Raw genomic sequence first — 57,671 nt, forward strand, 5'->3', positions numbered from 1 at the left:
AGATATTAATAGCTTGATTGGATAAAGGGATTTTAAAATCAGGGATATTCTTATTGTTATCTTTCATTTCAGCTCTTGGAATACTGAGTGTCTTATTCTCCCAATCTATATATTTCCATTTGAGCTTGCAGAGATTTCCTGACCTTAATGGGATGAGGGCTACAAATTGTAAAGCAGATTGAATCATTAATGAATGTTTATAATCATCAATACACCTTAATAATTCTCCTAATATTGTTTCATCAGTTATCTTAGCGTAATGGTTTTTAATCACAGGAGGTAGGAGTTGAGTGATGGCAATATTGCTGATAGGATTGTTTTTTAAAAATCCTGACATAAAAGCATAATTCCATATAGCTCTTACATACCTAAACATCCTTAAAGCCAAATCAGAACCACTTTTCTTTTGGTATTTAAGAACAATATCAATCACATCTTTATGACTAATATCATTGATGTTCAAAGAAGATATGATATTCCTTTCTTTGTCATATTTTGAAAAATGAGGTAGGAAAATATTTTCAATAAAGCTTTTGATTCTTTGTATAGTTCTGATGTGGAGTTTTCTTTGTTCTTGTAAATCAAACCATTTTTCATAAATCTTATGGACTTGTCCTTCTATATCTGCTATCAAAGCAATAGCTTCTTCTTTTTTGATGGCTTGAGGGTCTTTATTGTTAGCTAAAAGCTCTTGATATTCTAATGCTTTCTTCCTTGCTTGTAAAAGAGTAGTGTGAGGATAATGTCCAATCGTAGTGATTTTTCTTTGTTTTTGATAGGTGTAACGAAACTCAAATATTTTTTTCCCACTAGTTCTAATAAGAAGTCTTAAGCCATTAATATCTGATAAAAAATAATTCTTTTCTTTGGCTTTGGCATTTTTAATTTCTAATTCTGTCAAACAAACTCCTTCTATAAGACATTTATGGTTAAGTGGTTATCAAAATTAAAACTTCAATATTATAACAAGTTTGGTATCCATTTTGGTAACCACTTTTTAAAGACTGCAATATGTTATGATAGGTATATCATATGTAATCATATGTAATATAATTAAGCAATATTTAAGAATAAAATGCCTGAATGAGGAAATTTGAAGATAAAAATGTGTATCAATATGTAGTGAAATGTTATGATATGTATATGAAAAGAAAGTATTTATGGCTCCAGATGTGGGATTCGAACCTACGACCAAGCGGTTAACAGCCGCCTACTCTACCGCTGAGCTAATCTGGAATAAACAAGCTTTTTAGCAAGAGTGGAATTATATGTTATTTCAACTTATAAGTCAAGATTGATTGATGAAGCTTCATTGAAAAGTTTGTCTTTTTAATTTTGTAAAATTCCTTATCTGTGTCTAGCTTAAAAAAGCTTCTTTTTCAAAATAAAACTTTTTCGGTGTTCATCAATTTGTCCAAATTCTTCAAGTGCTTTTAAATGTGATTTAGTTCCATATCCAGCATTATTGCTAAAATCATATTGTGGATAGATTTTATCTAAAACCAACATTTGGTTATCTTTAGAGGTTTTTGCGATGATGGAAGCTGCTGAAATTTGAGGTATTTTATCATCACCTTTGATTAAAGGTATTAGTTGATAATGATTTGTGCTTGATAGACCAAACAAAGTATTGCCATCCATATAAAATTCTTTAGAAAAAAATTGTAATTTATCAATAATTTCTTCTAAAGATTCTTTCAAGCATCTACTCAGACCTAATGTATCAATTTGTTTAGAAGTTTTTTCTACAGTATGGATATGGATATACTCATTTTTTTTTAATAAATCAGCTAGTTGGAATCTTTTGGATTTAGAAAGTTTTTTGCTATCTTTAATGCCAATAGTAACTAACCAATCAGCTACATTAGATTCGCAAGCTACTCCTGAAATAAACATGCTACCACAAAGACTTCCTCTTCCAGCCTCATCAATCCCACAAATCAAAATTTTATTCTTTTGGTTTTATCATATTTGCTGGTATCACAAATTTGTCAAAATCTTCACCGCTTAAAAATCCAAGTTCTATACAAGACTCTTTAAGGCTGATACCTTTTTTATGAGCATTTTTAGCTACTTTCGCAGCATTTTCATATCCTATATGAGGGTTGAGTGCAGTGACTAGCATTAGCGAATGATGGAGGTTGTAATCAATTTTTTCTAAATTTGCTTCAATGCCTCTTGCACAATGCTCATCGAAAGAATCCATACAATCAGCAAGTAACCTCAAGCTTTGTAAAAAATTGTAAATAATCACAGGTTTAAAAACATTCAATTCAAAATTTCCTTGACTTGCTCCAAAGCCAATAGTCGTGTCATTGCCCATCACTTGAATTGCAACCATTGTTACAGCTTCACATTGGGTTGGATTGACTTTGCCTGGCATTATAGAACTGCCAGGTTCATTTTCTGGAATTATCAGTTCACCAAGCCCGCATCTTGGACCAGAAGCGAGCCATCGAATATCATTTGCTATTTTCATCAGGTTAGCTGCCAATCCTTTGAGTGCACCGTGTGCAAAAACTAAAGCATCATGTGCGGTAAGGGAATGAAATTTATTTGGAGAGGAAAGAAACTTTTCACCTGTGAGCTTTGAAAGTTCTTCGCTAACTTTTTCGCTCAATTTTGGATGTGCATTTATGCCAGTTCCTACAGCAGTACCACCGATAGCGAGTTCTCTGATTTGCTCCAAAGAGCTTTGAATTTGGTATTTTGAATGTTCAAGCATGCTAGCATATCCACTGAACTCTTGTCCTAAAGTTAAGGGAGTTGCATCTTGAAGGTGTGTTCTACCTATTTTAATGATATCTTTAAATGATTCAGATTTTTCTTTCAAGGTTTTGTGTAGTCTATCTAAAGAAGGGAGTAATTTTTGATTCAGTTCTAAAACTGATACAATATGCATCGCTGTAGGGAATGTATCATTTGAGCTTTGAGACATGTTGACATCATCATTAGGATGGACAAGTTTTTTATTTTTAAAATCACCCCCCAAAATTTCAGTTGCTCGATTTGCTATAACTTCATTGAGGTTCATATTTGTTTGCGTGCCACTTCCTGTTTGCCAGATAGATAAGGGAAACATATCATCAAATTGTCCTTTTAAGATTTCATCACAAGCTTGAATGATTGCTTTGCTTTTTGATGCATCCAGTTTGCCTAAAGAGTGGTTTACAACTGCTAATGATCTTTTGAGTTTGGCGAAAGCATAAATGAGTTCTTTGGGCATTTTTTCAATCCCTATTTTAAAATTTTCAAAACTTCTTTGAGTTTGAGCACCCCAATACTTTGAGTTTTCTACTTTGATTTGACCCATTGTGTCATGTTCAATACGATACTCCATTTTGAATCCTTTTTAAGTATAATTTTCTCTTACATTTTATCACAAAATTGATTTTGAGGTATTGTTTTGAAGGAAAATTTCTAATACTTAAAACATGAAAAATAAAAACAAAGCAAATATATTGATAAATTAAATTGATGTATTTCAAAGCGTATTAATATCATATTAAAAAACAATATCAAACTTTTTAATTTTAATTATCCAAAAGATTCATCTCCAATCTATAATACAATTCTATATCCTGAACAACCAAGCAGCATCTTTTTCTTCCAATAATCTAATATATGCCTTAATGATCTTATTTTAGATTTTGAGGTATTAAAGAAGAGATTTAAGGAATTTTATAACATTGATTTGATGAACAAAATAAAAACCTACCTCCTCATAATTAAGAGGAGTATTGAGAGGATTAAGCAAAAATCTCAGCCATCATGCACCTCATAGATCCTCCGCCAATCCTTTCAATCGTGCTGATATCTAGAGCTAATATTTTTAGCCTTTCAGATAGTTTTTCTATTTGCTCTTTTTTCAGAATATTATAAGCACTTTGTGACATTACCATTAATGGATTTCCATTATTATCTTCAATATTAAGCACATTCCCTGCGAAATGATTGAGTTGATTTTCTTCTATTTCAATGATTTCTTTATTGAGGTTTTCAAGCTCTTTTTTGACATTTTTTCGTTCTGTTTCATTGTCAATACTGTTCAAACATACAATAGCATATTGTTCTCCTATCGACATCATTACATTTGTATGGTATATGGGTAGTCGTTTTCCATCCACGCTTTGATAAGAAGTAAAGGCAATGGATTTGAAATCATATTTTTTACAAAATAATTCAAGGATTTCTTCATCACATCTTGGGGATATTGCAGCAAATGCGACTCTATTGACTCTATCTAGCACCATACTCCCTGTCCCTTCTAAAAATTTATTTTCTTTTTCAAAGCCACTTAAGTTATAAATATCTAAACATTCACTACCAATAGCTTCTAGCACGTATCCTAGAAATTTTTGTCTTTCTAAACGTCTATTATTGGCAAACATAGGGCATAAGAAAAGTTTGTTTTTATCTAGAGAAACAAACCAATTATTTGGAAAAATACTATCTGGAGTGTGCCAGATATCATAATCTTGAATTGTGTATACATTGATATTTTCTTGTTTTAGGGCAAACACTACTTTGTCAAATTCACGTAATGCTTGCTCTTGTATATCTTTTATTGCTCTAAAATCTTGTTGTTGAAAAAAATTATTCACTGCTGTTTGTTGGTTGAAACCAAAAGCATTTGGTCTCAACATCACGATTTTATTTGTTGTTTGCCTCATAAAGATCCTTTTATTTCAAGATGTTTTATTCAAACGTTTTGTGATTTGAAACATCACAAAAATTATTGCCATCAAGCCAAAGGTATACCAAACATAATCCCTATATTCACCAATGATGCAACTTACTATTATAGGTATCGCACAACCAAATACTGCAAATATTTGTGTGTAAGGCGTCCAAGGTGTTCTAAAGGGTAGGTTTTCTAATTGATGACCTTCTTTTAAATACCATTTTCTAAAATTATATTGAGATATGCTAACACTCATCCATACAAACATCATTGATAAGCCTGCAATTACAATCAAAGCACTGATTACTTTTTGAGGCTCAACCCATATGGAAATCAATCCAATTAAAGAAATGATTGTAGAGAGTATCAAGGAATTCATAGGCACACCTTTGGCGTTGATTTTACTCCAACTTTTAGGCATATAGCCTTTTTCAGATAATCCCCAAAGCATCCTTGCTGATCCATAAATACCAGTATTTGATGATGAAAAAATAGCAATGATAATAATCGCATTGATCAAATCAGGTGCATAAGGAATTTTCCAAATTTCCAAAACGGCTACAAATGGACTCTCTGTAATCCTAGCATCATTATAAGGTAAGAAAACAGATATGATAAAAACTGCACCTGCGAAAAATACAATCATCCTCCATAAAATAGCACTGATGGCTATAGGCAAAGCTTTTTTTGGTTCTTTAGTCTCACCTATTGCTACGCCTATAACTTCGCTACCAGCAAAGGCATAGCTGATAAAAACAACTGCTGAAAATAATGCGAAAAGACCATTAGGGAAAACACCATTGATATAAAAATTAGAAAAAACATTCTCCAAGCCTTCAAAAGAAAAATGATAAAAATATAAACTATCAATAATCTTATAAATGCCAAAAATCAAAAAAAGAATGATTGCAATGATTTTAATAAAAGAAAGGTAGTATTCTATTTCTGCAAAAATCTTGACTTGATAAGAATTGATTATGAATACTAAAGCACAAGACAATAGTATCCATAAATAAAGAGGGGAATCTGGAAACCATTTTTGCATTAAAAAGCCTATGCCTATATATTGAATAGCATTTCCAAGTACGCAATTTACCCAATAAGAAATATAAACATAATACCCTGAAAAAGGACCTATGAATCGATGAGCATAATCGCCAAAACTTCCACTAGTAGGTAGATAACATCCTATTTCACCCAAAGATAAAATGACAGCATATAGGATAAATGCTCCCAATAAATAAGCAATGATAGCACCAACTGGTCCAGCTCCAGATATAGTTTCTCCTGTTCCTATGAAAAATCCTACACCAATAGATCCACCAAATGCCATCATCACAAGCTGACGTGTTTTTATATCTTGTTTAAAGTTATAACCAGTTCCCATATTTATCCCTTTATTAAGAATTAAAATATCTTAATCGTAGGACTAAAATCTCAATGACAAGCAAGTTAACCCGCCATCTATTTTTCTAAATTCAGAAGTATCGACTTCTAATGTTTCATATCCTAAGGCATTAACTTTTTCTAAAATCGTGGGGAATCCTTTAGGTACTAAAACATAATCATTCACCCAGAGACAGTTTGCACTATAGGCTTCAGATTCAGGGATAATGATTTTATTATATTGGGCAAATTCAGTTTTGTTGATAAATTCTCCTGCTACAACAATATTATTGTTTTCTATATAATTAATCCCGGTTTTTAAGTGTAAAAATTCTTCTAGGGTGACTATAGAACCACTTAATTGATATTTTTCTAAAATTTTAATCATTTGATTGGCACCTTCTTGGTTTGTCCTTTTTGAAAGACCAATATAGAAATGATTCCCTATCATCAATATATCTCCAGGCTCTACAGTTCCTGGTGATTGAATGTATTCTATATTTTGATAAAATTTTTTCAAAGTACTTTGCATATCTTCAAGTTCTACTTCTTTTTGTCTTGTAGAGGCACCTGGTCGTGAAATAATCACACAATGTTTTGTGCAAAGTGCAACATCTTCAACAAAACAAGAGTCTGGGAATTCATCTTTTGGTTCTAAAACAGTGACATTAAGCCCTGCTTTTGTCAATGCTATGACATAATCTTCGTGTTGTTTTAATGCTTTTTCATAAATTGGTTTTCCTAAATTTGCACTAGTAATACCATTGATAATAGTTCTAGGAGGGATTCGTACGATTGCATTCTTAAAAAACATAATGATCCTTTTTGTTAGGTTTGAATTTTGGAATCATATTGATTGAAATCAATATAGATGGATTTATCTTATAAGATTTTTTATTAAAATATAACAAAAAGTAATTTTTTATATTTTAAATATTTACTAAAGGTAACATTTTTAAAAAAATAAATTTATTATCATTATTAAATAATAATAAGATAATATAATTATGAGAGATATTGTAACATTAGAAAAAATAATCCAGATGAATTTTATTATAAGTAACAGTTTATATTTTTACAACGTAATCAGATTTGAATAAATTTTTTAAATCATAAATTACGCCATTTTTTTCTATCAAATTTGAAAGTTCAATATGTTTGAAATCTTCGTGTGCAAGAGCTATCAAGATACCTTCATATTTTTGAGTTGGGGTTTGATTGAGGGGGTTGTTGGTTAAGATTTTAAAGCCATATTCTTTTAAAACTTCTTCTTTGTCTGCTATGGGATCCCATACATCAACATTGCAACCAAATTCTATGAGTTCTTGTCTGACTTGGGCAATTTTTGAATTCCTGATATCTTTACAATTTTCTTTGAAGGTAACCCCTAATATTAATATTTTTGCTTTTAGGGGAGTGATGTTATTTTTTGTTAATAATTTGATGATTTTTTGTGCAATGAAAGTAGGCATAAAGTCGTTAATATATCTCCCTGCAGCGATAACTTTTGGGTGATAACCCAAAGAGGTAGCAATATGGGTGAGGTAATAAGGATCTACACTGATACAATGTCCTCCAACAAGTCCGGGTGTAAAATGCAGAAAATTCCATTTAGTTTTAGCTGCTTCAATAACCTCATAAACGCTAATATCTAATCTTTCAAAAATAATAGCCAATTCATTCATAAAAGCAATATTCAAATCCCTTTGTGCATTTTCAATAGCTTTGGCTGCTTCAGCGACACGTATGGATGGAGCAAGATATGTCCCTGCAGGGATAATTGAAGCATACAGAGAGTCAATTTCTTTGGCGATTTCTTTGGTGCTACCTGAAGTAATTTTTATAATCGTTTTTATTGTATTTTGTTTATCTCCAGGATTTATCCTTTCAGGTGAATAGCCTACGAAAAAATCTTGATTGAAAATAAGATTGCTTATTTTTTCTAGAATAGGCACACATTCATTTTCAGTGCAAGTTGGGTAAGTAGTGGACTCATAAATGACTATGTCATTTTTTTTTAAATATTTTCCTACGAGTTCTGAAGCTTTTATCAAAGCAGATATATCAGGTTTTTTATAATTATCTACAGGTGTAGGGACGGTGATGATATAAATATTGACTTTTGATAGAGAACTTTTTTCATTACTGAAGTTTAAATATATGGATTTTTCAAAATCTATTTGGGAAGATTGGAGGTTAGAATCTTGATGATTTTTGAGTTCTCTTATCCGCAAGGGATTGATATCAAAACCAATGGTGGGATAAATTTTACCAAATTCTAATGCCAAAGGAAGACCTACATACCCTAGCCCAATCACTGCAATGGTTTTATTCATCAAGCCTCCTTATAAAAGATGAGTGCAGATATATTTGATTTCATTTTCTTTGAGGTATGGGTTCATCGGAAGACTTAGGATTTCTTTAGAGATTTTTTCAGCAATGGGAAAATCACCTTTTTTATACTCAAGGTAGTCAAAGCATTTTTGGAGATGTAAAGGTTTTGGATAATGGATAGCATAAGGAATATGGCAGTTTTGCAGATTTTTTTCAATTTGTTTTCGTTTTGATGAACGGATACAATATTGTGCATAAATGCTTTTTACATCAGTAGAGATTTTTGGCAATATGATGTTTTTTTCTACGAGGTATTTTTTGTATAGTTTTGCGATTTGTTGACGTTTTGCGATTTGTGAGACGTAATATTTGAGTTTTATCCTCAATATAGATGCTTGTAAGCCATCAAGTCTAGCACCAATCCCAATATATTGATGGTTGTATCGTTTGGTTTGTCCATGAATCCTGAGTGATTTTATTTTTTTGGCAAGTGAAGCATTATTACAAAATACCGCTCCACCATCTCCATAGCATCCTAATGGTTTTGCAGGGAAAAAGCTTGTTGTAGCTAAGGTTGTTAGATTGCAGCTTTTTTTATTTTTGTATTCTGCTCCAAAGCTTTGAGCACCATCTTCAATGACAATTAAATTATGTTTTTTGGCAATCGTATTGATGGAATCCATTTCACCTACTTGCCCAAAAAGGCTTACAGGGATAATAGCTTTTGTTTTTTGATTGATAGCTGGTTCAATGAGTTTTTCATCAATCTGAAAAGTATAGGGATTGATATCGACAAAAACAGGTTTGGCTCCTAAAAAAGCTATCATTTCTGCTGCAGCGATGAAACTAAAAGGTGTTGTGATGACTTCATCGCCTGCTTGTAAGTCAATGGCAAGTAAGGCAAGCAGGATAGCAGAAGTGCCACTTGAGCAGGTGATTGCATATTTACATCCTACAAAAGTAGATAATTCATTTTCTAGAGCTTCAACTTCTTTACCCATAATAAAAGAAGAATTTTCAATAGTCTTTGAAATAGCTTTTTGGATTTCATCTTTGTGTTCAATATGGGATTGTAATAGATTTGCAAAGTCAATCTTCATCAATTATTATCTCGTCATTGAGTAATTTGTATTTTGTGCCATCAAAACTATCGGTTGCTTTGCCTTTATCATCAAAAGTCATTTTTTGAGCACCCTTATCCACCCAGCCAATTTGCCTAGATGGTATGCCAGCTACTAGAGCAAAAGGTTTGATATTTTCCCTCACTACTGCCCCTGCTGCTATAAAAGCATATTCTCCAATTGTTACACCGCATATAATCGTAGCATTTGCCCCAATTGAGCAACCTTCTTTTAAAAGTGTTTTTTTGTATTCATTTTTTCTTATGATGAAAGATCTTGGATTATAGACATTTGTAAAAACCACTGAAGGTCCTAAAAATACATTATTTTCACATTCTACACCTTCATAAACACTGACATTGTTTTGGATTTTACAGTTATTGCCAATTTTTACATTGGGTCCCACAACGCAATTTTGACCAAAAGAACAATTTTGACCGATTATAACTCCAGTCAAAATATGGCAAAAGTGCCATATTTTAGAATCTTTTCCAATGATAACATTATCATCAATAAAGCTTGTGTGATGGGTAAAGTAATCCATTCAAATCCTTTGGCATAACGGATGGTAATCTCCAGCCAAACCTATTGGAGAGGTATTCCTAATATCGTGGATGATTTGGATAGATTCTTTAGAATCTTTCAAGTCAAATCCTTTATCTTGAAGGATTTCTTCATAACTATTTGTATGCAAGTTTGTGAATCCATCGCTGAATTCAACTTCATCATTGTTTATTATGATTGAGCGGTAAGTTTTCTTATCCATTGCTTGAATATCTTTGGGGAGATGATTGGCATTGATAGACAAAAACCAACGAACCCTAGCGTGTTTAAGTTCTAAATACCCACCCATACAATCAGGTTTATGGATATGAACAATATTTATTTTTGGGTTTCCAAAAATAAAACATAGCATATCAAAAAAATGTACCCCAATATTAGTGCCAATCCCTCCACTTTTCGCCTCATCGCCCTTCCATGAAACAAAATACCATTTGCCTCGAGCCGTGATGTAAGTCAATGTGATATCATAGACTTTATTTGGATGTTTGATGAGTTCTTTTTGCACATGAGCTTTAAGTTTTTGGATATGGGGATGGAGGCGAAGTTGGAGTATGGTGTAGATTTTTTTGCCAGTTTCTTTTTGTGCTTGTTCAAGGCTATCTATATTCCAAGGATTTAACACTAAAGGTTTTTCACAAATTGCATTTATTCCATTTTTTAGGGCAAATCGTATATGACTATCATGTAAGTAATTGGGTGAACAAATAGAAAGGTATTGAATGCCTTGATTTTTATGAGTCAATTTATTAATATGTCTATCAAAACGTTCAAATTCTGTGAAAAAATCTGCTTGTGGGAAATAACTATCAAGTATCCCTACAGAATCTCTTGGGTCAAATGCACAGGAAAGCGTATTGCCAGTATCTTTGATCGCTTTGAGGTGTTTGGGAGCAATGTAACCTCCCACTCCAATTATCCCAAAAGGTATCATAATGTCTCCAAAATTTTTTCTAGGATAAAATCTCCAGCATTTCCTTCTCCATACAGATGAGTAGGGAATTGTTTTGTGAATATATCGGGTATATTATCAAAAGCTTGAATAATATTTTCTTTATCTGCTTTTAATAAAATTGCACATTTGTTTGTGATGAGTTCTTGCCATTCGCTTTTATCCCTGAGGACAAAACAAGGTTTTTTGAAAAAATATGCTTCTTTTTGTAGTCCACCGCTATCGGTAAACACAGCTTTTGTGTGTTGGAGTAGCCAAATTATTTCAAGATAACTCAAAGGTTTTGTAAAAGTAATATGGGGGAGTTTGAAGTTTTGATTTTTGAGTTTGAAGGCTGTTTTTGGGTGTAGTGGCAAGATAACCTGTGTCTTTGAAGCGATAAAATCTAGTGATTCAAAAATATTTTTAAACCTTTGATTATCATCCGTATTTTGTACCCTGTGTATACTGGCTAGGACAAATTCAGATTCAATAGGAATTGATGGTTTTTTGGCATATTTTGAGTAAAAAATAGCATTATCTTTCATTACATCACCGCTATAGTAGAATTTGCATTCAAAGTTTTCAAATCCTTCATTTTTGAGGTTTTGTATTGCTGTTTGTGTAGGGCAAAAAAGGAGTGAAGAAACTCTATCTGTGAGGATACGATTACTTTCTTCAGGCATTGAAAAATCAAAGCTGCGTAATCCGGCTTCAATATGGATAAGAGGAGTTTGAGTTTTGCACGCACTCAATGCACCTGCAAGTGTAGAATTAGTATCTCCATAAACAAGTAGTGCATTTGGTTTTGTTTTTAAGATTATTTTATGGAGATTTTTAAGCATAGCAGAAATCATTTCAAGGTGAGGTTTATTGCCGCATTGAAGGTTATAATTAGGATATGAGAGATTCAATTCTTTAAAAAATATTTCACTCATTTCTAAATCATAATGTTGCCCAGTATGCACAATGATTTCTTCAAATTGAGGGTATTTTTTGAATGAACGTTGTAAGCAAGAAGCTTTTATGAATTGGGGACGTGCACCTAATATTGTTAAGATTTTCATAAAAAGATTATACTTAAATCTTGTAGTGTTTGAAAATGTTTTATTGTTGTTTTATCATTTTAGCTGCTTGGATAAATTCTTTTACCCCTTTATCCCAGAGCATCCTAGCTGCCAAGAGGAAGGTGATCTTATTTGATTTGGTGTTGGTTTGGTTTATGAAAAAATGCTTTAGATTGATTCCTTCACTATTTATGAGGAATGTTTTTGAAGGGAGTGTGATTTTTCTTTTTAAAAATTCTAATTCATCATCATGATTGAGAAACCAAATTTCTGAATTGTGTTTGAGTGATATTTTATACATGTTTGAAATCAAAAATAACAATATTTTTTTCTTCACTCCACCTTCTATAAAGGCATATCCAAGTCCTGTGATGATGCTGATATGAGGGATTTTCAAAATCCTACAAACCAAAGAACCATAAATCACAGGTTTGATTGTATAAGTAAAGGTCATTGATGGAGAAATGGATTTTAAGATTTTTTTGATTTGGAAAAAGGTTTTGAGATCTTCAATAGGGTTGAGTCCTTTTGAATTTATCTTGATAGGATGATGGAAAAAACCTTCTATATTAAAATAATTGGTGTATTCATCTTTAGGTGAAAGGATATGGATGATGAACCCTTGTTTTTTTAGCTCTCTTAAGACTTCTAATCGAAAATTATACATCCCAAATGAAGTGTTGGATACAAAAGCAATGATAGGTTTTTTTATATCAAGTTTATTTTTATAAATTTTAATGATTTCATTGACATCAAATTTTTTTACAAATTCTCTTCCTGCTTTCCCCATTTTTAGATGTTGCTCTTTAGAGAGATTTAAAAAATATTCCAAAGCATTTTTTAAAGAGGTGGTATTTTTAGCTTCACATAAGATTCCATTGTCTCCAATGATGAGGTCACCACATTGTTTTCCATTGCAAATAGTTTCTTTGCAACCTGCAGTATTGGTTGTGATGATGGGTTTTTCCATAGCCATTGCTTCAAGCAATATTCGAGGTACTCCTTCACGATAATAACTAGGCAAAACGATACAGCTAGCATTTTCAATGTATTTTCTAATGTCTTTTACCATCCCTCCATATGAAATCAATCCTTCTTTTTCCCATTTCCGGATTTGATTTAATGGAACAGATGATGTATTGTCATCAGTTTTCCCTAAAAGACAAAATTCTAAATCTTTTATTTTATTCATTAAAATTTAATTTTCCCAAAGCTTATGATAAAAGCTATTATTCTAGCATAAGTTTGCCATTTTTTATAATACCTTAATGATTTTAAACATGCTTTTAAATAAGCAGGGATACAATTTTTTGTTTCATCAAAACGATATTCAAGTTCAATGACTGAGAGCAATATATTTTGAATTTTATTTTTTGCTGGATAAAAATATTGATGAGAGCTTAGTTCGTTGTCCTCTTGAAGGTGTTCTAAGATATTGATGATTTTTTTGAGGTCATTGATGCGTTTATCCCTCATTATTGGATTGATTTGTCTTGTGATAGAGTTGGTATTCTCACAATAGAAATAAAATTTATTTTTCACCCCACAAGAACTTTTTGCAAGCAGGGTTATTACAAAAGTTTTAAGAACATCTTCTGCCATCACTAACCTTTCGTTGACAAAATCAAGCTTTTGGATTGCTTTGTGTATTAAATCTTTTTTATAGATTTTACTACATATATGCCAAGGAGGGGTAGAAGGTTGTAGAAATACTTTTTTTAAGATATTTTGATTTTTGAGGTTTTTGGTGATGATGTTGGGTGTTTTGCGTTTCCAATCTGGTGGGAAAAATTGCATTCCAAAATGTATAATATCGGGTAAATTTTTCTCTTGAATTTCTAGTATATGTGCTTTTGTCATTGAAATTTCGCAAGTTTTTGTATCCAAAAAATCATCCCCATCTAAATAGCAGATGTATTTTCCACAAGCTTTTTTTGAACCTATGATTCTGGAGTGGAATGTACCCATATTTTGTGAGTTATGAATGATTTTTATCCTTGAATCTTTATGGGCATATTCTTTGGCTATGAGGATACTATTGTCCGTCCCACAATCATCTACAATGATGATTTCAATATCTTTAAAAGTTTGGTTGATACAAGATTCTAGACATCTTGAAATGTAGGCTTGTATCTGATATACAGGAATGATGATAGAGATAAAGGGATTTTGTTGCATTTGAACTTTTTATAGACCTTTAGATTTTATTTTTGCTTAGGTAAACCCTTGCAGTATTGAGGAATTTTTTTGGTAATATTTTTCTTATCAATAAACGAGGCAAAATATAAAAAATTGTTTTTGAAAAAAACCATACCGGGAATAAAGCATTATATTTATACCCAATCATACAAGATTCTTTAAAAATCTTATAAGAGAAATTTGCTGATATACCATTGAGGTTAAATTGGGCAATGATCACATCTCTTTTTTCAAACAAAAAACCTTGATGATAGATTTTGGCAAAAAAGTCTGAATCTGCAGCAATTTTAAATCGTGTATCAAAAGGATATTGCCTCAAGAGTGTTGTAGAAGTGAAAGAAGATTGATGGATAAAATGATGATGGTATTTATGCTTTTGTGAAGCTGAATATAAGATTTTAGAGTGTGAAGCATCATAGATGAGTTGTGAATCACCATAGATAACCCCAAGTTTATTTTCAGATGTTTTATAAGTCTTAAGCGGGAATATTTCTTCTATAGTTGTATTTTTGAAAAACATATCCCCGCTGTTCATAAAATTACACCATTCTCCAGTGCAGAATTTTACCCCTTTATTCATCGCATCATAAATCCCTTCGTCTTTTTCGCTGATGAATTTTGTGATTTTATGTTTGAAAGTATTGGGTTTGTTTATATAATTTTCAATGTTTTGCACAGTCCTATCGGTACTCTTTCCATCAATGATTATATATTCAATGTGAGGATAGGTTTGGGATAAAACAGATTCTATTGTTTTTGCTATGTTTTTTTCATCATTGAAAACAACAGTGATAATAGAGACTAAGGGTAGTTTGTCAGTATCTTGCATTGGATCTCTTTTTTTGATATACCGCAACAACAGTGTGTCCATAAGCTTTTGGAGGGATGTGGATGAATTTTTTTCCAATAAGTCCAGCTCTATTAATGAATTTACGCACCAATCTTTTATCAATCAAAGGTGTAGATAGGAATTTCTTTGTCCATATGATAGATTTGTACAAATCAATATGTTCAGGTTGGATATTTTCATGATAAATTTCTATCAAATCCAAATCAAATATTTTGGCAATTTTTTTGAGGCAAGTATCTGAAAATCTCGATACATGATGGGGTGGCATATTTAAAATACCATTGACACAATCTTTCAAAAAACTATCTTCACTTGGAATGGCAATGATCATAGCCCCCCCCCCCTTCAAACTTTTTACTTTTGAACTTAAAAAATTTTTTGGATTTGAAACATGTTCTAGGACTTGGAAACTACATACGACATCAAAGCATTCTTGATGAGAATCTGAATACTCTTGAATGGATAAGTTTTCAATATGAATACCATTTTCCTTAGCAATTTTTTTTGCATCTGTGCTGAATTCAAGTCCTGTGTAGTCATTTGTTTTTAAGAATAAAGAAAATGCACCTTTGCCACAGCCAACTTCTAAAACTTTGTGTTGTGGTTGGATAAAATCTTTGGCGAAATGGTATTCATTCTTTTCGTTCATATAATACCAGGGAAGTTTATTGAGTGTGTTGTAAAAAGCATTATCTCCTGTAGGCATTGTGCCATTTTCATCAACAAAGAATCTGAAATCACAATGTTTGCATATATAGTAATTTATATTTGATTGTATCAAAGAGGATATATCTATATTGAAGGCTTTTTGATAGAGGGTTATCAAGTCTTTTTTTTGGATAGTTTCTTGGATTTTGCATTCATTTTGCTCACATAAAGGACATTTCATCTTGTTCCTTTTGATTTGGATTGGATATATCTTTTGATAGGTCGCAAAATAGGTCTTGCGAATTCTAATGAGGAAATGATATGAAACATTACCTTACTTGCCCCCCCCCCCTATAGATTTTAACTTTGGACCCAGTTTTTGATCCTTGATTTTTGAAAAGAGCGTTGCGTGAGTGTTTTTTAGCATACCTTGATTTTTCATCCCCATTTTTGTGGCAAAAAAATTAAAGCTATAGCGATAATGGAAATTTTTTGGTAGATGGCATTGGATACAGGGATAGAAACAATTCGCAATGATAGCTTCACCTCCGATTTTAAGCACAGCTATCATTTGTGCAAAGGTTTCTAATGGGTCATCAACATGTTCAAGAACATCTGTAGAGATGAGGCAATCAAACGTCCCTTCAAGCTGAGATATAAAAGAGATATTTTTATAACCCTCAATACATTTTTTTCCATACTTGCTTGGGAAAGGTTCATAGATAAAAATTTGTTTTTGTGGGCATTTATCTGCAATTACTTTTGCCAAACTGCCAAAGCCACCACCATAATCAAGTATGGTTTGAAAATCTGATTGGGCAATATGGGAGGCAATATTTTGTCTTATTTGCATTGAAATCTCATCATTTTCAATAAAAAGTCCATTCAATACCCATACTGGATGGTTGTAATATTCTCCAATCTTTGACCAATCTAAAGCTTTGTTATCACAACCATATTCATACCATACTTTATCCATCAGATACCAGATTTGATTTAAATCATCTTTAATATCTGGATTTTGAGAATCTAATAGATTTTGAATTGTTTGTAATTCATGATTATCAAGTCCTGTATTTTCTAATGCAATGTTCATTTCTTATCCTATCCTGATTTTTAAAATTATAGCATTTTTTACTCATTGATACTTGGGCTTTGATTTAAGCAAAATCTATTGTCAGTTTGTTATGATTATTTTTTTACGGATTTTAGAAATGTTTTGTAGATTAAAATTTTCATGAAGGAATATCCTAGGCAGTGCACTTAGATATTTTGAATGTTGAGGGTATATATTTCCAGATCTAGTCGTTACAGCTGTTTGGAAGCCTAAATTTTGCAGCAGATTAAAATGCTTTTCCTCTACTTCAATCCTGCTGCCAAAAGGGTAAGCAAAATGTTTTGGGGTGTGGTTCAAATGTTTTTTAAAAAGCTCATTTGCCCTTAAAATATCTGATGAAATTTCATTTGTTGTGAGATTTTTGAATATTGGGTGGGTATGGGTGTGGTTGCCAATAGTAGTGATATTATCTTTGAGCATTTCTGCTATTTGATACCATTTGAGGGCATATTGATTGTAATCTTGGGGATCGTAGAAAATTTTTAAATCATCCATTATCTTAGATGTATCCGTATAATTATGAGAGTTTTCAATGATGATTTGTCGCAATTTTAAAAATACCATTGATTTGGCTTCTAATGTTGAGGTGTCAAATATTTCGCCATTGTATGTTATAGAATTGTTTTGTAATAAATAATCTTCAAGGGCAAACCACCACATATTATGTGTTTTTTCTGGGAAAGCTGTGCATACATAGATACAAAAAGGGATATTGTATTTTTTAAAAATAGGGTAACCAAAGCTAAAATTATCTTCATACCCATCATCAATGGTGATGAGCAAGGATTTTTCTCTCAAAGTTTTTTTATTGCGTAGGCTTTCATATAGATCATCTAGTGAGATGAAGTGATAGCCTTGTGAGATTGAAGATAGGATAAAGTGTTCCAAAAAATCTGGACTGACCTTCATATTTTCATTGATAGGGAGTCTTTTTGGGTCTATAGGGGCGATGCGATGTAGCATAAAAATAGTAGCTTTACCGGAAAATATTTTTTGAATAGGTTTGAAATTATTCAAATATTGTATTATTTTTGTTTTCAATGACATATATTTTCTCGTGATGTTTTATTTTTTGAGAGCTTTGATACAAATGACTACTTGATAATCTTCATCGTGATAAAATACCTCTTCTCTTGTGAGTTCTTCTGCACAAATCCCTTGTAGTTCAGCAATCGCACTCAATACATTTCCATAAGTGCTTACTTCAATATTATCTTCCCCAAAAACTTTGCTAAAAGCATTTTTAATCCCCATATCTGTAAAACGGTGATAATCCCCCCAACGTTGATAATCATATCGACTGATTTGTATCAATCCTGCTACTGTGATGAGTGCAGCACCTCCAGTTTTGAGCATTGAATAGATGCCCTCAATGGCTTTTTGGTAATCATCAATAAAATTAAGCGTGAATGTGCAAATCAAGCAATCAAGATAGTCTTTAGGTAAGTTTTGATATTTTGTCAAATCGCCAATAATCGTAGCTTTTTTATTATCATTAGTATAGTGGAGTATCTCACTTTTACTCACTTGCCCCCCCCCCCATCGCTTTGTATAAGTCGCGTCTGCTATTTCACATACTATTCCTTGAATATAAAGTGTATTTTTAGAAAGGAAATCATCTGTATATATCCTGTCTATAGGAGTCCCTCTATCTAGTCCAAATATTTTAGATATGGGTTTGAGGTGACGCATATTTTGCCATTTAGGTCGATAAAAGATCCTATTTATTATCTTTTTGAATTGCAAATAGAGTTTTTTAACTATCTTGAAAGGTAATTTTATGAGAGTCATGAATCTCCTTATATAGATAAATATAGTTTTGGATTATAAGGTGTTGTTCGAATGTATCTTGTATCTTTTTTCTTCCATTTGTGCATAAATTTTGATAATTCAACTCATCCAAACTCAAAATCCATTCAATCCCTTTTGCTAGCTTCATAGGGTCAAAAGGAGTAGCAAGATAACCATTGATTTTATGTTCTATTATATCGGAATTCCCCCCAATATCAAATGCGACTACAGGTGTGGCACACGATAGAGATTCTACAATAGTGTTGGATAGATTTTCACTCAAGCTTGGCATTACTAAAATATCTGCTGCATTGTAGACTAACTGAAGGCTAATATCATCGTGTAAATGACCTAAATAATATGTCTGTATGCCTTCAATATATTCAATTTCCCCATTTTCATTCCCACTAGCCCCAAAAATCAAAATTTCGATATTGCTTTTGTTTTTCAAAAATCTCAAAGCTTTTTTGAATTCTGGATAACCTTTCCTGTCTAGAGTAGTCGCATTAATAGCACCAAAAGCAATGATTTTTTTTTGATGATTGATTTTTAGTAGTTTGCGAGCTATATTTTTATCTAGCGGGCTATAGAGATCAGTGTTGATAGGGTTTGGGATATTGACAATTTTTTTATCTTTTAAAAGTGCAGATTCTCTTGCACAATTTGCAATCCATCTGCTCAAACCATTGATAGTCAAATCAAGTTTAGCATAGGTTTTCTTTTTTTGTCTGAAAGTAAAAAAACTCATGTCAAATTTGAAATTGGATTTTAATAGAGGGCATTTTTGGCAATGGAATTTTTCTTTTTTGCAGCTTGGTTCTATGACATGGCAGCCCCCTGTATATGGATTTGCATCATGCAGGCTCCAAAGTAGGGGGGCTTTGATTTTTTTGAGATCCTTGATGTTTAAAAATCCATTATTTATCCAATGCAAATGGACGATATCTGGTTTTAGGGAGTTGATTGTTTTGATGAGTTGATTGTTGTGGACCCAATCAATTGAGAATATATCTTTTTTACGTTTTGGGTAAAATAAAAGAGGTATCTGACAGAGGGCAGGGCGAATTTTTTCTAGTATTTTTTGTGTTTTTGTTTTGGATATTCGCATTACATTTTTTGTGTCTGTATTTTTATTTTGGACAAACACGATGGATTCTATTATTTCGTCTTTGTTATTTGAGCTTTCAAGCAGAGCATTATGGAGTCTTAAGGCAGCTCTTCCAGCTCCTCCAGTATCTTGAGAGACTAGATGGAGGATTTTCATTTTTTTATACTTTGTAGATTATTTTTCATAATAGGGTGCTTTGTATGTTTGAAATGGCAAGTCCAAATTTAGATAATAAGGCATATGTCCTGTCCTTTCTGTGATAGGAGGAGGGGTCATATAATCCCCATATAGTCTTTCTAAATAGATTTTATAATTAGCAGGTGCAGGGAATTGGGTATCTTCAAAATCAAGCATTATTGTTGGCAAAAAATCATTCAAGTAATGCAAAGCATTTGGATATACAAGTAAGACAAAAGCACAAGCAATGATTTGAGATTGATCAAAATCATATTTCAATACTGCTTTTTTAGTTTTGTTTTTAAAATAGTCTAATACTGGCTGGAATACAAGACTTGAACGTATGCTTAAGATTATTTGCTTGATTTGTTTGATAGGGAATTTGTTTTTTTCTGGAGCTTTAGATTTCCAGTATTTTTCATATCTTCGCCCTGCGTATTTTGATAGATTTTTGAAATGTTTTTTTGCTTTCAAAAGATCATCACCTCCACCATCAAGGATAAAAATATCAATGCCAATACCACTTTTATATTTGATATTATTTTCTGCTATCGTTGATTCTATAGCTGTTGTGGTCGTATCTTCTAGTTTTGCGAAATTCCAAATGAAATTTTGTGTTTTGTCCCAATGTTTGAATATGAATTTTTTTTCAAAAATATTGTGTGTGCCATTTTTGAAATCTTGCATATCCAAAGAGACAAGTTTTTCATAATCACTTCTTGGCATATAAAAATCCATATCATCATCCCAAGGAATAAAGCCTTTATGCCTAACTGCACCAAGCAATGTCCCACAAGACATAAAATATCTTAAATTGTATTTTTCACAAACCCTTTTGAATTCTTTGGCGACATCAAGAGTTTTTTGTTGGATCTTTTTCAGTAGGTCTTCTTCCATTTTTTTCCTTTATGAGAGTTGATTTTTAATGGATTCTATATCAAATAGGCTATTTTTGGCTCTATCATTTAGAGAGTTTAATATTTCTTTGAGTTCCTCTTTTGATATATTATAGTTTTTGAAATCTGTTGGGATATTGAGTTTAGAAAATAATTTTTTTATAGGGGTTTGATAAATTTTTAGTGTTTGTTTTGCTTGGCTTTCAGGGAGTTGGCTAAATAAAAAGGGTAGGGTAAAACTACATGCAATGCCATGTGGGATGCCTTTTTTTATCGTGAGTGGGTAACTGATGGCGTGAGCTAGTGCTGTTTGTGTCGCACCGAATGCAAACCCAGCAAAAATACTTGCTAAGGTGATTTGTTCTCTAAGATAGAGAGAATGAAGATCTTTAGATAATTTGGGTAAGTTTTCTAAAATCAACTCTATGGCTTTTGTGGCATTATTTGTAGAAATGGGGTTGGCATTTTTATTCCATATAGATTCAACAGAATGTGAGAGGGCATCTAAAGCTGTCGAAATCGTGATGTCTTTTGGGAGTGTGAGCATTAAGGATGGATCATAAAAGGCAGCTTTACAATACAGGTTCCTCAAGTGTAGGGAATATTTTTTATTATTTTCTTTGTCCCATATTGTTGCCCAAGGAGTGAGTTCTGAGCTTGTTCCAGCAGTCGTGGGGAAGGCATATATTGGGATGAAGGGTTTGGATTCCTCGGGCGTTGGGACATTATCTTTGATTTGGAATGGGGAGTTGATGCTTAAGATTTTTGCACAATCAATCACGCTTCCCCCACCTATTGCAATAATACTTTGAATTGATTCTGTTATGTTTTGTAGAGATTTTAAGTATTTAATACAAGGATTTGTAGGTACATTGGAAATTATTTTTTTGAGTTTATTGCCTAATATTTTTTTGCTTGATTCAATCAGTCCTCTTTTTTCAAATCCAGCTGAGGTTATCAATAAAATATCTTTAGAATCTATTTTTGATAAAGCCTCAGTATATGGGATATTGAAAACAATTTCCACCGGATTGTAAAAATTAAAATTCATTGATGTTCCAGTAAGAATTTTTGAAGCCTTTCTTTGACTTCATAAGGTTTGATTTTTGGACGACTCAAATCTTTTTTGCTTCCTTTTTGGATTTGCAGATAGATAAATACTGCCCCTTGTTTGCTTTTGGATTCTATAAAATCAAGTAAAATGTTTTTAAAATCAATCAAATCATACACTAAAAATACCTTTTGATACCCACAAGAATAAGCAATCTGTGGGATATTGCATTCAGAAGAGAGGCTAAACTGTCCTCCAGTAGAATCATGACTTTGATTGTCTAAGCAAATATGGCAGAAATTTCCTTTTGCATAATAGGCATTAGTACTCATATTCCCCATTCGCATTAATAATGCCCCATCCCCATCAATGGCAATGACTTTTTTCTCACTCTTAAGGCTTATCCCTAAGCCTAGTGGAGATACACAACCCATCGAACCTACCATATATAGATAATTGCAAGCATCATTGATTTCATAAAGTTCTCGCCCACTTTTGCCTGTAGTAGCTAGAATGATTGTGTTGTCATTATTAATGGAATCAATAGTTTGGAGTGCTTGTAATCTTGTGGGAAGAGAGTTTGTTTTTTGTGTTTCTTTGAAAGTTTTTTGGGTGTTTTTGGGTTGAAAATTTAGCAGTAGTTTTTCTTGCCTAAAGGTATCTTTGCGTACGATGAAAAAGAAGCTTTTATTTTGAGTAATTGCTTTTCTTGCTTCAATTATTTGGAGTTTTGCTTTGTTCAAATCAGGGCTTAGGAAATCATAAGGTATTTTGCAGATTTGAAAGATTTTATCTGTAATAGTGCCTAATAGTTCGTGTTGTGGCTCATCAGAAATACCTTCTTCACCCCTCAAGGATACAAATCCTAAAATAGGCAACCTGAATATATGATTGAGACTTGTGAGTGGGGATAAGGCATTAGATAGCCCACTATTTTGCATTAGCACGACACCTGTTTCTGAAGAAGCGAGGCTTATGCCAGAGGCAATAGCGATGGCATCGCCTTCGTTGTTTGCCATAATGAATCTTTTTTCATTCAAAGCATGATTGATGAGAGGGGATAAAAATGAACAAGGCACACCAGTAAATGTATTGAAATAATGAGATTTTAAAATCTCTCCAAATTCTTTGGTATCTAGCATTTTTTTCCTTTATTTTGTTCCTGATATGAGGTTTAGGATTTCCTCAATATTTAAGCATTTATTTTCGACTTCTTTGCTCCGATCAAATTCTAAAATCCCTTGAGCTACTTCTTTCATTGCTGGGTATGCTGCCCGCAATAAATGATTGGCATAAATGATAATGTTAGCTCCGTGATTACAAAGCTCTTTGGCACTCACTTGATTGAAACTTGTTGGGACAAGTATAATCGGAGTATTGGCATCTTCTTGCCTGAATTTTTTCAAAAATTCAAAGATTTCATCAGGAGTTTTTTGACGTGAATGGATCATGATGCCATCTGCACCTGCTTGGATATAGGCTTTTGCTCGTGTCAATGCATCTTCAATACCTTTTTCTAAAATAAGGCTTTCAATCCTTGCGATGATCATAAAATCTTTTGTGATTTGGGCTTTTTTGCCCATACTTATTTTGTAACAAAAGTCTTCTATGGTGTCTTGATTTTGTAAAACATCATTCCCAAAAAGAGAGTTTTTTTTCAAGCCAATTTTATCTTCAATGATTACTGCACTCACTCCTGTACGTTCCAATGACCTTACTGTGAAAGTAAAATGTTCAGGTTTACCTCCAGTGTCAGCATCATAAATAAGAGGCTTTGTCGTTACTTCAAAGATTTCATTGATGGTAGAAAGTCTTGAGGTGAGGTTGACTGCTTCAATATCGGGTTTTCCCCTAGAAGTAGAATCTGTGAGTGAGCTTGACCAAAAGCCATCAAATTCAACTTTTCCATTTCCTCTGCCATTGGGTTGGGCTTGGACATTTTGTGCGATGAGGGCTGAAATCGCATTGTGTACTTCTAGGATACGCAGAGGTTTTTTTGCTGCAATAAGTCGTCTTAAAAGTGATAGGCGGGCATTAGTGCTGATACCAATAGATCTGGCATTTTCATTGAGTTGAGTTGAAGAAATACCTTCTGTATAAGCAGGCTCTATCAACTCTCCTTTGCCTATATCTTTTAGTGTATAGATTACATTTTGTCTGGTTTTTTCCTGGGGTCCACTTTTCCAATCATCGCCGTGTATGACAAAATCAGGCTTTAGTTTCCTGATATTTTCTTCATAGCTTAGGGTTGTTTGTGGGATGATTTCATAGACATAGCGGATCGTTTCGATAACTTTTTTTCTTTGTTCATAGTCCATATAAGGCAATCGTTTATAAGAGGCGATAGCAGAATCAGTCAGCAGTCCTACGATGACTTTCCCATACCCAGAGGCTATTTTGAGTATATTGATATGTCCAGGGTGGATAATATCTCCACTCATTGCGACATAGACGATTTTATCTTGCATTTTTATCCTTTTTTGGATTTTTGATTAGAATTTTTATTTTTTTTGCTAGAGGCAGGAGTTTGAGTTTGACTAAAATTGGGTGGACAAAGTCTCTACGGTATGAATAAAAAGCCCAAGCTTGATTTTCTCCTATTTTTTCACAATAAGGGATATTTTTTATCAGTTTGGGGCAAAAATCTTGGGATAATTGCTGGTGTTGCCAATTATCGTTAAAATCACAATGCTCTCCCCTGCCATCATACCCTCTATTGACTGATAAGGGCTTGATAGGGTAGAGTGTGAATGTATTTTGTTGGAACATATTATAGCAAATTATCCCATCTGCGTGCTTTTTATTATTTTTTACCGTATCTTCCAAAATGGGTAACAAATGTCGTGAGATAGAGTTGAATGCTTTTAGTTGTTTTTTATCTTTGAAAAAATCTTGTATGCCTTCAAGATCCCAATCAATATTTTCATATCTATCTTTCCACATCCCCACTCCCCAAGGTGAATACATTTTGAGTAAAAAAACTTCATAAGGATAAGATTTAGGGACTATTTTGTGATAATGTGTGTTTGAGGCGATAGAGATGATACGTTTATCATCTTGATATAATTGAAGGGCGTCATTCATATAGTTTAAAAACTCATTTGAAACAATGACATCATCTTCAAATGAAATGACTCTATCATATTTGGAATAAAGATAATCAAAAGCATCCCTTCCTGATTGAAAACTTCCTTTGTTAGACTCCCAAAAAATCCCTTCAATATTTTTGAAATAAAAGCTTTTTTTGAGGCTGATGATGTAGTCTCTGACTTTTTGGACAGGTATTTCAAACTCTTTAGAATAAGGGGCATCTGAGACGATAAAAACATCAGTCTGTTTTGCTAGGGTGTTTTTTGCTAAGGATTCAATAGCATTTTGTAGGCAATCAAGCCTATCATAAACACTAATTAGGACGGGAGCTAGATTTTTTATTGCCTGCATTAAGATACCTTAAGATAATCTTGTTTTTAAAAGTTTAATTATAGCATACTTTAAGATTTGGGGTGATTAGAGGATTGGGTAAATTCAATCTTGTATGAAAATAAAATCTTTTCAAAATAAATTTTTGGCAAAATTATTTGATAATTAGTCGATATGTTGTATAATGATTGCATAGACAACTAGATAAATTTTTTTTAAAGATTAATCAATAAATTTTATTATGAGAGGATTTGATGCGGTTTCATTTCAAAGGCACTATCGCTACTATCATAGCTATTATATTGCTAATGAGTCAAAGCCTCTATGCACTCACTAATGTAACTAGCACATTTTCTAGCTTGGCTTCTGGTAGCTGGAGTAGTGATGCGATAGTGAATGGATGGGATGGGTGGAGTGACAAATGGGCATGGTCTAAACCCTATACTCCTACTTATAGTTTTGGAAACCATACCCTCACCTTTGCAGGTGGCAATTCTCCTTCTTGGGGAAGTGGTGGTGGACGAATGGGGACACAAGAAGTCACTATCAATGCAGGAAAAGTCATTTTCAATCCGAATGCATTGCTCCAAATTGGGAATAATATGAATACAAATTCCGCAACTGTTATTTTCAATGCTCCTTTGAGTATGGGAGGGGGCAGTCAAATTAATGTTAAGGGAAAATCATACCTCTATCTCAAACAAGGCATCACAGGGAGTGCTAACCTCAATATAGATGGGAAACTTGAGGCGAATAACAATACTAAAGATTTTATCGTCTCTCGTCTCTATCTGGGTAAAAATGCAAGCATATCTGCTAAAAATTTCCAAACAGATAAGCTTGATCTCTATGAAAATGTTACTCTGAATGCAATAGACGTGAGTGGAAGTATAAAAATAGGCACCTTTACAAATACAAGATCGGGGTTGCTTTCAAATGCAACTGCTAAGCTTGATACGCATTCAAATGTAGCGATAGATACTATCAATGTGGGTAATTATGGAGGTGGTAGGAATATCTCTATTGATACACATGGTTATGGTGATATTAACCTTATGGGTTCTTTGCAGGTGAATGGCAGTGCTGGAGGGAGTGGGTTGGCAGGCTCAGTGGCAGGTTTTATCTTCAATGGCAAAAATGTAACTTTCAATTCAGATGTTACACTAGGCTATTACAATAAGCTTACAGTCAAAGGTGTAGGTAAATTTAGTGCTAAAAAAATCAACATCAATAATATTGCTACTGCAGGTGCGGATTCGATCTTGGATTTTTCCGGTATGATGGGGAATACCAATATCCAAACCCTTGAGCTTAGGACAGCGAGCGTTTATGGCAAAAATTTCACTATAGGTAATTTGATAGAACATAAGGGGGCTTCAAGATCTGTCTTTTATACTGATATTGGCACAAGCAGTATAAATAACCTCACGCTTGAAGGAGGAAGTAGTAATGCGGATAATACAATTTTAGAATTCAAGGGTGGGGGCAATTCATTGAATATCACTGGGACTGCAGATATACAGAGTTGGGGTGTATTGGATGCTTCCACTATCAAGACACTCATTATTGATAATTTGAAATCATCTTATGCAACCATCAAGGCAAAAGATCTCACAGTCAATAATGCTACTTTTAGTAATAACAAAACCTATCTTTATGCAGACAATACACATTCTAATGGCACTATTTCTTTGGACAATGCAGCAGAGCTTTGGCTAAAAAGTGGGCAAAATTTCAATACCAATACCCTAAATATGAACAATGGCTCTGCATTATTTGCAGCAAAGAATAATGGAGGGATGAGTGGGACTACTACCATCAATCATATCCAATTCAATAACTCGAAGATATATGCTAATAATCTTATCACTCAAGATATTAGCATACAAAACAATGCAAATGTTTATTTAAATAATGGAACTTATACCAATCAGGGCGATTTGAATATTTCTGATGGGAGTTATTTGCAAGTTCATGGTGGGGATTTTATCAATAATGGAGAGCTTAATATCACTATGGGTGCAGACCCGACAAAAAATGCCAAAAATCTCATCAATGTCTTAGATGGTTCCTTTACCTTTGATATGACCAAATATAATCAGAGTATCCCTGTTTATGATAATAATGGCAATCAAACAGGTACAATTACAAACCAAGTCCCAAAAGCTGCTATCAATGTAAAACTGAATCTTTCTGGTCTCTCAGCAGGTCAGACTTATAATCTCCTCACGACAAAAAATGGCATTAACTTTAAAGATGGTTCAATTTTATATACTCCATCTGTTGATGGGTATAATACCTACAAAACAGAGCTCAATGGAAGGATGTTTTTCAGCACAGCTGATGGTTCTTCTGTGGGTATGAGCTATTGGATGAGTGATGATAATAAAAGCATTGGATTTCAATACACCACAGGGAAGCATTATGTTGATGCGACCCCTTTTATCAAGCCAGGTGTTTGGGTGCTTGGTATTGGTAGTGGGGCAGCTGCTTTTGGTTCTATCGGAGGTATACCCGGAGCAAGTGGGCTTGCCAAAGATTACACCCTCAAACTTCAAGCACAAAATTATCATAATGCAATAACAGGTAAAGATGAACCTACAGTTTACTATATCCAAAACCTAAGTTATAATAATTATGGTAATAGGGATGCAAAATTCACTGTAGATGCTAGTGGGAGTGATTTTGTACTTGGTAAAGATCAGGACATAGGAGGTTTGAGAGGTACAATCAATATTGGTCCTTATAATGCAAAATCTACAATGGATATCAAAGCAAATAATATCTATTTGGGAGGTACAATCAATTTAGGGGATGGGGCATTGATCAGTGGTCACTTGGTTTTAGAAGGGAGTGAAAAAATTATCGGAGATGATCCTAGTTCTGTTATCAATATTAAAAATCACTCAAGTTTCAAAGCTACAGGCACAAGCTTTGATTTTGCTGGGACTATCAATGCCACAGCAAACAAAACAGTCACTGATGAGGTTGGACTTGATTTGGGTGGTATCAAGGGCAATACAACTATAGGTACTCTTAATACTGCAGCAGCTAGACCCAATAGTGTGGATAACACTGCAGGCTTGAAGATGAAAGATTTCACTATCAATAACTTCAATGTCTATAAAGGCAATGGGGGGAAAATCAATAATTATTATACTGAATTCACTACTAATATTGGCACATCAAAGATTGAAAACCTCAACCTTGAAGCAGGCACAAGTGGGCTAGATCAAAGTGGATTGAAATTCAGTGCTGGAGGGGATAGCCTGACCATAGGTACTGCTAATATTGGTGCTTGGTCTTTTTTAGATGCTAGTAAGATTACTGATACTATTATCACTAAAGAACTTGATTTGCCTTATTCTGCAAAAATCACTTTTGATGGTGGCATTCATGGTGTTATATTCAATAATCTTACTTTAGAGCAAGGTTCAGTGATGAACTATGGTGGGGCAGGTTTATTAACTATTAATGGTAATTTTACTAATAATAATGGCACTATCAATATTGTAGGTAGTGGTGGGACAATCAATCCTGTCACGGTTAAAGGCAATGCGACCTTTTTATTTAATGATGATAATCTTGCCAGTAATGGCACCGTCCCACCACTCATTAAAGTCAGTGGTTTTAAGTTCAATACTAAATACACTATATTCAAGGTTGATGGCAGTGGTAGTATTACTTATGTTTATACGAATAAAGATGGTAAAACAATAAAATCTAGTGATTCAAATGGCAATAACTCTAATGGCAATGGACTATGGAGTGAAATGGCAGAAGATAGGATAATGCTCTCTGATGGTAGTGGTAAGTCAGTTGATGGTGCGGATATTTCTGTTGATAATCGATCTATTTCATTTATCATTAATGAATCTAATGTTGGGAACCCTTATGATCCTAATGATATTCGTTACTGGTTTTATAAGCGAGGTGGACAAAAATGGATTGATGCTATCAATGATGTTGATAAAGATGTGATGGATTGGTTGCAAATCCTAATGTTGGATCCAAAATATGGACACGATGGTGCTTATGCCAAAACTAAAGTGTATGGAAATGATTTGAATTATTTTTTAGGTGTTGCACAAAAACTTGCTGACACAATGACTCAACTCTCATCTGTGAATCGTAAAAATAACTCTACTGCAGCTTTTAGGCTTGCTACTGATGTGAATAAGACAAGTCGTTTAGTCAAACTTTCAAACACACAAGGTTATAAACCAAGCTTTTCTGACGCTATCAGAGAACTACAAAACAAAAAATTTGCTGTTGCTAGTAATGACACAGCTTCAATTTATAAATTTACCAATAGGAACGAATATAAAAATAATATTTGGGCTACAGGTATTGGTGCTGCAAGCTTTGTGCAAGGTGGTAATAGCACTTTATATGGTTTGAATGTGGGCTATGATAGGTTTATCAATTTAGGTGCTAATGGACTTATTGTTGGTGTGTATGGTGCGTATGCAATGGGCAATTATACAGGGGATATTATCAACAATCGTTCTTCCAATGCAAATATTGGTCTTTATTCAAGGGCTTATGTTGGCAATAATGAATTTGATATATCTGCTAGCAATACATTGGGGTATAACAAAGAGAAAATCTATTCTGTAGATACGATCTTCAGTGCTCTTTTTCAAAATTATCATTACTATACTGATACGACAAATGTGAATGTTAATTATGGGTATGTTTTTGAAATCAAAGATAAATCCGTTGTCATTAAGCCACAAATTGGCTTGAGCTATTATTTTATTGCTGCTACAAAGATAAGAGGCATCATGGATAACCCTGCTTATGAGGATTTGGCAATGCAAGCTGATGCTGATCTCAAACAAGACCTTGCTTTGAATTTAGCTATTGAAACAAGGCAATATTTCAATAGTGCTTCTTATTGGTACTTTATTGCTGGAGTTAGCCGTGATTTATTGTTAAAATCAAAAGGAGATACTGAAGTGAGATTTGTAGGGAACAATACACTCAGTTATAAAAATGGCGATGAGTTTAATACTTATGCTTCATTGACTGCAGGCGGAGAGTTAGAACTTTTTAAAAGATTTTATGTGAATTTAGGGCTAGGGGCAAAAGCAGGGATAGCTTATAAAGATATCAATATAAATGGTAGTTTAGGGATGCGTTTGGTATTTTAAAAATATAATTATTTTATATCACTTCCTGTAGAGTCAATCAACTCCCTAGAATCTTATCAAGACTACCCAATAATTTTAATCCTCTTTTTTGAGTCATTAAAATCAATCAGAAGATTGATTTTTTATAGTTTGAATATTAGGATAGACAAAAACTGTTTTCCTATCAACAAAGATTTTTTCAGGCTCATCTGTAGCATAAGCTTCAATAACAAGTGGTATTGTCAAGTCTTTTGAAGTGTTATCACCAAGAGGTTTATTGGCACGTAAGATAACAACTTGTTTGATAGTGCTTCCAGCCCTTAGGAGAAAATCGCTTTGAGGACGCATGATTTCAATATCATCTCTATTTTTGATTTTGAAATAATATTTATGATCTTTTTTATCTGTATTTTGGAATAAAAAGACATAATCATTATCAATAGTATTGTTTTTCCTGATTTCATAAAGCTCTGTTGTGCGGGCTATATTTAGAAGCATTGGTTCTTTGTCTTTGCCCATAATCAGGAGTATTGCTAAGACTATGCCTAATATTGCCATATAGCCAATGGTTTTGAATCGAAAATAATTGATTTTGAGTTTTGTTTTTGTGGCATTAGGAGAACTCCAGTTTACTAAAGAGGGTTTGCCAAGTTTGCCCATTACTTCTGTGCATGCATCGACACATTCAAGACAATTTATACATTCTAATTGCATTCCTTTTCTGATATCAATATGTGTGGGACAGACACGCACGCATTTTTCACAACTGATACATTCTGCATTGGGATCTCTTTTTTGTGGTTTTGTGGGGATTTTTTCTCCTATCAAATCATAGATAATGCCTCCACGTTTTTCATCATAAATAGGAGTGATGGTATCATCATCATAAAGGACAGATTGCACTCTAGCATAAGGGCATATGTATACACAGAAATTTTCTGCTATGAATGTGATGTCAAAGATTAAGAAAATAGCGATACTCAGCCAAAACCCAAGCAATATTTTATGATCTGTAGGGGAAGCTAAATAGTTAAAAAAATCTTCAGGTGGGATAAAATAAAATAAAAATACAGCTGAAGCAATCAGTGCGATAATGCTAAACATAAGGATACCTATGATTTTTTTTATATCATTGGTAAAAAGATTTAATTTTGGTTTTTCTTGTTTATTAGAGATTTTTTTACGCAATTTTAGGATTTTTGTCTCTATAAGATCGCGATAGATAACTCTAAATATGGTTTGTGGGCAGCTCCACCCACACCATATTCTACCCCCAAGTGTTGTCATGAAAAACACACCAACAAATAAAATGATGAGTAAAAAAGGCAATAAATAGAGTTGCTGGACATTAAAAACAGCACCTAGTAGTTGGAACTCCATATGATCAAAAGATAGTAAAAAAATCTGATTGCCATTGATTTTAATAAAGGGTAATCCCATTACAATGATAGCGATGAGAAAATAAATAATATAACGTCTTTTGCGGTAGAAGATATTTTTTTGTAAATTAGACATTGCCTTTCCTTTTTCATACAACTCCCACAAAAGGGAGGAATACAGTTTGGTTAGTTAGAAGTAATGTGATGAGTAATTGTAATGCAAATTTTATTTATTTATACTATAAAATATTTTGTAAGCTATCCTTTTTCTTTACAAATTTTGGGTAAGGATTTGGGATGGTTAAAGAGATACATTTTTGGTATTAAGGCTCTGAGCTTTTTTATTGTATAACTTTTGTCTGAAGTCTGGTAAAATTCTTTTTGAAAAATATTTTTAATTTTCTATTAAAATCTAAGGAATGTTGATGCTACAGACGATCAATCTCACAATGCGTTATGCCACAAAAAAACTTTTTGAAAATGTCAATATTAAGTTAGATAGAAATAAACGTTATGGTCTTATTGGAGCTAATGGTGCAGGTAAAAGTACATTTTTAAAGATTTTGAGTGGGGCAAATGAGGCTAGTGGTGGTGAAATAGTTATTGAATCAGGATTACGGCTTGGGGTATTAGGGCAGGATCAGTATGCTTTTGAAGAGCTTAGTCTAAAAGATGCTGTATTGATAGGTAATCGTAGGCTTTATGATGCCATAAAAGAAAAGGAACAACTTTATGCAGAAGGTGATTTGAGTGATGAATCACTCAATCATAGGTTAGGTGAGCTTGAGATAATATGTGCCGAAGAAGATCCAATGTATGAATATGAAGTAGTCATTGAAAAAATATTAGAAGATTTAGGATTTGAAGCTTCAAAGCATAATGATTTTATGAAAACCATAACCGGCGGGGATAAATTTAAAATCCTTTTGGCTCAAGTATTGTTCCCTAAACCTGATATTTTGCTTTTAGATGAGCCTACTAATAATTTAGATTTGCATTCCATTGCTTGGCTAGAAGAAAATCTCAAACGGCATGATGGCACAATGATTGTCATCAGTCACGACAGGCATTTTTTAAATGCAGTTTGTACACATATTCTGGATATGGATTTTCACACAATCAGAGAATTTAGTGGTAATTATGATGATTGGTATATTGCTTCTACTCTTATTGTCAAGCAACAAGAAGCCCAAAGAAATAAAAAACTCAAAGAAAAAGAAGAACTTGAATCTTTCATCGCTAGATTTTCTGCAAATGCAAGTAAAGCTAAACAAGCCACTTCTAGGCAAAAGCAGCTTGAAAAACTAGATATTCAAAGCCTTGAAGTTTCTAGTAGACGCGATCCTAGTATTGTGTTTAAACCAAAGCGAAGTATTGGCAATGAAGCATTAGAGTGCGATGGGATTTCTAAAAATTATGATGGATTTTGTGTCTTAAGTGATGTGAGTTTGAAGATTTTGCCTGGAGACAAAATAGCTATCATTGGACCTAATGGTGTGGGCAAAAGCACATTGTGTAAAATCCTTGTTGAAGAAATAGCTCCTGATAAGGGTGAAGTAAAGTGGGGAGCTACGGTTCAAAAAGGATATTTCCCTCAAAATGTAAGTGAAGAAATAAAAGGAAAACAAACCCTTTATGAATGGCTGTTTGCTTTTGATAAAAAAATAGAATCTTCAGAGATAAGGAATAGTTTGGGCAGGATGCTTTTTAGTGGCGAGGAACAAGAGAAAAGTATTGATGCATTGAGTGGAGGGGAAAAACATCGAATGATGCTTTCAAGGCTAATGCTTGAAGGTGGGAATTTTTTGGTGCTTGATGAGCCAACGAATCATTTAGATTTAGAATCTATCATTGCTTTGGGTGAAGCACTTTATAAGTTTGATGGTTGCGTGATTTGCGTGAGTCATGATAGGGAGCTTATTGATGCTTATGCCAATCGTATTATTGAACTAAAACCAACTCAAAATGGTGCAGAAATATTTGATTTTAGGGGCAGTTATGAAGAATATTTGGCTTTTAAAGGTTGATTTGGAGGGGATTGATGGATTTTGAATGTGATTGGGAGAGCGTCAAAGCTGTTGTTTTTAGAGCTCAGAAAGGTGGTTATTTCCATGCTGTCAAAGATTTTGACCCTATTGATTTAAAAAATCTTTTAGGATTGGAAAAAGAAATAGAGAGTTTAGAGAAAAATACTTTAGCTTTTTCTCAGGGGAGTATTGCTTCGAATGTCCTTTTGTGGGGAGCTAGGGGTTGTGGAAAAAGTTCAATGATGAAAGGAGTGTTCACAAAATTCCTTTTTGAAATCCACAGTTCTTTACGTGTGGTAGAGGTAGAGAAGGCTAATATTTTTATATTGCCTTATTTGATAGATGATTTGAGGGAAAAAACTTCTTATAGGTTTATCATTTATTGTGATGATTTATCTTTTGAAGCTAATGATGATAGTTATAAATCTCTTAAGAGTGTGCTTGAAGGTTCTCTGGAGAAAAAACCTCAAAATATATTAATGTATGCTACTTCTAATAGAAGACATTTGATAGCTGAAGTAGAGCAAACAGGGGAAATACATCAAAATGATGTATTTGATGAAGTGATTTCTCTGAGCGATCGTTTTGGACTCTCTATGGGCATATATACTCTTGGAACTGAAGAATATTTGAATATAGTACGCAGCTTGTGTGTTGATGAAAAAGAGTTTGAATCTATCAGACAATTTGCACTTAACTATGCTGCTAAAAAAGGGAATCGTAGTGGTAGAAGTGCAAAAGAGTTTTTCAAGCTCTATAAAAATAATATTTTTTAAACCTCTAATTGGCGGATTTGTTTATAGGAATATGAGATGGCTTTAGACAGTTTGATGAGCGTATCATCTTTGATGGTTGTGTTGTAGCTTATGCTAAGTAATTCTCTAGAATCCATTTCGCTATAACCCATTTCCTGAAGGACGAAAGAAGGCATAGAGAGACCATAAAGGCATTGAGCTCCATTGATAGCATGGATTTTTTGTAGCAAAAGAGATTGAAGGAGATTCCTAACTTTTATAGAGCTAAATCTTAAGGCTAGACAATTTGGTGGTGTATTTTTAAGTGGAGAAAATAGGTTTATATGATTTTTGAGTTCAATTTGTAAGTATTGATAAAATTTATTTTTTGTGTTTTCTTGTTTTTGGATAGGAGAGTGCATTGCATTCAAAAAAGCTTCAAAAAGTTTTGGATTCAATAGGCTTTGTGGAAGGATTTGAGGTTGTTTGAAATCTTTGGTGATGATGGCACCATTCCCTCTTAGGATGCCTAAAGATTCACCATTGATGAGGAAGAGTGTTTGTGCATCTAAGATTTTTGGTAGAGTGATATTTAGGCTTAGTGCAGCACTCACATCAATAATCAAAAGAAATTTTTTTAAAGATTTTGAAAGTTCTTCTTTGATTTTTTCAATAGGGTTGAAGGTAAGGATATCTTCATTGATGAATGGGATGATAAAACAATCACATTGATTTTGGATAGCTTTTGTTACTGATTTGATTTGTATTTGGGCATTTTTTTTGTCAGGTGCAATGGGGATGGCTTTGAAATTTAGCATTTTGAAGGCTTGATAACTTTGTTGATGATTGCCAATAGCATAGGCGATTTTATAGGATGGGTAAAGTTTGAGAAAAAACTCCAACCAATCCCCGCACAAAAATCCAAAAGAATGAGCTTTATCCCCACCAAACTTTTCAGCAAAATTTTTGGAATCTTTTTGTAATTGGGTAGATTCTTTAGGGTCTATGGGTGAGATATTAGGGTATTTAGATGAGATTAGTATCTGGTTAGAATTTGTGTTTAAAGGATGGTTTTGTAAAAAGTTTAATCTCATTTTTTTCCTTTGTATTTAAAAGTTCGTTTGCCTTGAGTGTTGGAAATATCATCAAAACTATCTAGACTATCTAAATAAGCGATAAGGTATTTTCGACTGAAAACAAATTTTTGTTTGAGTATGGCTATATCAATATAGCCATACTCTTCTATCATAGATCGCATTATTTGTTGGAATACAGATAGGTTTTTTTGTGTGATGAATAGATTGTGTTGTAAACGGATAATTTTTTTGCTTGAACAGAGAGTTTTTAAAGCTTTATCAGCACTTTTTGCATCAATATCAAGAGATTGATAAAGATCATAAGGAGCCAGAGGGGTGAAGCCTTGTGAATGTATATTGTCATAAATTATATTCGTGAGGTATTCAGATATATTTTTAATGTTATTTTTTTTAGATATCCATAGGTTTTGGTGTTTATTGATTTTGTCCTTTTGTTCAAGACTTTGGAGCGCATTTTGAATAAAATCTATTGATGCCCATTTATTTTTTTGTTGGATACTTGTGGCAGAAAGTAGGGCATTTTTATTTTTTTCGAAGGTAGATAGTATATCAGTTTGTATTTTTTGGAATGCCTTTGGGTGATAAATGATGAGGTTTTTTGCATCAATAAAGATTTCATTTAATGAATATGCTATTTTTAAGGAATCTTGGTGAGTGAGTCCAAAACGTTGAGTAGAAGATATGAGTCCAAAACCATGTTTGTGGACAGATGAACAAAATAAGAAAGCATTTTTAAAATCTTTTTTTAGCAAATAATTCAAATAAATACATTTTTGCTTTTTTTTCATCGGATCGGTAATTGGATTTAAGATTTTTCCTCCAGCAATGGTTCTTTTGCCATCTCTTAGGATGAAATTTTCATCAAAAATACTGAATATTTTTTCGCTCGTCTTGAGAGTGGCTAGGAGTTGAGTTTTGTTTTGATGGTCTGTGAGTTCTTGGAGTAGAGAAATTTTTGCACTGCATTTTTTTGCTCCGATAAAAAAATCTACATTTGTATTATGTAAATTTGTCTGTATGAGTGGATAGATAACTACATCAATTGTGTCAAATCCTCTGATATAACCTTTTTTGCTAAGCAAAAAACCTCTTTTTAAATTTTGAGACTGTATATTTTTGAGGTTGAGTGCAATCCTTTGACCTGTAATACCTGCTTCAACAGATTCTTGATGGTTGTTGATATGTTTGATACCCACTTCTAAATCAAGATCACAAATATAAATCTGCTCATTTTTATCTACAGAACCACTCAATATACTTCCTGTAACAATACTCCCTAAACCTTTGAGCGAAAAAGATCTATCAATGTAATAGCGAAAAAATGGTATGGTTTTTTTAATAGGTTTAGGGATGCTATAAAGGATATTTTTTAATTGGGTATGAGTCTGTGCATCATAGATACTGAAAGGATTGATTGAATGGAGTTTAGTATTTTTGAGGTTGGAAAATGTGTCTGTAATTTTTATTTTTAGGTTTGGAGGGATTTGAGGTTTGGGCAAAAGATCAATTTTGCTCAGGATACATATGGCAAGAGGAATACCCAAAATATCTGCAATTTGTAGGTGTTCAATACTTTGAGGTTTGATGCCTTCACGCACATCAATAATGAGTAAAAAAACATCAATGCTAAAAGCCCCTGCAATCATATTTTTAATAAGTTTTTCGTGACCAGGTACATCAATAAAAGATATATTCCTGCTTGGATTGGTTTTTGTTTCTGGTAGAGAGAGGTTTGAAAAACTTATATCAAGTGTAATGCCTCGTTGTTTTTCTTCTGTCCTTTGATCCCCATCAAAACCATTCAAAGCTTTGACAAGACTTGTTTTTCCGTGATCTATATGCCCTCCAAGCCCAACAATAAGGTCATTTTTCATTATCAATACTTGAGAAGATATTTTTAATGGTTTTGAAACTTGAAGTTTTAATGCAGCGAATATCTAGGATAATGCAATCATTTTGAATTCTAGCGATGAGTCCTTTTTGTCGGATTTTTGTATTAAGGATCGTGGTTTTTAAAGTATTATGCTTGAGTGATAATCCATAAGAAGGGAATTCCTTCTCAGGTAGGCTACCTCCTCCTGCTTTAGATTTTACTGTGATGAGCTTGCATTGGAGTGTTTGGATTGTAGAGAGTTTTTCAAAAAGTTTCTTTGCCTTGTCTTGAAGTGTTTGAGGCGATTGCTTTAACATAGATATAGTGGGGATAAGCTCAAAATTGTTTTCCATATAAGCCCTCAAAGTTGCCTCAAGGGCAAAAATACTGAATTTGTCTATCCTTAAGGCACGTAAAAGATGATTTTTTTTGAGTTGATCTATGAGGGGTTTTTTACCAAATATGATACCAGCTTGTGGTCCTCCAAGCAATTTATCCCCGCTAAAGCTGACTAAACTTGGTTTTAGTTTGCTGATTTCAATCAAAGATGGCTCATTTATCCCTTCAATCCCGGCAATATAACCACTCCCGACATCATAGTAGTCAATCACACCTTTGTTTTTTGCAAGAGTGATGATTTGTTCTAAAGCTACTTCGTGAGTGAAGCCAATTTGTTTGAAATTGCTTTGGTGTGCTTTTAGGATCAAAGTAGAATTTTGAGTGATGGCATTTTCATAGTCTTTGAGGTGAGTTTTATTTGTGCTACCTATTTCTTTAAGTATCCCTCCTGCAGAAAGGATGATTTCAGGTATACGGAAGCTCCCTCCAATTTCTATTAACTCTCCTCGTGAGATGATAACCTCTTTGTTTTTGGCAAAAGTATTGATGATGAGCAAGATAGCACTTGCATTGTTGTTGACAATAATAGTGTCTTCGCAATCAAAAAGGGTGCAAATATATTTTTTGATTGATTTGTATCGATCTGCTCTGATTCCTTTTGAAGTATCATATTCAAGATTATTGTATTGCGAAAGTAGGGGGAAAATTTCAACAAGTAGCTTGGGAGAAAAGATACTCCTGCCTAGATTAGTTTGTATGACTATGCCTGTTGCATTAATAAGTGGTTTTGAATCTATCTGGTGAAGTTGTTCATAAGATTTTTGTATATTTTGGAGTATGTTTTCATAGTCAGGAATAGATTTTGAATCGATGAGGTTTTGTCGTAAAAGTGCGATTTGATCTTGAATGATTTTTTTTAAAATGATGTGGTTTTTGGCTTCAAATCTTTTTTCTTTTAGGATTTTATCGACTTGTGGCAGTTGGGATAAAAGCGGCATCAAAATAATCCTTTTAATTGATTTTAAAAACAAATACAATTATAATAAAAGGCTTTTAAGGTTTTGTTTAATTTGTTGATGGGGGGCAAGCATATCTGGTGTGTGTCTTGGGCTTCAAACCCATAGAGTGCTTAGGTGTCTAAGTGCTGGGGAGTTCGATTCTTCCGCCCTCTCGCCAAGGAATCTTAAAATATTTGGATTTTACTAAAAGAGTGCTTCATCCATTTCTTTGGGTTTGTTTATCCCCATAAGTTTTAAAATTGTTGGAGCGATGTTATTGAGTCCACCATTATTGATTTTTTTTACTCCTTTTGCCATCACAAAACAATACACATCCCCGACAGTATGATTAGTGAGGATATTATCATTATCATCTTTCATTTCTTCGCAATTCCCATGATCGCTAGTGATAAGGATAGAATAATCAAGTTTTTGTGCACATTTGAGTATTTTGCCTATTTCTTCATCAAGAGTTTCTATAGCTTTGATAGCAGCTTCCATATTTCCTGTATGCCCTACCATATCACCATTGGCAAAATTTACTACGATTAAATCTGTGCCTAATTGCATAAAACTTTGCACTGTTTGAGAAACTTCTTTGGCACTCATTTGTGGGCAGAGATCATAAGTGTTGACTTTTGGACTAGGGATGAGGACTCTACTTTCATTATTAAAAGGTTCTTCAATCCCACCATTTAAAAAAAATGTAACATGTGCATATTTTTCTGTTTCAGCGGTATGGGCTTGTGTGAGGTTTGCTTTTGAAATTACTTCAGCAAGTGTGTTATGTATTTTTTCTTTTGGGAAAAGGATAGGGTAGGGAAAGGTCTGATCATAGGTCGTCATTGTTGCAATGTTGAGTTTTGGTTTTTTGTTTTGATGAAAACCTTTAAAATCTGTATTTCCAATAGCTTCTATAATCTCTCTGGCTCTATCGCTCCTAAAATTTGTGAAGATAAAGCCTTCATTTTCATTCATTCCATCATATCCTACAAAGCTAACAGGTAAGATAAATTCATCAGTGATATTTTGTGAATACATCAAATCAATATATCCTTGAGGATCAAGGTTGGTCTGATTTTTTGCTTCAATCATGCTTTGGTAGGCAAGTTCAATACGTTCCCAACGTTTGTCTCGATCCATTGTGTAAAATCTACCTGCTAGGGTTGCAATTTTAATATTTTTATTTTGGATAGATTCTACTTGTTTGAGGTAGGTTTTGGCACTTTTAGGTAGGACATCGCGACCATCACTTATGAGGTGCAACCACACTTTTTTGTCATTTTCAGAACAGAGTTTTGCAAGTGCTATGAGGTGATTTAAATGGGAATGAACCCCTCCATCGCTCATAAGTCCACATAGGTGAATGGTATTAGAAGATTTTAATATGGATTGTAAGGCTAAGTTTTCTTGGAGTTGGTTTTTTTGTATACATAAGGAGATTTTAACAAGGTCTTGATATAGTATCCTTCCTGATCCAATACACATATGACCTACTTCGGAATTGCCCATTTGACCTTCCGGGAGCCCAACACTCATTCCATATGTTTGTATTAGTGAATTTGGAAGATTTTCAAACATCCAATCATAAGTGGGTTTTTTTGCATGATAAAAGGCATTATATCGCGTCTTTGGGCTATAGCCAATCCCATCGGTGATAATCAATACAGCTTTTTGCGACATTATTTTTTTATCCTTGTTGTGTGTCTTGTATTTTAGCTTAAAAAATTAAGGTTCAGGCATTATGAAAAATTTTTCAGTTTTTGGGTTTTCCTCTTTGGTTTTATTTTTAATGTTTTTTGTTTTTTGGATGTCTTTTAGGGTATTTTTGATTTTCTGATTTTTGTCTTCAAGTTCAATCTTAAGTGCATTATTGTGGATTTTGCTGTATTTTGGTATGTAATTACGTAGTTTTAGGACTTTGAGGCGAATATCTTGATAATAAGCTTCAGCTAATTGATTGTTTCTTCTGTTCTTTTCCCAGCTAAATCCTTTATTGTAGGATTTTATAATGTCTTTATAGTTACCATTTCGTCTTTTTTGCCAAAATAAGAGATTATCTAAGGCAACCTTAGAGGCAAATTCATTATCACGCATTAGGAGTTCTCCTACAAGATTTCGGATAAAACTTGTGTCTTTATAGGTTCCATATTTCTTGATTACACCTGGAATATGTGCATGGTAAATACCAGCACTCGGATCGGAAAAATTCACCAAATATTCACCCGCACAAGATTCTTTCCATGCTATAGCTGCCATTGTGTAACCCAAACCTTTTGAGGCTCCATAGTTGTAGGCATAAAGAATAACTTTTTTTTGTTTTTCACTGAAATCTTTAGGGTCAACACACTTGCCTTCAATTTTATAGAGTGGGAGAGTAGACGCATGCAGGCTAAAAATAGGGATAAAAAGCATAAAAGATACTAAAAATATTTTAATCAATAATAAGACCTTTTTATTGTTTACAGATACAAGATAAAACCTTGTTTAAGTTCGAGAAATATATAATACAAAAAGATAATGAATAGGCCAGAATGGATTTTTATTTTTTGTGATATTTATGTTATTAGGTTTGATTGGAAGCTATTTGAAGGAGTGAGTTTGGATACACAAGATTTGTTGGTAGAGATTTTGGTTGAAGAATTGCCAGCTTTGCCTTTTTTAAGAGAGTTTTGCAATATTGAAAAAAAATGGAAAAGTATTGTAAAAAATCATAATCTTTTCAGTGAGCCTGAGATTTTTTATACACCTAGACGTATTGTTATCATAGATTCGAAATTTCCAATTTGTACTCAAAGTGTATTAGAAGAGTTTTTTGGACCACCTGTTGGGATTGCTTACATTGATGGAGATATAAAGAATGGTTTGAATAAAGCAGGGGAGAGTTTTTGCAAAAAATGCAATATAGCAGCAGGAGAGCTTAAAACAATTTCAAAGGATAAGAAAGAGATTTTGTATTTTTCAAGAGAAGTTCAAGGTGTAGAGGCTAAGGGTATTTTGTCTCAGATAGTGCTTGAATTTTTGAGGTCATTGAATTTTGGGAAGTCTATGCGTTGGGGTTGCGTGAAAGAGAGTTTTATCCGTCCTATTAGGAATATCTGTATCCTTTTTGGAGGAGAGCACGTTCCCATAGAAGCTTATGGTTTCAAAGGCAAAAGAGCAACAAAAGTGCATACTGATAAAGGGTTTGATTGGAAAGAATTTTGCAGTATTTCAGAATATTTTGAGGTTTTAAAAAATGGTGATGTTATCCTTTCTCAAAAAGAACGCAAGGAAAAGATACTCAAAGAAATCTCTGAGATTGAGGAGCAAAAAAATATTCAAGTTGAGATTGATGAAGTGCTTTTGAATGAAATTATAGCGATTACTGAATATCCTCGTGCTTTGTATGGTGAATTTGAAGAAAAATTTTTGCAGTTACCTCAAGAAGTCATCATCACATCAATGAAGGAGAATCAACGTTATTTTGCTACAAGAAAAAATGCACAGCTTCATTATGGTTTTGTGGTTGTGAGTAATTCGACTGCTTCAGAAACTCAAAAGATTATTACAGGGAATCAAAAGGTTTTGAGGGCTCGGCTTTGGGATGCAATGTTTTTTTATGATAATGATTTAAAAACAGGTCTTCGTGTTGAAAATCTTGATATGATAAGCTTTGTTGAAGGACTAGGAAGTTTGAGGGATAAAATAGAGCGAGAAAAAAACATAGCACTTTTTTTGATACAAAAATATCAAGATTCCTTATCTATTCGGTTAAAAGAAGCTGAAAGCCTTGTAAAAGAAACCATTGAATTGGCTAAGGCTGATTTATTGAGTGAAATGGTATATGAATTCCCAGAACTTCAAGGTTTAATGGGGTATTATTATGCCAAAGCAGAAGGAAGGAGAGAAGAAGTTTGTTTAGCTATCAAAGAACAATATTTGCCAGTTGGAGAAGATTCCAGTCTTCCAAGTAGTTTATTTTCAGGTATTGTAGCAATGGCCAATAAGCTTGATAATATTTTTGCCCTTTTTAGTGTCGGCAAGATACCTACAGGTTCTAAAGATCCTTTTGCATTAAGACGAGCGAGTGTGGGGATAATGAGGATTGCTTTGGAGTATCATTTGGCATTTGACTTAGAATCTGATATCAAAAAAATCTTTGAAATTGGAGACTATAAAGCTTTTGATGTAAAAATCATTAGTGATTTTTTCAAAGAACGACTTGAAGGGATGATTGGACTCAATCCTGCATTTTATAGGAGTGTCTTGGGTGGGAATGAACGTGAAGTTAATGCTATTGTTCTTAAAGTGAATTCTTTGAGTAGATTTTTTGAAAATGATGATAAAGAAAGTTTCGTGAGTACTTTTAAACGTGTGGCTAATATCACAAAAGATATGCAAAAGGTTATAAAAATTAATGAAAGTCTTTTTAAAGAGCCAAAAGAAATTGAACTTTATGCTGCATATAAAGAGCTTGATAAAAGGGATTTTAAGGATATTGATGAGGAAATAGCAGCTTTGTTTTCGCTTAAAAAGCCTTTAGATGAATTTTTTGCCTCTGTGATGGTGAATGATGAAGATATTTTGATTAGAGACAACCGAAAAGGATTGATTTTTAGTATTTATCAAAAATTTTTAAGAATAGGTGACATAAAAGAAATAGGCTTTTAAGAGGGTTAGAAGATGGGATGTGCTTGTAGGATAGGATTGATTGGGCAGGTTTGCTTTTTGGTTATTTCTGCGAATGCACAGAGTTATCTTGAACTTTTTGACACTCAGATTGGATTTTTTAGTTCAGGTGGTTTTGGTAAATATGGGCAAAGTCATCTTAGGGGAGGATATACAAATTTTTTTGGTTCTCTTGGGGTTAAAAGTATGCCTGCTTTTGGGTTTGATTTTGCTATTGGTGTGAGCGGTATTGGGCTTTTGCATAAGGTGAAAAATAAAGATATGTATTCAAATATAATGAATGATGAAATAGGCATAGGTTTTAGGATAAATAATGATGAAGCAAAAGATTTTAGGTATACCAGTACAGATTTTGTTTTACACACTGTTTATGGTCGTTATAAAAATTCTTGGGGTTACTTGGTTGCAGGTAGGTTTCCATTGAATTTAGAATGGATAGGGGATTATGTAGAGGGTGTGAATGTAGTGATTGATAGATTTAAGGGTTGGGAAATCAGTGCAGGTTGGTTTGATAAGCAAGCTTATGCAAATGCCCAAGAAAATGTTTCTTATGGATATATCAAGCAGTGGTATCAAAATTATGAAGGCTATAAAATTAAGAATAATTATTTTTTAGATATGATGTATCAGAATGACTCCCTTAATTTCAATGCTTATTATAATTATTTTGATACATTATTGTATGTATTGGGCATGAAGGGGTCTTGGGAATGGGGCTATGATAATTGGAAAATAAAAACACTTTTGCATTATGCTTTTGTGAATGCGAGTGAGCAGTCCAGTGAATATTGCCAAGATCCTTCTTTGGCTGTGGTAGCTGGCCTTGAGTGTTATATACCCGGAAGTATGGGGAGTATAACAGGATATTTATGGCAGATACAAGAAAATGTGAAATATAAAAATTGGGATTTTTCTATCGGCTATATACAAAATGATAAAAGAAATTCTACAAACAATTTACCCATCTATTCTGATGATAGCCCCTTGGAATATAATACTGCTATATATGGAGGTGGAGCGAAGACGGGTTATGTTACTTTTAGGTATGAATATAGAGGCAGATATTCTTTAGGACTTAAATATGGCTTGAGTGGGTATGGGGGAAAAAATGAAAATAGCCTGCAGGGTCAATTCAATGCTCTGGCAGGAGTTGATTTTGCAAGGGCAAATATTTCTTTTGGTTATATCAATATTGATGATAGTAGTGGATATAAGAATAACATTGCTAAAATTTGGTTAGGTTTTAAGTTTTAATCATACAATCTTGACAAAAATATAATGGAGATATTGTTTAATACTCATAGGAAAAATAGAATTGAGGTTTTGATGAAGAGCTTTAAAATAGGTTTATTTTTATGTATATTGATGGGGGGTGCTTTTGGAAGTGAGTTTGATTTAGAAGATTTTGTTAAGGCAGTTGAGAGGAATTCAATTGATCTTATTGGCAAAAAAGCTCAATATGATAGTTTGCTTGAAGAACAAAGGTCTTTGATTTCTTGGGATTATCCTTATGTTGAGACTGATGTATCAATGGTGAAAAATTCTCAGGGTAGGGTAGAGCCACAAACAACGGCTCTTTTGATGTTGATACCCAAGCTACCTTGGGTAAGCACAATGCTTTATCAGAGTTTGCACATCAAGACACTGCAGTACAAAAAGAGCTATGAGCTGAGTAAAAATCTGACTTTTATTGCTTCAAAGCGACTCTATTTGAGTTATTTGATCACAAGAGAAAAATATAATATTTATACTCAACGGGAAAATAATTACCTTTCTCAACTCCAAATCGCAAAACAAAAAGTCAATGCTGGGAGTATGTCTGAAAAAGATTATATCAATTTCAAAAATTCTTTTTTGGAGTCAAAATTAGCAAAGACAAATGTAAAATCTACTCTTATTGATTTAGAAAAAATACTTGATACGATTTTAGGTGTTGCTAATACCGATTCAGAGTATGAAGATTTTAATGTATTTTTAGATGATAAACACAGTATTAAGATTTCAGGATTAGATTTTGAGTATGTTGAGATTCAAAAACATCGTTTGAGTCAGATGCTTGATGAATCTTTGTATGTTGATATTATTGATTTGAGTGCTAAGGATTATCATACAAACGCTAAGCTTGCTAATAGAGATAGATTCAATACTTTTGAGATTGGTGCAGGCGTAGAGAATAGTAATTCTTCTACAAATGTTTCTTTGAAAGTTCAGATTCCTTTGCCTGTGACACCAAAAAACACACATTTAAAAAGAAAATATATGGCTCTTGAGTCCGGAGCACTCAAGCAAAATGAAGTCACTAAGAGGAATATTAGGATAAAAGCAAATTCTTATATCAATCAACTCAAAAATAAACAAAAATATATTGAGATACAAAAAGAGAATATTCAAAACAAAAAACACCTAATGGAAATGGGAAAAATTGCATATGAATCCCAAAAAATAGGCTTATTTGAATACCTAGTTTATCAAAATTCTTATATGGATGCCCTTATTGGGCTTGCAGATGCAAAGCTTGATTATATCAATACAACTGCATTATTGGAAGAAACATTAGGCAAAAGCTTAACAGATATAGGAGAGAAGTGATGAAGGGTTGGTTATTTTTTATTTTATTTTTTTCATTGTCATGGGGATATGAACCTATCAAAATATCAAAACAGCAGCTTGATGAACTAGGTATTAAGGTTATTAAAGTCGATGATAGCACCTTGAGTAAAGGCTTACCTTTTAATGCTTATATAGATTTTGATAACAAAAGTTCCACAACACAAAGTTCTAGTTTTGATGCGATTGTGGTGGCACTTTATAAACGAGAAGGAGAAAGTGTTAAAGAGGGAGATGTAATAGCAGAATTAAGTTCAATTGATTTGAGTAATCTGTATTTTGAGCTTCAAAATACTCAAAATAAGCTCAAAGTTGCCCAAGATATTACTCACAAAGATAAAGAACTTTATAAGGCGGGTGTCATCTCAAAAAGAGAATACCAAACGAGTTATTTAGCCAGCAATGAAATGGAACTTAAAGTCAGGCAAATAGAATCTACTTTGCAAATCTTTGGTATTGATCCTAAGAAACCTAAAGGGAAATATGGTTTTAGAGTGATTGCTAAAGAAAGTGGTATTTTATCAGTAGCTCCAAAAAATACAGGGGAAAAAATCCCTGCTTTTACACCATATATTAGGATATCAAAAGATGATGATTTGCTAGCTAGGATAAAACTCCCAGTAAGTATTTCTAAATATATTAAAAAAGGCTCTGAAGTTTTTGATGAAAATGGTAAAAAAATTGGCACTATCCAATCTGTATCTGTTGTGCTTGATAGAGCTTCAAATACGATTTTAGCAACTGCTTTGCTTACAGAAGGAAATTTTAGGGTGGGTGAAATTATTGATGTTTATATTGAAGGGATAAAGCCAAAAAATTCACTAGTTGTTCCTTCAAATGCTTTGATCAAAAACGGAAAAGATTATTTGGCTTTTGTTCAGACAAAAGATGGTTTTATACCCACACCAGTAAATATTATTGAAGAACGTAGCAATTTATTTGTCATCAGTGATAAGGATATTAAGATTGGCGATAAGATAGCTGCAGGCTCATTGATTGCTTTTAAGGGTATTATCAATGATGTGGGTGGTGATTGATGTTAGCTAAGATCATTGAATTTTCATTGCGACAAAGGCTTATGGTTTTAATTTGTGCATTTATTTTATTATTTTTTGGGGTATATAGTTTTATTTCTATCCCTATTGATGCATTTCCTGATGTCTCTTCTACTCAGGTTAAAATCATCTTAAAATCACCGGGTATGTCTCCTGAGGAAATAGAAAATCGCGTGGTTCGTCCTCTGGAAATGGAGCTTTTAGGATTGCAAGGGCAGAAATCTTTGAGGAGTACATCAAAATATTCTGTTGCTGATATTACAATAGATTTTAATGATAAAGTTGATATTTATTTAGCTAGGAATATGGTGAATGAAAAACTTGCTATGGTGTTGCCAGATTTACCACATGGCATTGAAGGAGGGATAGCCCCTATTGTAACCCCACTTTCAGATATGTTTATGTTCACTATTGATGGGGATTTGCCTGAAGTGCAAAAGCGACAGTTGCTTGATTTTGTGATTCGTCCTGCATTACGGACAATTCGGGGAGTAGCTGATGTGAATTCATTGGGAGGGTATGCTGCAGCTATTGTTGTTATTCCTGATTTTAACGATATGGCTAGGCTTGGGATTTCAATTTCAGATCTTCAAAATGCACTAGAGTCAAATCTAAAAAATGATGGGGCTGGTAGGGTTGATAGGGATGGGGAAACTTTTTTAGTCAAGATACAAACAGCAGCACTTAATGAGGAACAAATAAAAGATATTACCATCCCGACAAAAACCGGATTCATTCATATTGGAGATTTTGCTAATGTGGTTTCAAATTATCGCACTAGACTTGGTTTTGTGACAAAAAATGGAGAGGGTGAGACTACAGAGGGACTTGTGCTTTCTTTGAAAGGAGCTAATTCAAGGGAAGCGATTATCCATATCAAAGAAAAACTTCAAGAATTGAAGCCATTTTTACCCAAAGATATCCAAATCAATACATTTTATGATCGATCTGAATTGACCCAAAAGGCTGTAGATAATGTTTCAAAAACTTTGATTGAAGCTATTGTTTTGATCATCATCACTTTATTTTTATTTTTAGGGGATTTGAGGGCAGCAATTGCAGTGAGTGTTATATTGCCTCTGTCTTTGGCTTTTGCATTTATTTTGATGCGATTGAATGGCATCAGTGCAAATTTGATGAGTTTAGGGGGGCTTGCGATAGCTATTGGTATACTCGTAGATTCTGCTGTTGTGGTTGTTGAAAATGCTTATGAAAAACTTAGCACGAATAAATCAACTACTAAACTCCATGCGATGTATAGGGCTTGTAAAGAAATATCAGTGTCTGTGGTCAGTGGGATTGTGATTATCATCATTTTTTTTGTACCTATCCTTTCTCTTGAAGGGCTTGAAGGTAAAATGTTTGGTCCATTGGCAGCAAGCATTGTATTTGCTTTGATTGGTTCTTTGATACTTTCTGTAAGCGTGATACCTGTTGTGAGTTCAATGATTTTAAAAAGCAAAGAACACAAAGAAACTTTTTTAACAAGATTTTTTTATCGCATTTATGAGCCAATGTTGTCTTTTTCACTCAATCATTCTAAAATAATGTTTTTAGGTGCTGTAGTGTTTCTTATTGCGAGTCTGTCTCTTTTTCCTTTTGTAGGTAAAGCTTTTATGCCAACATTAGATGAAGGTGATATAGTTTTGAATGTCGAAACAACTCCTTCAATTTCTTTAAATCAGTCTAAGGAGTTGGTTTTAAAGATTGAGAAAAAGATAATTCAAGATGTCCCTGAAGTCAAAACTATTGTTGGGAGAACGGGTTCAGATGAGTTAGGTTTGAATCTTGATGGACTCAATCAAAGTGATATATTTATTTCTTTTAAACCTAAAGATGAATGGGAAGTTAAAGATAAAGCTCAATTACTTGCTAAGATATCAGATTCATTAAAGGATTTTAAAGGTATTGACTTTTTTTTCAATCAACCTATCAATATGAGGATTTCAGAGATGTTGACAGGTTCACGTGGTGAACTTGTGGTCAAGATTTTTGGTGATAATATTGATAAGCTCAATGAATTGAGTTCGCAAATTGCAGATTTGATAAGTGGGGTGGAAGGTGCTAGTGAGGTTTTCACTGCATTAAATCAAGGGGTGAATTATCTTTACATAGACCCCGAACGACATGCAATGGCAAATGTTGGGATTACTAGTGATGAATTTTCAAAATTTATGAAATCCTCTTTGGAAGGCTTGATTATTGATTATATACCTATGGGAGCTGCAAGGATTCCTGTGATGATACGACAAAATAGCGATATTGCTACAGATATAACCAAGCTCAAAAGTCTTGAAATGGCTTCAGATAGAGGGTATGCTGTTCCTATCACTTCTATAGCAAATTTTAGTGAGATTGATGGTCCTGTAATGATTATTCGTGAAAATAGTAGGCGGATGAGTTTAGTGAGGAGTAATGTAATCAATAGAGATTTGGGAGGATTTGTTGATGAGATTAAAGCCAAAATAGCTGCAGAAATCAAGTTACCCCCAAATTATTTTATCACTTATGGTGGACAGTTTGAGAATCAACAGCGAGCCAATGCTAGATTAGCTACAGTGATACCTATTAGCATTTTAGTTATATTTTTTATTTTATTTTTTACCTTTAAGAGTATTCCATTGGCGTTATTGGTTTTACTTAATATTCCTTTTGCCATCACTGGAGGATTGATTTCGTTATTTTTATCCGGAGAATATATTTCTGTACCGGCAAGTGTCGGATTTATTGCTCTTTTTGGTATTGCTGTACTCAATGGTGTAGTAATGATAGGGTATTTTAAAGAATTAATAAAACAAGGGAAAACGATTGATGAAACAGTTGTTATAGGAGCTAAAAGAAGATTGCGTCCAGTTTTGATGACTGCATTTATTGCTGGGTTGGGATTGGTGCCAATGTTGCTTTCTCATGGCGTAGGTTCTGAAGTCCAAAAACCTTTGGCGATTGTTGTTTTGGGGGGATTGGTAACATCAAGTGCATTAACATTGTTACTCTTACCACCTATGTTCAGGATGCTCGCTAAAAAGATTAAATTTTAAGGATTTTTGATGATTTTGCTTGAAATCTATTCTGATGTTAAGCTTAAAGATAGCATTGTAGATATGTTGCTTGAAGAAGGTTTTGATGATTTTTATTATCTTGATTGCAATAAATATGCAGCTACATCATTGTTGCTAAGTGAAAAAGAACAAGTTAGTGGGAGGAAAGATTATGGTTTGTTTAGAATTTTTACTCAAGAAGAAATAGGTAGGGCATTGGGTAAAAAAATTTATAGTCATTTTGGTAGGGAAGAAATCAGGATTATTTTTCTTGCAGGGATCATGGAATTTTAAACATCATTATAAAATCTCCCATTAGCATTAGGATTAAAAATGTATTTTTATATTTACATTAATGATAAAAATATTGAAGTAAAAAGAATAATTTAAATTATCATATTAAACAAATTGGTTTTAAAATGGAGGTTATGATTTTTGAAAATCTAATAGGAGTTATCAATGAAAAATATATCAATAGCGTTTTTAGTAGGTATTTATATCATCTTAATTGGTTGCGCTACCCCTGACTCTAAAGCTGATAAAATAAGTTTAAATTTTTATTATCAAAGTAATCGAGATAAACAAGAAAAAAATAATCATATATTGATATTGGAAGAACCAAAAATTACTTTTAGCAAAAATATCAATCTGCAATACCAAGAACAATTCAGAAAATCTTTGAAATCCCAAATAAAAACTTTGCTTACAATTGAAGGGTATGATATTTTGGAAGTTTCTGATAAAAATAATATCCCTAATGAGGCAAAAAAGAAACATTCTTTGATAGTTGAGATTGTAGGTCGAATTGATATTCTTGAAGAAATAGGAGTGAATTCAAAGGGTCAAGATTTTTTTCAAGAAGGGATTGATAAATCTTTGGGATTTTTGAGGGTTGATTTTTTGGAACCTAAAAAATTAAAAATTTTATATGGATTTAATATTGATTTATCAGAAATACATTCTAAGAAGCATTATGTAAATGTTTCTAGGACAAATTCAGGTGGCTTTATGGGTAAGACTGAAACGCATTTAGTCTCTAAGGATAATTATCAAGATAGTATTAAAAATATTTTGAATCAAATTTATGAAAAAACCTTACGAAATCTTGATAAAGAAATGCATTATAAAAATATCAGCCTTTATGCAAAGGATACAGAATGATTTTTTAGATTAGAAAATCAATATGGTGTTATTCTCTTTGATTTTCTAAAATTTCTAATGTGATTTTGAGGGCATCAGGGATTGAGTTTCTATGTGTTTTGCCTGGAAATAATATAAATTGTGCATTGAATCCATCTTTTGAGAGTGTTTGGATTAATTCAATCGCATCGAGTGGTGAAGTTGAAAGTTTTTTTTCTAGTTCTCCAAATGTTATGGTCATAGATTTTGGATGGGATTTTAAAAAAGGTTTATTTTTTGGGATAATAACACCATCTCCCCACCACAAAGAAGGAGAGGCTGCAATATAATCACTGAAAGAATCTGTATGGTTAAACATTTGATATGTATAGTTTGTAGGCATACCTCGAATTGAGATTGGATAGGCACCATTTTGCCCTTCATAAATTTTGCTATATCCCCATTTTTGCATAATTTAATCCTTAATATTTATAATATTAATTTTTTGAATTTTTTTGGAGATTTTTGATAATTTTCCTATTTTTTGGATTTGATAAGATGGCTTCCATAGAGTCTTGTATCGAATCAGTATTTTTTATTTCAAGTATTGTATCTAGAGCATAGCGGTTGAATAATATAATATCTTCGTCTCGTTTGCTTTTGATGATGATTTGCATAATACCTTTGATAAGAACAGTTACAATACTCCCAATATTATCTTGTCCAAAACCCGCTTCAAATGTAATCAAATCTTGAAAACTTTTAATACTTTCAAAGGTATATCCAGCCAATATAAACCAAATCAAAGGGCTAAATTTATTAGAAATTTCCTCAGGCAAAATAGGGTCAAAACTAACTGAAGTAAAATCACATAAAATAGAAAAGTGAATATCATTTTCACACAAAAAATTTATATATTCGATGCAATGTTTATCGCTTAATTTATCATAGTTTTTTAGAATATCCATTTTAAATCAGCCCTTCAAACTCTTTAAGCATTTTTTCAACTTCTTCCATTCCAATTTTCCAAAAAGCATCATCTTCAATATCAAATCCAAATTTTGCGATCAGGTCTTTTGGGCTTTCACTCCCGCCTTTGCTCAAAAATTCAGTATAGATTTTGACAAAATCTTTGTTTTTGCCATTTTTATATAAGCCAAATAAAGCTAAAACCAATAATTGACCATAGCTATAAGCATAACAATAAAAAGGTGAATGGATAAAATGAGGGATATAGCTCCACCAACGACGATAATTTTTGGTGAGTTTCAAGCTATTTGCAAACATTTTTTCATTTTCTTCTTGCCAGATTTTATCAAAATCTTCAATTTTAAGCTCATCAGGCTCTTGGTGTATCCTACGTTCAAAATTTGTCATCACAATTTGTCTGAAAAGTGTTGAAAAAATATCTTCTAATTTTGCTGCATAAATGGCACGGAGTTCTGAAGCACATAAGTCTTTTTTGAGGTTATCAAATAAAAGCATTTCGGCAAAAACTGAAGCTGTTTCTGCTGTTGTTAATGGAGTATCCATATTCAAACAACCTTTATTTTTGCTCAATTCTTGATGGATCATATGTCCAAATTCATGAGCAATCGTAAATGCATCCCTTCTGTTGCCTGTAAAGTTGAGTAAAACATAAGGATGGACACTTGGTACTGCACCATGACTAAAGGCTCCACCCCTTTTATTGGCTTTTGGGTGTGAATCTATCCAACCTTCTTTGATTGCCTTTGAGGCGATTTCATAAAATTTTGGGGAAAAATCTTTGAAGGTTTTGAGTACTGATTCTATGGATTCTTCATAAGTGATATTTTGATTTTGTGTTGAGATGGGTGCATAACGATCATAATCTTTAAGCTTATAGCCTAAAATATTTGATTTGATTTTATAATAGCGATGCACTAAAGAGAAGTTTTCATTTACAATATTTATCATGCTATCGACACTTTTTTGACTGATTTGATTGTCGATATGTCGGAAGGATTCTTTTTTTTGATAGTTTCTTAGTTTGGTTTGAATATGCAAATCTTTACGAACCATATTTAAAATATAAGCTAGCAAAAAGCTTGAACTTTCTAGGGCTTGACTGAAAGATTTTTGAGCTCGTTTTCTTGTTTTCCTGTCTCCTTGATGCAGGAGGGCTAAAATTTCTTCTTCACTTAAAATTTGTTTTTTATAAGGGATTTTGAGTGAAGCTAGGTGTTCATCAAATAGCCTTGAAAAAGCATGAACTCCTACAGGAGAAGTCGCTAAAAGCACTTTTTCTTCAGGTAGGCTCAATTGATGGGTTTTTTTTGCGATGAGATTTTTTAGGTAATAAGCATATTTTTTTGTTTTGGCAATGATGCTTGTTTGTTTTTTAGAATCCAGTTGACAGAATTGGATTTCAAAAAAGACAATATGTTTTTCAATTTCATTGATCATCAATTCATATTTGGCATAAAAATCACCCTTTGAAGTATCTGAAGCAAAGATTAAGAAGATATAAGTCATAGCTTTTGATATACCTTCAATCAGGTTCTCATATTCAGTGATTATTTTTTCAAAATCTGAATTTGGTGTATTTTCTAATATGTCAGAAAAAATTTTTTCAAAAGCTATTGAAGCTTTTTTGAGTTTTTCTAAATGAGATTGTAGTGTTTTTGTGTCTTTGAACAAAGCACTTAAATCCCAATGGTGTTGTGTATGTTTTAACATTTTTTTCCTTTTTTGTCATCTGTAGCATATCGAACTAATTGCATAGCAATTTCATGTCTGCTGTTGATGCTATTAACATTTATTTTATGGAGTTCTTTTTCTTCTGTTTCGTAATCAACTTTGGCAATGATTCGTATATTTGGCACAATATCTAAAATTCTATCACAAATAGCTTTGATAATACTGGTATTGTCTATGGTAATGATGATGCATTTCACATTTTCTAGATTGAGTTTTTCTAAGAAATTTCTTTGAGTGATGTTGCCAAAAATCACATTATCTTTTATTTTTTCTCCCAATATTACTTTGGTTGTATCGTAATCTATGGCTAAATATGGTTTATGATCTTGTTTTAAAATCCCTGCAACTTCTGTCCCAAATGTGCCATAGCCTACAATAATAATGTAGTCTGTTAGAGTGGTGGGTATAGGAATCCCGCTATCTTTCTTGAGTCCATAATTGATATGTTTTTTAAGGATAAAGCCTGAAATAGAGCGGAGATTTTTTAGGATAAAAGGTGTTGCTAGCATTGAAAAAATAACCATCAAAATAAGAAATTGGTGGATATCGTTAGGGATAATATGAATCATCCCCTTTTTTTCTAGATAGGACAATATTCCAGTGTTGGTTTGCAAATCAAAAAGATGATTGGTATGAGCATTTAAAAATATTACAAATGAAAATTCTCCTATTTGAGATAGTGATAATGCTGTTTTGATAGAACTTTGAGAACTTCTAAAAATTTTTAAAATCAAATAAATAAGCCCAATTTTTAATCCCATTGCCAAGAAAAGCAAAAGGATAATAGCAAAAAAATTACTCATTAAAAAGCTGAAATTTACCTGCATGCCTACACTGACAAAAAATAAACCAAGTAAAATATCCCTGAAGTTTGATAAATCTGCTTCAACTTGGTATTTATAGCGTGATTTTGAAATAGCCATCCCTGCAATGAATGCTCCAAGCGACATTGAAAATCCAAAATAATGGCTGATGCTTGCAGCCCCTAAAACTATCAATAAAATAGTGCCGATAAATAGTTCTCTAAGACGTGTGTTTGCAGCAAGATTTAGAATCCGTGTAGCAAAATGCCTTCCTGGAATCAAAAGTACTGCTAAAACAATCAATGCAGAAATAAATGTTTTGAGTAACATATTTCCCAAGCTTAAATCTTTATCACTCACAAGAGCTAATATTAATAAAATAGGTATTATGGCAATGTCTTGCATGATCAAAATCCCTGTAACACTTCTACCTACAATAGAGTTGAGTGCTTTGTTTTCTTCAAAGTGTTTTAACACGATAGCAGTAGATGAGAGAGAAAATGCCATACCAATCACCAAAGACAAAACAAATGCAAATCCAAAAATATAATAACTCAATGTAAAAAATAGCAATGTTGTCATCACAACTTGTAAAATTCCAAATAATAATACTTCTTGTTTCATTGATGTGAGTCTATCAAAGCTAAATTCTAATCCTATCATAAACATCAAGAACACAATCCCCAAATCTGCTATTTCAGAAAGTGTTGTTGAACTACCTATGCCAAATAAATATACAATAATTGCACCTGTGAGGATATAACCAATGATCACAGGCATATTAATTCTTTTTAAAAATAAATTAATAAATATCGATATTCCAAGTCCTACAACAATCATATAAAATATTTCTTCTATGACAGACTCCTTTTGAAATAAGAATAAAATTTTACTTTTTTGTTATAATAATAATTGATAATAAAATTATTATAATATAAAAAGGTATTAAATGGACTGCTCTTTGCTATATACAATTACTTTGGATATGCTTGAGCAGGGTCGTGCAGTCTCAAAAAATATGATAGAATTTAATCAGAATATTATCGCAAATTTATCTTTTAAAATCAAAAGAATACTTCAAGAGCATTCAATTGATACAACAAGTAAGGATTGCAAAGAATATGTCAGGAAGGCTATTGCAGATTTTTATCGTAAAAATGGCATGAGTGCATTTGTTCACATCAGTAAAGATAAAAATATTCAAGTTCGTGCTACGATAAGGGACAATAAGAACAATCTTTGTATTTCATTTTTGAGTCAATGGCTTGAAGAAAATAAAAAAAAATTTAAGTCTAAGATTTCAGATAATGAGAGTCCTTCACAAGAAGACTTTCAGATGATTTTAGAATATGCTAAATTGTGTATTGATTTTAATAACGAAATGGCTTTGAGAGAAATCATTAGGAATGCAATCAAAAAAACTTTTAATCTCAACACTAGAGATGGGCTATTTTTCAATAAACTAGGGGTTTATTTTAAGATATTTGATTTTAATTTTGTTAAAATCAGTAATGAAATCAGGAATATGAAAAAATTGGGTGCTGCTAGGATTCTTGATGATGGAGATAGGCTTAAAATTAATGCTTATTTGAGGAAGATTAATTTAGAAGAATTGATTTTGAAAAATGTAGATTATGTATTGAACTCGAAAATGAATTTAGAAAATATTTCTAATATTGAATTTTCAAGGAATTTTTTATTCTGTGTAACCCAAGAATTTAGAATGTTTTTGCAAAAAATCCTTATTGGCAAAATACCAAGTATTTTGCAAACTTGTTTTGCTGATGAAAAAATTCGTGCTTCAAAAAATATTATTTTTGAAAGTGTTTCTAAGAGGCTTCTTGAAATGCTTTATCACAATTCTAAAGCTGCAGAAAAATTTATTTCTTTTTATCGTTTTAGGACTATTTGTGTTGGTGATGAGGAGATTAATGTTTTAGGTATTATAGATACAAGAGGAGAAGAATGGGATTTAGAAAAAATACGGATGGTTGTAACCCAAAAATATGCAATCAAATCTCACACAGATGAAATGCAAGATAAATTAGAAAAAATTAATCAAAAAATTCTTGTTTTAGAAAAAGAAATCAATGAGTTTTTGGAGCAAATTGCACTTACAGAAACATTATTGAGTGAAAAAGATTTGATTTATGAAAGGAAAAAGAAAGAATTGCAGACTTTAAGAGATGAAGATATTATCCAAAAAGAGACTGTTACTTCTAGTTTGGCTAAATATCTTGAAGATAAAAAGAATTTCCTTAATGAAATTGAAATCTTGAATGAAAAAATCAATGAAATCAAAATAAAAAAAACCCAACTTTCTCAAGAGCAAAGGAATATGATAGAAGATATAGAGAAGACATCCGAAGAGAATCAAATTAGTTTTATTCAATATGATATGCTTGTGAATGCTTTGTCAAATGCTATTGGAGGAGTAAAGTTTGAATCTTGAGAAAAAAATTTATAACAATCAGAGTTTACAATTACAAACTAAAATGCTTATTGCCACAATTACTGTTGGATTTTTACTCGTATGTATTACTTCTTTTTTGGCATTGAGTGGATTGAAATATGATTATGAGATAAATTTTCCCGGACCTATCAAAGAAATCCAAAAACTCAAAGAAATACAAGATTTTTATATCGTTGATATTATGAATTATATCAATCAAAAGACTGATATTTCTACCAATAAAAATCAAATGCTTTCTTTGTGGAATGACTATAAAAAGCT

At 32.8% G+C, this 57,671-nt stretch carries 46 protein-coding genes and 2 tRNA genes (1 of these 48 running past the window's edge); 13 read left to right on the plus strand and 35 right to left on the minus strand.

The genetic code is table 11. The annotated features are described in order from the left end of the window. The 25 genes from BKH44_RS04495 to BKH44_RS04615 form a co-directional block, all read right to left on the minus strand. The coding region (locus tag BKH44_RS04495) for an integrase arm-type DNA-binding domain-containing protein (RefSeq protein WP_095270455.1) at positions 1-901 on the minus strand (901 nt) is incomplete at its 3' end. Positions 902-1,161: 260 nt separating this feature from the next. Further along, positions 1,162-1,236: transfer RNA gene (locus BKH44_RS04500), tRNA-Asn, on the minus strand. Between the two features lie 126 nt (positions 1,237-1,362). Next, entirely contained in the window at positions 1,363-1,944 is a 582-nt protein-coding gene (locus tag BKH44_RS04505; RefSeq protein WP_095270457.1) for a ribonuclease HII, read from the minus strand. Positions 1,945-1,948: 4 nt separating this feature from the next. Further along, on the minus strand, positions 1,949-3,340 hold the full coding sequence (gene fumC, locus BKH44_RS04510; RefSeq protein WP_095270459.1) for a class II fumarate hydratase: 1,392 nt from the start codon (positions 3,338-3,340) through the stop codon (positions 1,949-1,951). Positions 3,341-3,749: 409 nt separating this feature from the next. Then, a complete protein-coding gene (locus tag BKH44_RS04515; RefSeq protein WP_219349884.1) occupies positions 3,750-4,673 on the minus strand; it encodes an arginine deiminase-related protein in 924 nt (307 codons plus the stop codon). Positions 4,674-4,688: 15 nt separating this feature from the next. Next, on the minus strand, positions 4,689-6,071 hold the full coding sequence (locus BKH44_RS04520; protein ID WP_095270461.1) for an amino acid permease: 1,383 nt from the start codon (positions 6,069-6,071) through the stop codon (positions 4,689-4,691). Between the two features lie 42 nt (positions 6,072-6,113). Further along, entirely contained in the window at positions 6,114-6,884 is a 771-nt protein-coding gene (locus tag BKH44_RS04525; protein ID WP_095270463.1) for an arginine deiminase family protein, read from the minus strand. 253 nt (positions 6,885-7,137) lie between these two features. Then, the gene (locus BKH44_RS04530; protein WP_095270465.1) at positions 7,138-8,406 is read right to left on the minus strand and encodes a nucleotide sugar dehydrogenase; all 1,269 of its coding nucleotides are present in this window, start codon (positions 8,404-8,406) and stop codon (positions 7,138-7,140) included. A gap of 9 nt (positions 8,407-8,415) precedes the next feature. After that, positions 8,416-9,504: a DegT/DnrJ/EryC1/StrS family aminotransferase gene (locus tag BKH44_RS04535; protein ID WP_095270466.1), complete on the minus strand. Its 1,089-nt coding sequence runs from the start codon at positions 9,502-9,504 to the stop codon at positions 8,416-8,418. Then, a complete protein-coding gene (locus tag BKH44_RS04540) occupies positions 9,494-10,069 on the minus strand; it encodes an acyltransferase (RefSeq protein WP_095270468.1) in 576 nt (191 codons plus the stop codon). The genes BKH44_RS04535 and BKH44_RS04540 overlap by 11 nt, the downstream gene beginning before the upstream one ends. After that, positions 10,070-11,020 carry a Gfo/Idh/MocA family oxidoreductase gene (locus tag BKH44_RS04545; RefSeq protein WP_095270470.1) on the minus strand — a complete coding sequence of 317 codons (951 nt, stop codon included), beginning with the start codon at positions 11,018-11,020 and terminating at the stop codon, positions 10,070-10,072. It abuts the gene before it with no gap. After that, positions 11,017-12,084 carry a UDP-N-acetylglucosamine 2-epimerase (non-hydrolyzing) gene (wecB, locus tag BKH44_RS04550; RefSeq protein WP_095270472.1) on the minus strand — a complete coding sequence of 356 codons (1,068 nt, stop codon included), beginning with the start codon at positions 12,082-12,084 and terminating at the stop codon, positions 11,017-11,019. Before wecB ends, BKH44_RS04545 begins: the two co-directional genes overlap by 4 nt. Before the next feature lie 40 nt (positions 12,085-12,124). Continuing rightward, on the minus strand, positions 12,125-13,276 hold the full coding sequence (locus BKH44_RS04555) for a glycosyltransferase (RefSeq protein ID WP_095270474.1): 1,152 nt from the start codon (positions 13,274-13,276) through the stop codon (positions 12,125-12,127). Beyond that, entirely contained in the window at positions 13,276-14,262 is a 987-nt protein-coding gene (locus tag BKH44_RS04560; protein ID WP_095270475.1) for a glycosyltransferase family 2 protein, read from the minus strand. Before BKH44_RS04560 ends, BKH44_RS04555 begins: the two co-directional genes overlap by 1 nt. 19 nt (positions 14,263-14,281) lie before the next feature. Continuing rightward, positions 14,282-15,112 carry a glycosyltransferase family 2 protein gene (locus tag BKH44_RS04565; protein ID WP_095270477.1) on the minus strand — a complete coding sequence of 277 codons (831 nt, stop codon included), beginning with the start codon at positions 15,110-15,112 and terminating at the stop codon, positions 14,282-14,284. Then, positions 15,099-16,022 (minus strand): class I SAM-dependent methyltransferase, encoded by a 924-nt coding sequence (locus tag BKH44_RS04570; RefSeq protein ID WP_095270478.1) that lies wholly within the window; start codon positions 16,020-16,022, stop codon positions 15,099-15,101. Before BKH44_RS04570 ends, BKH44_RS04565 begins: the two co-directional genes overlap by 14 nt. Positions 16,023-16,115: 93 nt before the next feature. Beyond that, positions 16,116-16,877, minus strand: coding sequence for a class I SAM-dependent methyltransferase (locus BKH44_RS04575; RefSeq protein WP_257842591.1), 762 nt, complete (start codon positions 16,875-16,877; stop codon positions 16,116-16,118). A gap of 81 nt (positions 16,878-16,958) precedes the next feature. After that, positions 16,959-17,945, minus strand: a complete 987-nt coding sequence (locus tag BKH44_RS04580) for a polysaccharide deacetylase family protein (protein ID WP_095270480.1) — start codon at positions 17,943-17,945, stop codon at positions 16,959-16,961. 18 nt (positions 17,946-17,963) lie between these two features. Next, positions 17,964-18,689 carry a methyltransferase domain-containing protein gene (locus tag BKH44_RS08710; protein WP_143428303.1) on the minus strand — a complete coding sequence of 242 codons (726 nt, stop codon included), beginning with the start codon at positions 18,687-18,689 and terminating at the stop codon, positions 17,964-17,966. Beyond that, complete coding sequence (locus tag BKH44_RS04590) at positions 18,655-19,953, minus strand: glycosyltransferase family 4 protein (RefSeq protein WP_095270482.1); 1,299 nt, start codon at positions 19,951-19,953, stop codon at positions 18,655-18,657. Before BKH44_RS04590 ends, BKH44_RS08710 begins: the two co-directional genes overlap by 35 nt. Before the next feature lie 18 nt (positions 19,954-19,971). Further along, positions 19,972-20,871, minus strand: coding sequence for a LicD family protein (locus BKH44_RS04595; protein ID WP_095270484.1), 900 nt, complete (start codon positions 20,869-20,871; stop codon positions 19,972-19,974). A gap of 9 nt (positions 20,872-20,880) precedes the next feature. Further along, positions 20,881-21,921 carry a phosphonoacetaldehyde reductase gene (locus BKH44_RS04600; RefSeq protein ID WP_095270486.1) on the minus strand — a complete coding sequence of 347 codons (1,041 nt, stop codon included), beginning with the start codon at positions 21,919-21,921 and terminating at the stop codon, positions 20,881-20,883. Continuing rightward, positions 21,918-23,063: a phosphonopyruvate decarboxylase gene (aepY, locus tag BKH44_RS04605; RefSeq protein ID WP_095270489.1), complete on the minus strand. Its 1,146-nt coding sequence runs from the start codon at positions 23,061-23,063 to the stop codon at positions 21,918-21,920. Before aepY ends, BKH44_RS04600 begins: the two co-directional genes overlap by 4 nt. 9 nt (positions 23,064-23,072) lie before the next feature. Beyond that, entirely contained in the window at positions 23,073-24,389 is a 1,317-nt protein-coding gene (aepX, locus tag BKH44_RS04610; RefSeq protein WP_257842592.1) for a phosphoenolpyruvate mutase, read from the minus strand. After that, on the minus strand, positions 24,379-25,362 hold the full coding sequence (locus tag BKH44_RS04615; protein ID WP_095270491.1) for a glycosyl transferase: 984 nt from the start codon (positions 25,360-25,362) through the stop codon (positions 24,379-24,381). Before BKH44_RS04615 ends, aepX begins: the two co-directional genes overlap by 11 nt. A 233-nt stretch (positions 25,363-25,595) precedes the next feature. Between BKH44_RS04615 and BKH44_RS04620 the strand changes: the two genes are divergently transcribed. After that, positions 25,596-30,497, plus strand: a complete 4,902-nt coding sequence (locus BKH44_RS04620) for a vacuolating cyotoxin family protein (RefSeq protein ID WP_095270494.1) — start codon at positions 25,596-25,598, stop codon at positions 30,495-30,497. 102 nt (positions 30,498-30,599) lie between these two features. Here the strand turns inward: BKH44_RS04620 and ccoG are convergent, their stop codons facing one another. Then, positions 30,600-31,991, minus strand: a complete 1,392-nt coding sequence (ccoG, locus tag BKH44_RS04625; protein WP_095270497.1) for a cytochrome c oxidase accessory protein CcoG — start codon at positions 31,989-31,991, stop codon at positions 30,600-30,602. A 289-nt stretch (positions 31,992-32,280) separates the two neighbouring features. Between ccoG and BKH44_RS04630 the strand changes: the two genes are divergently transcribed. Next, complete coding sequence (locus BKH44_RS04630) at positions 32,281-33,882, plus strand: ATP-binding cassette domain-containing protein (protein WP_095270500.1); 1,602 nt, start codon at positions 32,281-32,283, stop codon at positions 33,880-33,882. 14 nt (positions 33,883-33,896) lie between these two features. Further along, positions 33,897-34,658 carry an ATP-binding protein gene (locus tag BKH44_RS04635; protein ID WP_095270502.1) on the plus strand — a complete coding sequence of 254 codons (762 nt, stop codon included), beginning with the start codon at positions 33,897-33,899 and terminating at the stop codon, positions 34,656-34,658. On the opposite strand, the gene BKH44_RS04640 is transcribed toward BKH44_RS04635, so the two are convergent. The 3 genes from BKH44_RS04640 to selA are packed head-to-tail and all read right to left on the minus strand — an operon-like array spanning position 34,655 to position 38,923. After that, complete coding sequence (locus tag BKH44_RS04640) at positions 34,655-35,710, minus strand: hypothetical protein (protein ID WP_095270505.1); 1,056 nt, start codon at positions 35,708-35,710, stop codon at positions 34,655-34,657. The two genes, BKH44_RS04635 and BKH44_RS04640, sit on opposite strands and share 4 nt — an antisense overlap. Continuing rightward, positions 35,707-37,587, minus strand: coding sequence for a selenocysteine-specific translation elongation factor (gene selB / locus BKH44_RS04645; protein ID WP_095270508.1), 1,881 nt, complete (start codon positions 37,585-37,587; stop codon positions 35,707-35,709). Before selB ends, BKH44_RS04640 begins: the two co-directional genes overlap by 4 nt. Further along, positions 37,577-38,923: an L-seryl-tRNA(Sec) selenium transferase gene (selA, locus tag BKH44_RS04650; RefSeq protein ID WP_095270511.1), complete on the minus strand. Its 1,347-nt coding sequence runs from the start codon at positions 38,921-38,923 to the stop codon at positions 37,577-37,579. Before selA ends, selB begins: the two co-directional genes overlap by 11 nt. Positions 38,924-39,003: 80 nt before the next feature. Between selA and BKH44_RS08790 the strand changes: the two genes are divergently transcribed. Further along, a tRNA-Sec gene (locus BKH44_RS08790) sits at positions 39,004-39,101 on the plus strand. Positions 39,102-39,127: 26 nt separating this feature from the next. Here the strand turns inward: BKH44_RS08790 and gpmI are convergent. Beyond that, positions 39,128-40,606 (minus strand): 2,3-bisphosphoglycerate-independent phosphoglycerate mutase, encoded by a 1,479-nt coding sequence (gene gpmI, locus BKH44_RS04655; RefSeq protein ID WP_095270514.1) that lies wholly within the window; start codon positions 40,604-40,606, stop codon positions 39,128-39,130. Positions 40,607-40,651: 45 nt separating this feature from the next. Beyond that, entirely contained in the window at positions 40,652-41,365 is a 714-nt protein-coding gene (locus BKH44_RS04660; protein ID WP_257842593.1) for a hypothetical protein, read from the minus strand. Between the two features lie 159 nt (positions 41,366-41,524). Between BKH44_RS04660 and glyS the strand changes: the two genes are divergently transcribed. The 7 genes from glyS to BKH44_RS04695 all read left to right on the plus strand — a co-directional run bounded on the left by glyS (position 41,525) and on the right by BKH44_RS04695 (position 51,455). After that, the gene (gene glyS, locus BKH44_RS04665; RefSeq protein WP_180674111.1) at positions 41,525-43,576 is read left to right on the plus strand and encodes a glycine--tRNA ligase subunit beta; all 2,052 of its coding nucleotides are present in this window, start codon (positions 41,525-41,527) and stop codon (positions 43,574-43,576) included. 12 nt (positions 43,577-43,588) lie between these two features. Next, a complete protein-coding gene (locus tag BKH44_RS04670; RefSeq protein ID WP_095270520.1) occupies positions 43,589-44,848 on the plus strand; it encodes a hypothetical protein in 1,260 nt (419 codons plus the stop codon). Between the two features lie 111 nt (positions 44,849-44,959). Continuing rightward, positions 44,960-46,183, plus strand: a complete 1,224-nt coding sequence (locus BKH44_RS04675) for a TolC family protein (RefSeq protein ID WP_257842597.1) — start codon at positions 44,960-44,962, stop codon at positions 46,181-46,183. Next, entirely contained in the window at positions 46,183-47,238 is a 1,056-nt protein-coding gene (locus BKH44_RS04680; RefSeq protein WP_095270524.1) for a biotin/lipoyl-binding protein, read from the plus strand. The genes BKH44_RS04675 and BKH44_RS04680 overlap by 1 nt, the downstream gene beginning before the upstream one ends. Continuing rightward, entirely contained in the window at positions 47,238-50,294 is a 3,057-nt protein-coding gene (locus BKH44_RS04685; protein ID WP_095270526.1) for an efflux RND transporter permease subunit, read from the plus strand. Before BKH44_RS04680 ends, BKH44_RS04685 begins: the two co-directional genes overlap by 1 nt. Positions 50,295-50,303: 9 nt before the next feature. Continuing rightward, on the plus strand, positions 50,304-50,588 hold the full coding sequence (locus BKH44_RS04690; RefSeq protein WP_095270531.1) for a DUF3240 family protein: 285 nt from the start codon (positions 50,304-50,306) through the stop codon (positions 50,586-50,588). 165 nt (positions 50,589-50,753) lie between these two features. Beyond that, the gene (locus BKH44_RS04695) at positions 50,754-51,455 is read left to right on the plus strand and encodes an HpaA family protein (RefSeq protein ID WP_095270534.1); all 702 of its coding nucleotides are present in this window, start codon (positions 50,754-50,756) and stop codon (positions 51,453-51,455) included. Between the two features lie 28 nt (positions 51,456-51,483). On the opposite strand, the gene BKH44_RS04700 is transcribed toward BKH44_RS04695, so the two are convergent. The 4 genes from BKH44_RS04700 to BKH44_RS04715 are packed head-to-tail and all read right to left on the minus strand — an operon-like array spanning position 51,484 to position 55,777. Then, entirely contained in the window at positions 51,484-51,885 is a 402-nt protein-coding gene (locus BKH44_RS04700; RefSeq protein ID WP_095270537.1) for a hypothetical protein, read from the minus strand. A gap of 25 nt (positions 51,886-51,910) precedes the next feature. Beyond that, the gene (locus tag BKH44_RS04705) at positions 51,911-52,381 is read right to left on the minus strand and encodes a hypothetical protein (protein ID WP_095270540.1); all 471 of its coding nucleotides are present in this window, start codon (positions 52,379-52,381) and stop codon (positions 51,911-51,913) included. Position 52,382: 1 nt separating this feature from the next. Next, a complete protein-coding gene (locus tag BKH44_RS04710; protein WP_095270543.1) occupies positions 52,383-54,113 on the minus strand; it encodes a M3 family oligoendopeptidase in 1,731 nt (576 codons plus the stop codon). Further along, positions 54,107-55,777, minus strand: coding sequence for a cation:proton antiporter (locus BKH44_RS04715; protein ID WP_095270546.1), 1,671 nt, complete (start codon positions 55,775-55,777; stop codon positions 54,107-54,109). The genes BKH44_RS04710 and BKH44_RS04715 overlap by 7 nt, the downstream gene beginning before the upstream one ends. Positions 55,778-55,886: 109 nt before the next feature. Here BKH44_RS04715 and BKH44_RS04720 point away from each other — a divergent pair, with 109 nt between their 5' ends. Together BKH44_RS04720 and BKH44_RS04725 are read left to right on the plus strand one after the other, a co-directional pair. After that, complete coding sequence (locus BKH44_RS04720; protein WP_095270552.1) at positions 55,887-57,389, plus strand: hypothetical protein; 1,503 nt, start codon at positions 55,887-55,889, stop codon at positions 57,387-57,389. Next, a protein-coding gene (locus tag BKH44_RS04725; protein ID WP_095270555.1) for a HAMP domain-containing sensor histidine kinase crosses the window boundary here: on the plus strand, positions 57,379-57,671 show its 5' end (the start). Its footprint extends 1,264 nt past the window's final position; 293 of the gene's 1,557 nt are visible here — the first part of the coding sequence; the start codon lies at positions 57,379-57,381; its stop codon lies beyond the right edge, outside the window. The genes BKH44_RS04720 and BKH44_RS04725 overlap by 11 nt, the downstream gene beginning before the upstream one ends.

This window comes from Helicobacter sp. 13S00477-4, from assembly GCF_002272785.1.
Classification (GTDB): domain Bacteria; phylum Campylobacterota; class Campylobacteria; order Campylobacterales; family Helicobacteraceae; genus Helicobacter_J.

What these genes read in the sequence shown, in the direction of transcription:
- fumC (WP_095270459.1), bottom strand. Translation starts at nt 3,340, where the DNA reads ATGGAGTATCGTATTGAACATGACACAATGGGTCAAATCAAAGTAGAA.
- BKH44_RS04515 (WP_219349884.1), bottom strand. Translation starts at nt 4,673, where the DNA reads ATGAGGCAAACAACAAATAAAATCGTGATGTTGAGACCAAATGCTTTT.
- BKH44_RS04520 (WP_095270461.1), bottom strand. Translation starts at nt 6,071, where the DNA reads ATGGGAACTGGTTATAACTTTAAACAAGATATAAAAACACGTCAGCTT.
- BKH44_RS04525 (WP_095270463.1), bottom strand. Translation starts at nt 6,884, where the DNA reads ATGTTTTTTAAGAATGCAATCGTACGAATCCCTCCTAGAACTATTATC.
- BKH44_RS04530 (WP_095270465.1), bottom strand. Translation starts at nt 8,406, where the DNA reads ATGAATAAAACCATTGCAGTGATTGGGCTAGGGTATGTAGGTCTTCCT.
- BKH44_RS04535 (WP_095270466.1), bottom strand. Translation starts at nt 9,504, where the DNA reads ATGAAGATTGACTTTGCAAATCTATTACAATCCCATATTGAACACAAA.
- BKH44_RS04540 (WP_095270468.1), bottom strand. Translation starts at nt 10,069, where the DNA reads ATGGATTACTTTACCCATCACACAAGCTTTATTGATGATAATGTTATC.
- BKH44_RS04545 (WP_095270470.1), bottom strand. Translation starts at nt 11,020, where the DNA reads ATGATACCTTTTGGGATAATTGGAGTGGGAGGTTACATTGCTCCCAAA.
- wecB (WP_095270472.1), bottom strand. Translation starts at nt 12,084, where the DNA reads ATGAAAATCTTAACAATATTAGGTGCACGTCCCCAATTCATAAAAGCT.
- BKH44_RS04555 (WP_095270474.1), bottom strand. Translation starts at nt 13,276, where the DNA reads ATGAATAAAATAAAAGATTTAGAATTTTGTCTTTTAGGGAAAACTGAT.
- BKH44_RS04560 (WP_095270475.1), bottom strand. Translation starts at nt 14,262, where the DNA reads ATGCAACAAAATCCCTTTATCTCTATCATCATTCCTGTATATCAGATA.
- BKH44_RS04565 (WP_095270477.1), bottom strand. Translation starts at nt 15,112, where the DNA reads ATGCAAGATACTGACAAACTACCCTTAGTCTCTATTATCACTGTTGTT.
- BKH44_RS04570 (WP_095270478.1), bottom strand. Translation starts at nt 16,022, where the DNA reads ATGAAATGTCCTTTATGTGAGCAAAATGAATGCAAAATCCAAGAAACT.
- BKH44_RS04575 (WP_257842591.1), bottom strand. Translation starts at nt 16,877, where the DNA reads ATGAACATTGCATTAGAAAATACAGGACTTGATAATCATGAATTACAA.
- BKH44_RS04580 (WP_095270480.1), bottom strand. Translation starts at nt 17,945, where the DNA reads ATGTCATTGAAAACAAAAATAATACAATATTTGAATAATTTCAAACCT.
- BKH44_RS08710 (WP_143428303.1), bottom strand. Translation starts at nt 18,689, where the DNA reads ATGACTCTCATAAAATTACCTTTCAAGATAGTTAAAAAACTCTATTTG.
- BKH44_RS04590 (WP_095270482.1), bottom strand. Translation starts at nt 19,953, where the DNA reads ATGAAAATCCTCCATCTAGTCTCTCAAGATACTGGAGGAGCTGGAAGA.
- BKH44_RS04595 (WP_095270484.1), bottom strand. Translation starts at nt 20,871, where the DNA reads ATGGAAGAAGACCTACTGAAAAAGATCCAACAAAAAACTCTTGATGTC.
- BKH44_RS04600 (WP_095270486.1), bottom strand. Translation starts at nt 21,921, where the DNA reads ATGAATTTTAATTTTTACAATCCGGTGGAAATTGTTTTCAATATCCCA.
- aepY (WP_095270489.1), bottom strand. Translation starts at nt 23,063, where the DNA reads ATGCTAGATACCAAAGAATTTGGAGAGATTTTAAAATCTCATTATTTC.
- aepX (WP_257842592.1), bottom strand. Translation starts at nt 24,389, where the DNA reads ATGCAAGATAAAATCGTCTATGTCGCAATGAGTGGAGATATTATCCAC.
- BKH44_RS04615 (WP_095270491.1), bottom strand. Translation starts at nt 25,362, where the DNA reads ATGCAGGCAATAAAAAATCTAGCTCCCGTCCTAATTAGTGTTTATGAT.
- BKH44_RS04620 (WP_095270494.1), top strand. Translation starts at nt 25,596, where the DNA reads ATGCGGTTTCATTTCAAAGGCACTATCGCTACTATCATAGCTATTATA.
- ccoG (WP_095270497.1), bottom strand. Translation starts at nt 31,991, where the DNA reads ATGTCTAATTTACAAAAAAATATCTTCTACCGCAAAAGACGTTATATT.
- BKH44_RS04630 (WP_095270500.1), top strand. Translation starts at nt 32,281, where the DNA reads ATGCTACAGACGATCAATCTCACAATGCGTTATGCCACAAAAAAACTT.
- BKH44_RS04635 (WP_095270502.1), top strand. Translation starts at nt 33,897, where the DNA reads ATGGATTTTGAATGTGATTGGGAGAGCGTCAAAGCTGTTGTTTTTAGA.
- BKH44_RS04640 (WP_095270505.1), bottom strand. Translation starts at nt 35,710, where the DNA reads ATGAGATTAAACTTTTTACAAAACCATCCTTTAAACACAAATTCTAAC.
- selB (WP_095270508.1), bottom strand. Translation starts at nt 37,587, where the DNA reads ATGAAAAATGACCTTATTGTTGGGCTTGGAGGGCATATAGATCACGGA.
- selA (WP_095270511.1), bottom strand. Translation starts at nt 38,923, where the DNA reads ATGCCGCTTTTATCCCAACTGCCACAAGTCGATAAAATCCTAAAAGAA.
- gpmI (WP_095270514.1), bottom strand. Translation starts at nt 40,606, where the DNA reads ATGTCGCAAAAAGCTGTATTGATTATCACCGATGGGATTGGCTATAGC.
- BKH44_RS04670 (WP_095270520.1), top strand. Translation starts at nt 43,589, where the DNA reads ATGGGATGTGCTTGTAGGATAGGATTGATTGGGCAGGTTTGCTTTTTG.
- BKH44_RS04675 (WP_257842597.1), top strand. Translation starts at nt 44,960, where the DNA reads ATGGGGGGTGCTTTTGGAAGTGAGTTTGATTTAGAAGATTTTGTTAAG.
- BKH44_RS04680 (WP_095270524.1), top strand. Translation starts at nt 46,183, where the DNA reads ATGAAGGGTTGGTTATTTTTTATTTTATTTTTTTCATTGTCATGGGGA.
- BKH44_RS04685 (WP_095270526.1), top strand. Translation starts at nt 47,238, where the DNA reads ATGTTAGCTAAGATCATTGAATTTTCATTGCGACAAAGGCTTATGGTT.
- BKH44_RS04690 (WP_095270531.1), top strand. Translation starts at nt 50,304, where the DNA reads ATGATTTTGCTTGAAATCTATTCTGATGTTAAGCTTAAAGATAGCATT.
- BKH44_RS04695 (WP_095270534.1), top strand. Translation starts at nt 50,754, where the DNA reads ATGAAAAATATATCAATAGCGTTTTTAGTAGGTATTTATATCATCTTA.
- BKH44_RS04700 (WP_095270537.1), bottom strand. Translation starts at nt 51,885, where the DNA reads ATGCAAAAATGGGGATATAGCAAAATTTATGAAGGGCAAAATGGTGCC.
- BKH44_RS04705 (WP_095270540.1), bottom strand. Translation starts at nt 52,381, where the DNA reads ATGGATATTCTAAAAAACTATGATAAATTAAGCGATAAACATTGCATC.
- BKH44_RS04710 (WP_095270543.1), bottom strand. Translation starts at nt 54,113, where the DNA reads ATGTTAAAACATACACAACACCATTGGGATTTAAGTGCTTTGTTCAAA.
- BKH44_RS04715 (WP_095270546.1), bottom strand. Translation starts at nt 55,777, where the DNA reads ATGATTGTTGTAGGACTTGGAATATCGATATTTATTAATTTATTTTTA.
- BKH44_RS04720 (WP_095270552.1), top strand. Translation starts at nt 55,887, where the DNA reads ATGGACTGCTCTTTGCTATATACAATTACTTTGGATATGCTTGAGCAG.